This window comes from Pontimicrobium sp. MEBiC06410 (genome assembly GCF_053601615.1).
On the sequence record NZ_JBSHNT010000143.1, the window covers coordinates 115,344 to 169,384 of the forward strand.

General features: G+C 31.4%; 33 protein-coding genes (1 of these 33 only partly in view). 13 read left to right on the forward strand and 20 right to left on the reverse strand.

Annotation, left to right across the window (positions count from 1 at the left end; genetic code table 11):
- Both ACVC08_RS05295 and ACVC08_RS05300 read right to left on the reverse strand, forming a co-directional pair.
- Nucleotides 1–14, reverse strand: partial view of a peroxiredoxin-like family protein gene (locus ACVC08_RS05295; RefSeq protein WP_452601273.1) — the 5' portion only. Its footprint begins 634 nt before the window's first position; 14 of the gene's 648 nt are visible here — the first part of the coding sequence; it begins with the start codon at nucleotides 12–14; the stop codon falls past the left edge of the window.
- Between the two features lie 86 nt (nucleotides 15–100).
- On the reverse strand, nucleotides 101–2,428 hold the full coding sequence (locus ACVC08_RS05300; RefSeq protein WP_452601274.1) for a zinc-dependent metalloprotease: 2,328 nt from the start codon (nucleotides 2,426–2,428) through the stop codon (nucleotides 101–103).
- A 207-nt stretch (nucleotides 2,429–2,635) separates the two neighbouring features.
- Between ACVC08_RS05300 and ACVC08_RS05305 the strand changes: the two genes are divergently transcribed.
- Nucleotides 2,636–2,782, forward strand: coding sequence for a hypothetical protein (locus ACVC08_RS05305; RefSeq protein ID WP_452598173.1), 147 nt, complete (start codon nucleotides 2,636–2,638; stop codon nucleotides 2,780–2,782).
- Here the strand turns inward: ACVC08_RS05305 and ACVC08_RS05310 are convergent.
- From ACVC08_RS05310 to tsaD, 9 genes are all read right to left on the reverse strand, one after another.
- A complete protein-coding gene (locus ACVC08_RS05310; RefSeq protein ID WP_452601275.1) occupies nucleotides 2,779–3,963 on the reverse strand; it encodes a THUMP-like domain-containing protein in 1,185 nt (394 codons plus the stop codon). The two genes, ACVC08_RS05305 and ACVC08_RS05310, sit on opposite strands and share 4 nt — an antisense overlap.
- A gap of 12 nt (nucleotides 3,964–3,975) precedes the next feature.
- Nucleotides 3,976–5,064 (reverse strand): AI-2E family transporter, encoded by a 1,089-nt coding sequence (locus ACVC08_RS05315; RefSeq protein ID WP_452601276.1) that lies wholly within the window; start codon nucleotides 5,062–5,064, stop codon nucleotides 3,976–3,978.
- Nucleotides 5,065–5,471: 407 nt separating this feature from the next.
- Nucleotides 5,472–5,972, reverse strand: coding sequence for a TrmH family RNA methyltransferase (locus tag ACVC08_RS05320; RefSeq protein ID WP_452601277.1), 501 nt, complete (start codon nucleotides 5,970–5,972; stop codon nucleotides 5,472–5,474).
- Between the two features lie 213 nt (nucleotides 5,973–6,185).
- Nucleotides 6,186–6,842 (reverse strand): DUF4159 domain-containing protein, encoded by a 657-nt coding sequence (locus ACVC08_RS05325; RefSeq protein ID WP_452601278.1) that lies wholly within the window; start codon nucleotides 6,840–6,842, stop codon nucleotides 6,186–6,188.
- Nucleotides 6,843–6,909: 67 nt separating this feature from the next.
- Complete coding sequence (locus tag ACVC08_RS05330; protein ID WP_452601279.1) at nucleotides 6,910–7,614, reverse strand: 16S rRNA (uracil(1498)-N(3))-methyltransferase; 705 nt, start codon at nucleotides 7,612–7,614, stop codon at nucleotides 6,910–6,912.
- Nucleotides 7,614–8,252, reverse strand: a complete 639-nt coding sequence (locus tag ACVC08_RS05335) for a peptidylprolyl isomerase (protein WP_452596765.1) — start codon at nucleotides 8,250–8,252, stop codon at nucleotides 7,614–7,616. Before ACVC08_RS05335 ends, ACVC08_RS05330 begins: the two co-directional genes overlap by 1 nt.
- A 152-nt stretch (nucleotides 8,253–8,404) precedes the next feature.
- Nucleotides 8,405–8,731 carry a TfoX/Sxy family protein gene (locus ACVC08_RS05340; RefSeq protein ID WP_452601280.1) on the reverse strand — a complete coding sequence of 109 codons (327 nt, stop codon included), beginning with the start codon at nucleotides 8,729–8,731 and terminating at the stop codon, nucleotides 8,405–8,407.
- Nucleotides 8,732–9,129: 398 nt separating this feature from the next.
- A complete protein-coding gene (locus ACVC08_RS05345; RefSeq protein WP_452601281.1) occupies nucleotides 9,130–9,747 on the reverse strand; it encodes a hypothetical protein in 618 nt (205 codons plus the stop codon).
- Nucleotides 9,748–9,760: 13 nt separating this feature from the next.
- Nucleotides 9,761–10,783 carry a tRNA (adenosine(37)-N6)-threonylcarbamoyltransferase complex transferase subunit TsaD gene (gene tsaD, locus ACVC08_RS05350; RefSeq protein ID WP_452601282.1) on the reverse strand — a complete coding sequence of 341 codons (1,023 nt, stop codon included), beginning with the start codon at nucleotides 10,781–10,783 and terminating at the stop codon, nucleotides 9,761–9,763.
- Between the two features lie 166 nt (nucleotides 10,784–10,949).
- On the opposite strand from tsaD, the gene ACVC08_RS05355 reads away from it, so the two are divergent.
- The 10 genes from ACVC08_RS05355 (at nucleotide 10,950) to ACVC08_RS05400 (ending at nucleotide 40,443) form a co-directional block, all read left to right on the forward strand.
- The gene (locus tag ACVC08_RS05355; protein WP_452601283.1) at nucleotides 10,950–15,356 is read left to right on the forward strand and encodes a translocation/assembly module TamB domain-containing protein; all 4,407 of its coding nucleotides are present in this window, start codon (nucleotides 10,950–10,952) and stop codon (nucleotides 15,354–15,356) included.
- Nucleotides 15,357–15,524: 168 nt separating this feature from the next.
- Nucleotides 15,525–16,511, forward strand: a complete 987-nt coding sequence (gene pfkA, locus ACVC08_RS05360; protein ID WP_452601284.1) for a 6-phosphofructokinase — start codon at nucleotides 15,525–15,527, stop codon at nucleotides 16,509–16,511.
- Nucleotides 16,512–16,528: 17 nt separating this feature from the next.
- Complete coding sequence (gene gap / locus ACVC08_RS05365; RefSeq protein WP_452601285.1) at nucleotides 16,529–17,530, forward strand: type I glyceraldehyde-3-phosphate dehydrogenase; 1,002 nt, start codon at nucleotides 16,529–16,531, stop codon at nucleotides 17,528–17,530.
- 87 nt (nucleotides 17,531–17,617) lie between these two features.
- The gene (locus ACVC08_RS05370; protein WP_452601286.1) at nucleotides 17,618–18,484 is read left to right on the forward strand and encodes a BadF/BadG/BcrA/BcrD ATPase family protein; all 867 of its coding nucleotides are present in this window, start codon (nucleotides 17,618–17,620) and stop codon (nucleotides 18,482–18,484) included.
- Between the two features lie 292 nt (nucleotides 18,485–18,776).
- Nucleotides 18,777–19,364: a hypothetical protein gene (locus tag ACVC08_RS05375; protein WP_452601287.1), complete on the forward strand. Its 588-nt coding sequence runs from the start codon at nucleotides 18,777–18,779 to the stop codon at nucleotides 19,362–19,364.
- 13 nt (nucleotides 19,365–19,377) lie between these two features.
- Nucleotides 19,378–21,183, forward strand: a complete 1,806-nt coding sequence (locus ACVC08_RS05380; RefSeq protein ID WP_452601288.1) for a hypothetical protein — start codon at nucleotides 19,378–19,380, stop codon at nucleotides 21,181–21,183.
- A gap of 6 nt (nucleotides 21,184–21,189) precedes the next feature.
- Complete coding sequence (locus ACVC08_RS05385) at nucleotides 21,190–23,043, forward strand: hypothetical protein (RefSeq protein WP_452601289.1); 1,854 nt, start codon at nucleotides 21,190–21,192, stop codon at nucleotides 23,041–23,043.
- Between the two features lie 44 nt (nucleotides 23,044–23,087).
- Entirely contained in the window at nucleotides 23,088–29,252 is a 6,165-nt protein-coding gene (locus tag ACVC08_RS05390) for a hypothetical protein (RefSeq protein ID WP_452601290.1), read from the forward strand.
- Nucleotides 29,252–29,968, forward strand: coding sequence for a hypothetical protein (locus ACVC08_RS05395; protein WP_452601291.1), 717 nt, complete (start codon nucleotides 29,252–29,254; stop codon nucleotides 29,966–29,968). Before ACVC08_RS05390 ends, ACVC08_RS05395 begins: the two co-directional genes overlap by 1 nt.
- A 32-nt stretch (nucleotides 29,969–30,000) precedes the next feature.
- Nucleotides 30,001–40,443 (forward strand): 3-coathanger stack domain-containing protein, encoded by a 10,443-nt coding sequence (locus ACVC08_RS05400; protein WP_452601292.1) that lies wholly within the window; start codon nucleotides 30,001–30,003, stop codon nucleotides 40,441–40,443.
- A gap of 419 nt (nucleotides 40,444–40,862) precedes the next feature.
- On the opposite strand, the gene ACVC08_RS05405 is transcribed toward ACVC08_RS05400, so the two are convergent.
- The 6 genes from ACVC08_RS05405 to ACVC08_RS05430 all read right to left on the reverse strand — a co-directional run bounded on the left by ACVC08_RS05405 (nucleotide 40,863) and on the right by ACVC08_RS05430 (nucleotide 45,265).
- Nucleotides 40,863–41,420: an REP-associated tyrosine transposase gene (locus tag ACVC08_RS05405; RefSeq protein ID WP_452601293.1), complete on the reverse strand. Its 558-nt coding sequence runs from the start codon at nucleotides 41,418–41,420 to the stop codon at nucleotides 40,863–40,865.
- A 426-nt stretch (nucleotides 41,421–41,846) separates the two neighbouring features.
- Nucleotides 41,847–42,227, reverse strand: coding sequence for a hypothetical protein (locus tag ACVC08_RS05410; protein ID WP_452601294.1), 381 nt, complete (start codon nucleotides 42,225–42,227; stop codon nucleotides 41,847–41,849).
- 6 nt (nucleotides 42,228–42,233) lie between these two features.
- Nucleotides 42,234–42,575 carry a hypothetical protein gene (locus ACVC08_RS05415; protein ID WP_452601295.1) on the reverse strand — a complete coding sequence of 114 codons (342 nt, stop codon included), beginning with the start codon at nucleotides 42,573–42,575 and terminating at the stop codon, nucleotides 42,234–42,236.
- 160 nt (nucleotides 42,576–42,735) lie between these two features.
- Nucleotides 42,736–43,251 carry an RHS repeat-associated core domain-containing protein gene (locus ACVC08_RS05420; RefSeq protein ID WP_452601296.1) on the reverse strand — a complete coding sequence of 172 codons (516 nt, stop codon included), beginning with the start codon at nucleotides 43,249–43,251 and terminating at the stop codon, nucleotides 42,736–42,738.
- Nucleotides 43,252–43,589: 338 nt separating this feature from the next.
- Entirely contained in the window at nucleotides 43,590–44,105 is a 516-nt protein-coding gene (locus ACVC08_RS05425) for a hypothetical protein (protein WP_452601298.1), read from the reverse strand.
- A 2-nt stretch (nucleotides 44,106–44,107) separates the two neighbouring features.
- Entirely contained in the window at nucleotides 44,108–45,265 is a 1,158-nt protein-coding gene (locus ACVC08_RS05430) for an RHS repeat domain-containing protein (protein WP_452601304.1), read from the reverse strand.
- Nucleotides 45,266–45,380: 115 nt separating this feature from the next.
- Here ACVC08_RS05430 and ACVC08_RS05435 point away from each other — a divergent pair, with 115 nt between their 5' ends.
- The gene (locus ACVC08_RS05435; protein WP_452601299.1) at nucleotides 45,381–46,415 is read left to right on the forward strand and encodes a tyrosine-type recombinase/integrase; all 1,035 of its coding nucleotides are present in this window, start codon (nucleotides 45,381–45,383) and stop codon (nucleotides 46,413–46,415) included.
- A 508-nt stretch (nucleotides 46,416–46,923) separates the two neighbouring features.
- On the opposite strand, the gene thrC is transcribed toward ACVC08_RS05435, so the two are convergent.
- The 3 genes from thrC to thrA all read right to left on the reverse strand — a co-directional run bounded on the left by thrC (nucleotide 46,924) and on the right by thrA (nucleotide 51,946).
- Nucleotides 46,924–48,216, reverse strand: coding sequence for a threonine synthase (thrC, locus tag ACVC08_RS05440; RefSeq protein WP_452601300.1), 1,293 nt, complete (start codon nucleotides 48,214–48,216; stop codon nucleotides 46,924–46,926).
- A gap of 9 nt (nucleotides 48,217–48,225) precedes the next feature.
- Nucleotides 48,226–49,158 carry a homoserine kinase gene (locus ACVC08_RS05445; protein ID WP_452601301.1) on the reverse strand — a complete coding sequence of 311 codons (933 nt, stop codon included), beginning with the start codon at nucleotides 49,156–49,158 and terminating at the stop codon, nucleotides 48,226–48,228.
- A gap of 343 nt (nucleotides 49,159–49,501) precedes the next feature.
- Nucleotides 49,502–51,946, reverse strand: a complete 2,445-nt coding sequence (gene thrA / locus ACVC08_RS05450) for a bifunctional aspartate kinase/homoserine dehydrogenase I (RefSeq protein WP_452601302.1) — start codon at nucleotides 51,944–51,946, stop codon at nucleotides 49,502–49,504.
- A 401-nt stretch (nucleotides 51,947–52,347) separates the two neighbouring features.
- On the opposite strand from thrA, the gene ACVC08_RS05455 reads away from it, so the two are divergent.
- Nucleotides 52,348–53,895: an NAD(P)H-hydrate dehydratase gene (locus ACVC08_RS05455; protein WP_452601303.1), complete on the forward strand. Its 1,548-nt coding sequence runs from the start codon at nucleotides 52,348–52,350 to the stop codon at nucleotides 53,893–53,895.
- The last annotated feature ends 146 nt before the right edge of the window (nucleotides 53,896–54,041 follow it).

Genomic DNA, 54,041 nt, shown 5'->3' on the forward strand with positions numbered 1-54,041 from the left:
TCTTTTAATGTCATGTTTAAAGTATTTTCAACTTTGGTCGTAATAAAAAAGGATTCCTAAATTAGGAATCCTTTTTTTATTTAACATATTTTAAAGAAGACTATTCAATAATTATACGCTTATTAATTTTTTGTCCAGCAGTTTCAATACTTAAAATGTAAACAGCGGTATTTAATTTACCAAACTGAATGGTTTTATTAAATGTTCCTGCTGTGTTTTTAAATGATTGTGTGTTTATTAATCGTCCACTTAGGTCAAATAATTTTACATTAACATCTTCACTATTTATAGTGTTAAATGATAAGTTTATAGCTCCATTAGATGGGTTTGGCCATAAGCTTATTGCATTTTCTAAATTAAATTCAGGTACACTTAATGCTGCTGTACCACAAATTTCTATAGCATAGTTTTGGAATACACCTCCGTCTTCAGAAGGGTAACCATCTGTAGCAGTAAGAATCCAGTTACCTTGAGCGTTTTCACCATTAAAAGCAGATAATACTTCTTCTGGTTGAATAATACCTCCAACAGCAGGAGCTGTAGCACTACATACTACAGGGCCAGAAGCTTGATCATCATACGTTGCTGCTATATCATCTGTACCGTCATCACATTTACTATTAGCTAACATAATTACTTCAGTTCCATTTGGCGATGTTAATTTAAGTTCCATATCACCAGCCCAAATGTGCTGTACATTTACTGTAACATTTATATCTGAAATTACTGTATCTGCACTAATATTTATTGTAGATGTTATTACGTGCTCTGTAGTTCCTGTAGATGGTATTGTTATATTATTTTCGGTAGAATTATAAGTACTACATACAATTGCTGCTGTTGTAAAATTATATACACTAGAGTAGCTAGATTCGCCACAGCTATTTGTAGATTTTACTCTCCAGTAGTATTGAGTAGATTCTGATAATGTTGGTGTTGTAAAAGTAGCGGCATTAACAACATTAGATGTTGTATTTGCTGTAAAAGCAGCATCTGTAGCTGTTTCAACTGTATAGGTTTCTGCTTCTGCTATAACTGCCCAATTAAGGTCTACTGCTAATGCTGTACCAGTTGCTCCATTGGCAGGTGTTGTTAATCCTGGTGCTACTGGTGCAGCTCCATTAACATTTAAATCTAAATCTATAGAGTTCGTTGTAACTCCTGTTCCTGTTACTGCAATAGTATAATTACCAGCTGTAGCTCCACTTAGGTTACCTACTGTTAATGTAAAGTTACCATCTGCACTTAATGCTGTCGGGTTAAAAGTTGCAGTTGCTCCTGCAGGAAGTCCTGCTGCCGAAAATGTTGTAGGGTCTGCGTTACCTCCAGTTGCTGTATATGTTAAGTTATAGATAACTTCATTTCCAGGAGAACAAATACTAGATGCACTGTTAGTAGCTGCAATTGTAAAATCTGGTGCTGCAGAACATACAACTACATTTGGCTTAAATTGAGACTCTATAGACATAATATAGGCCTCTGCAACTGTAATTTGTCCAGCACTAAACATAAACATACAAGCATCATTGGTATAATCCATATAACTTTGGAACAGAACTTGTTCACTTGAATCACAAGCAGGCGAACCTCCTAAAGTAGGGCAACCTCCAGAACTTGCATTTTGGTTTGGTGTATCTGCAATACCATCATCTGTTGAGCAAGATCCAGTAAAGGTGTGTTCTAAATTATAAAAGTGACCTAGTTCATGGGTTACTGTTCTTCCTAAATCGTATGGTGCACCAGGTACTATTCCAGAACTTGGGCAACCAGCACCAGAGCCAAATGCTCCTAAATTCATTGTTACAGAATTTCCATTAGCTATACTTCCTCCAAGAGGTGAGAAACCTAATAGACCGCCTCCAATATCTTTAACTAAAAAATTCATATATCCTCCCCAGTTAGGGTCTGTAGATGTTCCTCCTCCAAAGTTGTAACCAATAGTTACAGCAGGACCACCTTCTACTAAATCAGGATCTGTACCAGATGGATGGTTCATGGTAGCAATACAAAATAAAATATTAGCAGCACCAGTATTTACACCAGGATAGTGAGATGAAGCAGCAGCCCAGTTAGAGATGTCTGCATTAGTACCTGTAAAATCTGCATTTAAAATGTCTACTTGATTTTGAGCTAATGCTTCTAAACAAGCACGATCTGATTCTTGTGCTTCTGGATAGTGAACCGCTACAGGAATTATTATAGGATCCATTCTTCTTGCTGTTGCTTTATTAGCAAGATTTTTTTCAAGTTGAGCTTTAAATTTAGCTTGAGATGCTCTATATTGTCTAGCAAATTGAGGGTCTTTCATTTTTTCTTTCATGTAATTGACCATTCCACATTTTTCTTGTGAATACGATGAAAACACGCATAGTATAAATGCTAATGTAAAAAGTAAAGGATTACTTTTTAAAGTAATTTTAGAGTTCATTTTTTGTTGGATTTTTTTAAATTAAGTGTTAAAAATATCTTAAAATAGCTTTATAAGCAAGAAAAAATTAATCTTTATAATATCCTATAAACTCTATAGAGTTAACAATGCCTGTTGTATAATTGTTTTACAAAGTGAGTAAAGGTTTTATGTGTAAAAGGATGTTAACCATTAAAAAAACGTAATAATTATATAAATTTGCATGTAATGGCAAAGCGAGGACAAGAAAAAAACACGAAAAATAAAGCGAAGCATACTAAGTTGATGAATAGAAAAAAGAATAAGCTTCGTAATGAGAAAGCAACGCGAGAGCAGCGTTTAAAAGCAATTATAAAAAAAGCAAACGAAAGCTAATCTATTTTACTACAGGACAATATTACTTTTTTAGTATTGTTTAAGGTTGTAAAAAACAGGTAATAATTTCCTCCGTCTTTAATTTTTAATTTTTTTCTTATGGTTTGTACTGTTTCAGGAAAGTTTCGTGTTGTAACATTAGCTTTAGTAATATTCATTTCTTTTTTAAACAGCTTCTTATTATAGTCTATTATTTTTTCAATTTTAAAACGTCTTCCAGGAAACGTTATTAAAGAATTGCTTGTATACAAATGCGAATGTTTTTGTAACTTGTTTAGGTTTAATTGAGATGAAATACTGTTAAAGGCCCCCATTTTTAATATGGCAGCATTTGGTTCGTATAAATAGGTTAGTGGCTCACTATAATTAGCTTCTGTTTTTGCTTCTTCGTTTAAATAAAACTGAAACGTTTGTTGTGTTGTTTTTAAAAGGTTAGTGGTTTGTATATTTATTTCTCCATTAAAATCACGATCTAAAACCCATAATAATTCTTTTACTTCATTATTTACTGCAACACTGTATATTGTTTTTACATATTTTAATTCGTTAATTCCAATAGAAACATCAAGTAAAGGAGATGTTTTAATTACTATTGTTTTTGTGCGTTTAAATAATAAATCTAGATACTTTGGTATATTTGGTAAACAATCATTTAATAAAAAAACTTTGCCTTTAGCGTCATTTCTACGTGAAGGATCTATATATATATAATCGAACTTTTGTTCGCTTTTTAAAAGGTATTCAATACCATCTTGATTAATGCAATTAACATTATTAATAGCTAATTGCTTATAGTTATGAGATACTTTTTGTGATAATTCATTATTAATTTCACAGTGTACTACATCTTTAAACACTTTTGAAAAATAATAGCAGTCTACCCCAAAGCCTCCTGTTAAGTCTATTATAGAATTACCAGATATTAAACTAGCTTTAAATTTAGCAGTAATTTCTGAAGAGGTTTGTTCTATATTAAGCTTATTAGGGTAATATATTTGCTTAGTATTAAACCAAGTGGGAAGTTTTTTTTTACAACGTTTTTTTGCTTCAATTTGTTCTATAATAGCTTTTGCTTCTACAGTAGTATTAGGTATGCCTTTTAATAGAAGTGAAGCTATATCTGAATTTAAATTAGCATTTATAAATTCCTGATGTTCTGTATTTAAAATAGAATGATTCAAAAAAAAGTGGTATTAAAGCCCTTTGGTTAGTTTCTTAACTATTTTATTTTCAGATAAGAATTCTTTTAAAATAACTTTTATAGCTGTATATGCTGGGATTGCTACTACTAATCCAATAATACCAAATAAAACGCCAGCAATAAGTATCACTAAAAATATTTCTAATGGATGAGATTTAACGCTTTTAGAAAATATTACAGGTTGACTAAAGAAATTGTCTACCAATTGTGCAATTACAAACCCAATCATTACATAAATGGTTTTTGGTAAAATAACCTCGCTAAAACTAGCTCCTAAATTACTTGTCATAGTAAGTGTAAGCATTAGTATAGCACTTACCATTGGACCTACATAAGGTATTAGGTTTAAAAGCGCACATAAAAAGGCTATTACTACGGCGTTTTTTATACCAAAAATAAGTAATACCGCTGTGTAGATAACAAATAGTATTAGTATTTGAAATACTAAGCCTACGAAATATCTTGAGAGTAGATCTTTAATTTTAGTAAATGATTTTTTAGAACGTGTTTCTTTATTATCTGGAATAATGGTCATAATACCATCTTCCATTAATTTGCTGTCTTTTAAAAAGAAAAATGAAATAAATAACACAGAAAATAAACCAATACTAAAGCTTCCGAAACCACTAACTATCGAGTTTAAAAAGTTTGGTATTACGGAATAATCTATTTTTCCGAGAACATTAGAATCTTTTAAGGATTGTTCTACATCTACGCTACTAATATTAAAATAGGTTGTTATTTCTTTGTAAAGGCCTTCAATATTACTTTGTAAACTGTCTATATTTAAAAGCGATAAATTATGACCTTGCTCTACTATTAAAGGGATAAAAAGCATTACTAAACCTACTAATAAGCCTATTAAAAATACCATAGTAACAATAACGGATAGTGTATTGCTAAACTTTAATTTACGTCTTAAAAATAAAACAATAGGGCGCCCAATAAGTGATATTACACCTGCTATAGCAATGTAAACAATGATGGCTTGTATTTTATATAAAAAGAAAACAAGAATAAGCACACCTAGTATAATCCCTATAGATTTTAATATGCCGTTAGATATGGTATTAGAATTCATTTAGTAAATATACAGATTGCTATTAAATTTTCTAATTACTGATTAGAATTTATTTAATAAATGGATTTAGCATTTTGATGAAATTCGTTAATTTGAGTGCGTTTTACGATTAAAAGGCGCAAAACTTATATAGAAAATAAGAATTTTAGGCTACAAATATGTTCTCGATACAATACCTCATTTACCGTGTACTGAGCGTAGGCGAATTATGGGAATTACTCGAATTGATGTTGGGATAAAACTGGAATCATGTCGTCAGTTCGAGTAAAATTCCTTTTTTAGGAATTTTGTATCGAGAACCATTTGGGTTACAAAGCTTATCGAGACAATTCCTCGTTAATCAGAACCATTTGAACCGAAATGCTACTATTTTAGTTTGATTCAAAATTTGTATAACAGAATTCTTACTATCGTAACTGTTTTGTTATTTCGTACAATGCAATATTTGTTGCTTGTACAACATTCATACTACTATTTTGTCCAAACATATCGATATGAATAATTGTATCGCTAAGTGCTAAAATAGGTTCTGAAACTCCAAAATTTTCATCGCCAATAACAAGTGCTATTGGTTGTTCTTTAGAAAATTGACAGTTATGGATTGGAATACTATTATCTGTAATTTCTAAAGAGACAATTTTGTAACCTTTAGTTTTTAATTGATTAATGACTAGGGAAATATTTTCATTAACTTCAAAATCTACAACTTTTTCGGTAGCTCTAGAGGTTTTTGTCATTTTTCTACCCATAGGAATTTCTGAAGTGCAAAATATAATTTTTTCTATTCCGAAGGCATCAGCAATACGAAATAGACTTCCAATGTTTGGTGCATTCGTTACATTTTCGCAAACTAACGTTATTGGAAACGTATGTTTGGTAAATTTGGTGTTGTAGTGGGTTAATTGCATTTAAAAATATGGTAGATGAAAAGGTTTGCCACAATTGTAATTTGAATGAAGAAACATGTCGGAGGTAATAATACATCCAAAAGACTCTTTATGAAAATTATTTAGACCAACAGTGTAAGTATGTTTATTAATACTGGATAACGATACAAAAAGAAATAATAATGCTAAACTAAAGGCTATGATTTTATTTTTAAAGTTAAACAGTTTCATTACTTAATTCTCGAAAGCATATTTTACAATATTTGCACCCATTTGTAGAGAGCGTAATCTTACCTCTTCGGGATCATTATGTACTTCTGGGTCTTCCCAACCATCTCCTAAATCACTTTCAAAAGTAAATAATAATACCAATCTGGTTTTATGAAATAAACCAAAAGCTTGAGGGCGTTTGCCATCGTGTTCATGGATTTTTGGTAAGCCTTTTGGAAATTTATAAGCTGTATTAAAAATGGGATGATTATTTGGTAATTCTACCAATTCCTGATTTGGGAATACTTTTTTTAATTCTTTAGTAATATAAGGTTGCATCCCGTAATTATCGTCGATATGTAAAAAACCGCCAGATATTAAGTAGTTTCTTAAATTTTCGGCGTCTTCATCACTAAAAAACACATTGCCATGCCCCGTCATGTGTAATAATGGATATTGAAAAATATCTGAACTTCCAACTTCTACCGTTTCTGGTTTAGCTTTCATTTTAGTATTTATATTATCATTACAAAACGCAATAAGGTTTGGTAATGCTGTTGGGTTACTATACCAATCGCCACCGCCTTTATATTTTAAAATAGCTAAATCTTGTGCGGTACTATATTGTATAGTAAAACAGGTAATTGCAATACTGAATAGGAAAATTCTTTTCAATGTCATATCTCAAAAATAGCAAGATTTATAGTGTAAAACACATTTTTAACGAAATTTTCAAAAAGACTATTGATTATTCATTTACAAACGCTACAGAATGGCAAGCTACAATAGCAGCAGTTTCTGTACGAAGTCTTGTTTTGCCTAGAGTTACAGGTTTCCAATTATTTTGTAAAGCGAGTTCAATTTCTTTGGTACTAAAATCGCCTTCAGGCCCTATAAGTATCGTTGTTGTTGTGTTTGGTTTTAGCAGGCTTTTTAAGGATTGTTTTTTTGTCTCTTCGCAATGCGCGATAAAACAATCACCTTCGGGAGTTGTTTTTAAATACTCTTTAAGAGATGTAGCATCTTTAAGTTCTGGCAAATAGCATTGTAGAGATTGCTTCATGGCAGATTGTAAAATCTTCTGGAAACGTTCTGCTTTAATAACTTTACGCTCGCTGTGGTCGCAAATAATAGGCGTGATGCTAGTAATACCTATTTCGGTAGCTTTTTCTAAAAACCACTCGTAGCGGTCATTCATTTTTGTTGGTGCAACTGCTAAATGTAAATTATATTTTGCGGGTGCTTGTTGTGTTTTAGATTGTATGGTTGCCACACAGTTTTTAAGCGCTGCAATTGTTATTTCTGCATTAAATAACCAACCTTTGCCATTGGTAATATGCATAGTATCGCCTACTTGCTTACGTAGTACTTTTACAATATGTTTACTTTCTTCTTTTGAAAAAGAGAATTGTGTTGTATTATCGTTTATTTCTGAGTTATAAAATAATTGCATTAGGCTTTGTCAATAATTTTAAGCACCTTAACTTCTTTAATTGTTTTAATTCTGTGTGTTTTTAATATAACATAGTAGCCATTATCTTCTTGGGTTCTAACCGTGTAAATGTCTCCTAAATTATTCTTTAAATCACTTACTTGTTCTTCTACTTCAATAGGCATATCTCCATCTTTAAACCAACCAGAATCTCCTCCAGTATATGCATTTCTATCCATAGAGTATTTTTTTGCTAAGTCTTCAAATTTAATACCATCCTTATGCTGTTTTATAATGTCTTTAGTAACCTCATGAATTCTTTTTAATTTTACTGTATTACCATCTAAAAACACATAGCTTATTCTGTAATGTGGCTCGTTCGTTTTTTCGATAACTTTATAATGCACTTTGCCAAACTCTACATCTACAGTTTTTGTGGCACCAACTGGTAAACCTATAATAGTTTTAGCTAACCTTGTTTTATGTTTGGCTTCATTAAAAATAATTAATTTATTCTTTTTCTTAGACTTTTCAGCTTCTATGTAGGCTTCAGCTTGCTCAACAGTTGCTATAGTATCTAATGCTTTTTTTAGTTTTCTGCTTTGTGCAAATGAAGCTGTAGATAAACATAATACGATTAGAAGTAGGGCTTTATTCATTGATTTAAATTTTTACAACACAAAAAAACAAAATATTATAGTGTGTTGTATTATTATTTAAAACTTTATTAACAGGGATTTAAACAACCCAATCCCTACGCAGGCAAGAATCTCATCAAGAGGAAGATAATAACCTCTTATAAACCATAGTATTACAATTTGCTTTTAGCGTGTTCTAAACCTAATTCTATGTAGTGTAATAATTCTAATTCAGTTGCTATACCATCTTCTAAAACATAGATAAACTCTTTCATTGGTTTTTTAGTGAAATCCATAGGTATTACATTTGGTTTTTCTAATTCAGTTTCCATTTTCTCTGAAATAACACGTACCATCAATTTATTTTTAATAACACCTATAGTCATTTTTCCTTTGTATAGAAAAGCGATTCCTCCAAACATTTTTTTGTCTGTAAAGGTTTCTGGAAAGAACTGTAATTGCTCTTTTATTCTATTGACGAGTTGTGCGTTGTAAGCCATATTTAAACATACTTATAATGATATTAAATATAAGAAACAATTGAGTTAATATTATTAAAGCAATAAGAACTACAAAAATTACAGTTTTATGATTTGAAGTATTAAATAAAAAAAATCCTATTTTAAGACATAAAATAGAGCCTATAGTAATGAAAATATGTGTTTTAGTTAACCCCTTTATTAAAGCTATTTTTATTTTATTTAGGATTAAATATGCGAAGCCAGATATTAAGAGTATAATCGATAATATTATATCAATACCCAAAAGGCTAATAATAAAATAAGTATCATGTATGTTAATACTTATTACCTCTGTTTCATCAAAATTGTAACTACAAATAATATGTATAAGAAGGATAAATAAAACGATTAAGAAATAATGATAAGATTTTAACTTTTTAAGCATCAGTATTTTCTTTTGTATTAAATAGTTTTTTATCTATAAACCATGTGATGCCAACTAACAAAGAGAAAATAATAATACGTTCAGTTACAGCAATTGCTAACGATATAATGACACTAAAAATAAGTTCTAAAATTGGTTTTGATTGCCAAGCGCTAGGAAGGTAATCTCTGTGTATAGAGGTTATAAAAATAACATAGTATTCTATATTTCTTCCAGTAATAATACTTATTATTAATAATAGTAGCACTAGTAGAATACTTTTTGTATTAATTTTTCTAAGTTTTTTTATCCAAAACAATTGTGCAAGTAAGCAATATAGAAGTGGTCTAAACGATAGATACCAATAGAAAGAGGCGTATGGTCCTAAGGCTCTTTCACTAAAAACGGTCGGTTCTTTAGAATTTATAAGTTGAATAAGAAGTATTAAATGATAGAAAAAATAAATAATTCCAGAGACTCGTATTACTATTGTTCCATAATTAAAATAAGACGCTAACGCATTTTTAAAACTAGAATTTACAAAAAATGAAAGTATAAAAACAAGCATTGAGCATAAGCCAAACCCTAGAAAAATAGCTTCAAAAAGGAGTCTAATGGTCTCGTTTTGCAATACTGTTGTTTTTTTAAATTTTTAATCTAGCTGAAGCCATAACATTGCTTTCTGCGAAATCATCTTCTAAGTATTTTAAATAGCCAACAATAGCAATCATAGCGGCATTATCTGTAGTAAATTCAAATTTAGGAACGTAAGTAATCCAACCAAATTTTTTCTCACCATCTTTTAACGCTTGGCGTATTCCAGAATTTGCAGAAACACCTCCGCCAATGGCAATTTGTTTAATACCAGTTTGTTTAGTGGCTAGTTTTAATTTATCTATTAAAATACCAATAATTGTATATTGAATAGAAGCACAAATGTCGTTTAAATTTTCAGCTATAAAATTAGGATTGGCTTTAACTTCTCGTTGTATAAAATATAATACAGCAGTTTTAAAACCAGAAAAGCTAAAGTTTAAGCCTTCTACTTTAGGCTTGGTAAATTTAAAAGCTTTAGGATTACCTAATTTTGCGCGTCTATCTATTTCTGGACCAGCAGGATATCCTAAACCTAAAATTTTGCCACTTTTATCGTAAGCCTCACCAACGGCATCATCTATAGTTTCTCCAAGAACTGTCATTTTAAAATAATTGTCTACTCTTACAATTTGTGTGTGTCCCCCAGAAATAGTCACACCTAAAAATGGAAAAGTAGGTTTCTCATACCCCTCTTCATCTATAAAATGAGCCAAAATATGAGCCTGCATGTGGTTAACATCTATTAAAGGAATATTTAAACCAAAAGCCATAGACTTTGCAAAAGAAGTACCAACGAGCAATGAGCCCATTAAACCAGGACCGCGAGTAAAAGCAATAGCATGCAATTGAGATTGTTCAATATCAGCTTTTTTTATGGCTTGGGCTACTACAGGAACAATATTTTGTTGGTGCGCTCTAGAAGCTAATTCTGGAACAACACCACCATATTCTTCATGTATTTTTTGACTTGCTATAACATTACTTAAAATTTTTCCGTTACATATAACAGAAGCGGCAGTATCGTCGCAAGAACTCTCAATACCAAGGATATAAATATTTTGTGAAGACATTAGTATATATTAGGCACAATTATTGTTAATTTTGAAAACATAAAAAGACATCTACAAACAGGTGTTTTTTCGTAATGCAAATGTAGTTTATTCTTAAAGAAAGTTATAACTTTAAATTAGTATCAAAAAGTTTCTAAAAATATTAGCTAAGATAGCGGCAATAATTTTGCTGCTTTTTATCATATTGGTATTATTCTTTTCTATACCAGCAGTACAAACCAGATTGGGCCGTTATGCAACAGAACGCCTTAATGAAGATTATAAAACTAATATAAAAATAGAAAAAGTTGGACTTCAGTTTAATGGCGATGTAGAATTGAAACAGATATTAATACGCGACTTTAAAAATGACACATTAATTAGCGCTACAGAATTAAATACTTCTATACTTAATTTTAAAAACCTTTATAATAGTAAACTAAATTTTGGAGATATAGACCTAGAAGATTTAGTGCTAAATATTATAACTTACAAAGGCGAAACAGAGACTAATCTAGATGTCTTTGTAGCAAGGTTTGATGATGAGAATCCAAGATTAGAAAAAAGCGATTTTCTACTATCTTCTAGTGATGTTTCTGTGTATAATGGAACATTTAATTTAATAGATGAAAATAAAGAAACGCCTCAAATTTTAAAATTCACAGATTTAGGGATTAACGCAACAAATTTTGTAATTAATGGCAGCGATGTAGATGCAAGAATAAATACTCTTGGTTTTGTAGATAGTCGTGGATTAGTTATGCAGAATATGTCTACTAATTTTAAGTATACATTATCGGAAATGCGATTCGATAACTTAAATATAAGAACAAAACAATCCACCTTAAAAGGAGATTTAAAATTTAACTACAAAAGAGAAGACTTTAAAGATTTTGAAGATAAAGTTAAGGTTACTGCTAATTTTACAGAAGGAGATATAGCTTTAAATGAATTAAATACATTTTATAACGAGTTTGGGGCTAACCAACATGCCACATTAAGTACCCAGCTAACAGGGACATTAAATGATTTAACAGCTAATAATTTAAAATTAACAACAAATACCAGAACCAATGTTTATGGTACATTAAACTTTAAAAATTTATTTAATGCAGCAGATAATAACTTTGAAATGCGAGGGGAGTTTACAAAACTATCATCAAGTTATTATGCATTAAAAGATTTATTACCAAATGTGTTAGGAGAATCTATTCCATCAATATTTAGTAAACTAGGAACATTCTCTATAACAGGAAATACGCATATAACCTCGCAAAATATAAAAGCAAAATTAAACATTAATACCACCTTAGGTTTTGTAAGTTCCGATTTAGAAATCTCTAATGTCGATAATATAGATACAGCGTCCTATAAAGGAAATGTTATATTTAGTGCTTTCGATATGGGGACGTTTTTAGAAGACCCTAAATTAGGCGAAATGTCTGCAAATTTAGATGTAGATGGTGTTGGGTTTGAAAAAGAAAATCTACGCTCTAAACTAACAGGAGATGTTTATTCTATAAACTATAATAATTATACTTATAAAAATATTTTGGTTAATGGAAAATACCAAAAAAACATATTTAATGGAGAATTAATTGCAGACGATAAAAACTTAAAATTAAAATTTAACGGGTTAGCAGATTTATCTAAAGCAGTAAATACATTCGATTTCGTTGCCAATGTAGATTATGCTAACTTAAAAGTACTTAATTTTTATAATAGAGATGAGACTTCAATTTTTAAAGGAATTGTAAGTATGAAAATGCAAGGGACAACAATAGATGATGCAGTTGGTAGTATTTCATTTAATAAAACAAATTATAAAAATGAAGTAGACGATTACTATTTTAATGATTTTGCAATACAATCTTCATTTCAAAATAATGAAAGAATTATAGAGGTAAACTCCCCAGACATAGTAAAAGGGCAAATAAGCGGGAACTTTAAATTTAAAAATATTACCAAACTTTTTGAAAACTCTATAAAAGATATTTACACTAATGAAGCCCCTAATGTAATAGAAGAAAATCAATACATAGATTTTAACTTTAAAATTTATAATAAAATTGTAGAAGTATTTTTCCCAGAAGTTAAACTAGGAAAAAACACGTTTATAAAAGGACGTGTAGAAACCGATGAGAAAGAATTTAAACTAACCTTTAAATCCCCTAAAATTAAACTGTTAGATTATTTTGCAAGCGAAATAGAAGTACAGGTAGATAATAGAAACCCTTTATTTAATACCTACATAGAAATAGATAGTGTTAATACAAAATATTATAGCGCTTCAAAATTTAACTTAATTAATGTAACCTTAAATGATACGTTGTTTATGCGTTCAGAATTTAAAGGAGGCAAAAATAACACAGATAATTATAACCTTAGTTTTTACCATACCATAAATGCCGATAATAAATCTGTAGTAGGTTTTAAAAAGAGCGATGTAACTTTTAAAAATAATAAATGGTACGTAAATAATAGACGTGATAAATACAATAAAATAGAATTCGATAGAGACTTTAAAAACTTTAAAGTAGATCGTTTTATAATGAGTCACCAAGATGAAGAAATTAAATTATCTGGAATTATAAAAGACTCAACGTATAAAGACATAAAACTTGATTTTAAAGACGTAGACCTTGCAAAAATAACACCTAGAATAGATAGCTTATTATTAGCAGGAAATGTTAATGGAAAACTTAATGTTTTACAACAAGATGGAAACTACCTGCCAACCTCTAAAGTAACCATAGATGATTTAAAAGTAAATAGACAACTTTTTGGCTCTTTTGAAGCAAACATAATAGGAAATGAGTCTTTAACTAACTATAAAATTGATGCCAAAATAAAAGATGATATAACCAATTCATTTGCTGCAAAAGGAGATATCAATATAGCAAAAGGGAACTCTACAATAAACTTGGGTTTAAATTTTAATAAATTTAGTTTAATACCATTAACACCACTATTAGATCCAGTTTTAAATGATATACGAGGCGATATAAGTGGAGAAGCAAAAGTAATAGGAAACTTAAATAAGCCAGATATAAACGGAGAACTACTTATAGATAGTGGAGGATTAAATGTACCCTATTTAAACGTAGATTATAGTTTTGAAGATAACTCATCAGTATCACTAAAAAATCAAAGCTTTATATTTAATAATATAAATATTACTGATACAAAAGAACTTTCAAAGGGCGTTTTAGGAGGAAGTGTAAGCCATGTAAATTTTGGTAAATGGAAGTTAGATTTAAATATAGGAACCGATCGTCTTTTAATTTTAGACACTAAAGATAATGAAGATGCACTATATTATGGAAAAGGTTTTATTGGCGGAACTGCTAATATTCAAGGCCCTACAGAAGCACTTGTAATTACAGCAGATGCCCAAACAAAAAAAGGAACCGAATTTTATATTCCATTAAACGATTTAGAATCTTTTGGAGATAATACATTTATTCATTTTTTAAGCCCCGAAGAAAAATTAGCGAAAGCAGAAGGTAAAGAAGTTATTAGAGAAGACATTACAGGATTAGAGTTAGACTTTAATTTAGATGTAACAAGCGATGCACTAATAGAAATTAAAATGGATAGAGAGTCAGGAAGTACTATTAGTGGGCGTGGAGCAGGAGAACTACTCTTTAATATTAATACCAATGGTAAATTTAATATGTATGGAGATTTTATTGTTTGGGAAGGCTACTATAATTTTTTCTTTGGAGGTATTGTACAAAAACAATTTGTAGTAAGACCATACGAAAGTAATTTAAGATGGGATGGAGACCCTTTAAAAGCAATAATAGATATTAAAGCACTATATTCTACAAGAACAAACCCATCTCCCTTATTAGATAACCCAATTACACAAAATATTCAAACAGATTTAGAAATAAATTTAACAGGACAATTAGAAAAGCCAGATTACGACTTTCAGTTTGAGTTCCCTAATGTAAACTCAACATTAAAATCTGAATTACAATATAGATTAGACTCTAAAGAAGATCGAGACAAGCAAGCTTTAAACTTATTGGCTACAGGTGCATTTAACAGGCAGTTAAAAGACTTAAATGTAACAGGAACATTAACCGAGCGTTTAAATGGTTTAATAAATGGACTATTTTCGGATAGTGAAGGAAAACTACAAGTTGGTGTTAATATAGAAGCAGGAAAAAACACACCAGGCTTTGAAACAGATAGCCGTGTTGGTGTAACACTACAAACCAAAATAACAGATCGTGTACTTATTAATGGAAAAGTAGGAGTGCCAGTAGGAGGCGTAAGCGAATCTGTTATAGCTGGAGATGTACAAATAGATTTTCTATTAAATAAAGAAGGAACCCTTACAGCTAAAGTATTTAATAGAGAAAATAGTATCCGTAATTTTGGAGAAGAAATTGGCTATACACAAGGCCTTGGTATTGCTTATTCTGTAGATTTTGACACATTTGGAGAATTACTACGTAAAATCTTTAAAAAGAAAGATGAAGAAGTAATTAACAAAAAAGAAGAACCAAAAGCAAAAGATAAAGACGCAGAAAAAACACCTTTTTCAGACAGCTCTATCGGACTTAAGAAAAAAGAAAACTAATACCTTTTTTATACGATTAACCCTTACATAGTTTTAAAATTTCAAGCTTTTTTCAACAATTTTATCAACTAAAACGTTATAGTGGAATTTGTCTCGTAAAATTTTAACGAAACCAACCTATTATATTAATTTTCTTTTATAGCTTTACGTAAATTAATAAGAAAATTAATGTCGAAATCAATAAAAAAGATAGGAGTAATGACCTCTGGAGGAGATGCTCCTGGGATGAATGCTGCCATACGATCTGTAGCAAGAACCTGTGCCTATCATGGTATAGAATGCGCAGGGATTTATCGCGGTTATGAAGGAATGATTGAAGGTGATTTTAAAGAACTAACCGCACGTAATGTAAAAGGCATAATAAACAAAGGAGGAACCATTTTAAAATCTGCAAGATCACAAGAATTTAGAACCCCAGAAGGACGTAAAAAAGCATACGAAGCGTTACGAAAAGAAAACATAGATGCATTAGTAACAATAGGAGGAGATGGAACATTTACCGGAGCTTTAATCTTTAATCAAGAGTTTGAGTTTCCCGTTATGGGAATACCAGGAACTATAGATAATGATATTTTTGGAACATCTCATACTCTAGGCTACGATACGGCATTAAACACTGTCGTAGAAGCTATAGATAAAATTAGAGATACTGCCAGCTCACATAACCGTTTATTTTTTGTAGAAGTTATGGGACGAGATGTGGGACATATAGCTTTAAATGTAGGTGTAGGAGCAGGAGCAGAAGAAATTCTCATACCAGAAGAAGATTTAGGGTTAGAGCGTTTGTTAGACTCTTTAAGACGAAGTAAAAAATCTGGAAAATCGTCAAGTATAGTTGTCGTAGCAGAAGGAGACAAAATAGGAAAAAATGTTTTTGAACTTAAAGATTACGTAGAAGAAAACATGATGGAATACGAAGTGCGTGTCTCAGTTTTAGGGCATATGCAACGTGGTGGATCACCATCTTGTTTCGACCGGGTATTAGCAAGTAGAATGGGAGTAAAAGCAGTAGAAAGTCTATTAGAAGGAAAATCTAATGCCATGGTAGGTATCATTAACGATAAAATAGCTTTAACCCCATTAGAAAAAGCCATAAAAGGGCAATCTAAAATAAATAAAGAATTAATACGTGTGTCAGATATAATGACCACATAACAATAGAGAAGAAGATTATGTCAAAATTAAAATTAGGAATTAACGGATTTGGTAGAATAGGACGAATAGTATTTAGAGCTACAGTAAAAAGAGACAATGTAGAAGTTGTAGCTATCAACGATTTGTTAGATGTTAACCATTTAGCATATTTATTAGAATACGATTCTGTACACGGAAGATTTGATGGAACCATTGAAGTTAAAGATGGCAATCTTATTGTAGATGGTAAAACAATTAGAGTAACAGCAGAAAGAGACCCTAAAAACTTAAAATGGGATGCAGTAGGAGCTGAGGTAATAGCAGAATGTACAGGTATTTTTACAACATTAGAAACAGCAAACTATCATATACAAGCAGGAGCAAAAAAAGTAGTTATTTCTGCACCAAGTAAAGATGCACCAATGTTTGTAATGGGCGTAAATGATAATACCTTAAAAGCGAGCGATACAATAGTCTCTAATGCATCATGTACAACAAATTGTTTGGCTCCACTAGCTAAAATAATTGAAGAAAACTACGGAATAGAAGAAGCATTAATGACAACCATACATGCAGCCACTTCAACACAATATACAGTAGATTCGCCTTCAAGAAAAAACTATCGTTTAGGGCGCTCAGCAATGAACAATATTATTCCAACGAGTACAGGAGCAGCTAAGGCCGTAGGAAAGGTAATCCCAGAATTAGATGGTAAACTAACAGGAATGGCATTTCGTGTACCAACAGTAGATGTATCTGTAGTAGACTTAACTGTAAGGACTAAAAAAGAAACCTCTTTAAATGACATAAAAGAAGCCTTTAAAAAAGCATCAGTAGGAAGTATGAAAGGCATTTTAGGATACACCGATGAAATGGTAGTATCTCAAGATTTCGTTAGTGATGCTCGTACTAGTATCTTTGATGCAGAAGCAGCAATAGAGCTTAACTCTAAATTCTTTAAACTAGTAGCTTGGTACGATAATGAATTTGGATATTCCAATAAATTAGTAGATTTAGCCGAAAAAGTAAATAGTTTATAAAACAACACTATTAAAAACGCTGTTAATTTATAGATAATTAATAGCGTTTTTAGTTTAATATAGTTATAAAAAGACAACCAACAATTTATGATTTTAATAGTTGATAGCGGATCTACAAAATGCGATTGGATTGCAGTAGATGAAAATGGCAATCAAGTTCTAGAGAAAATTAGAACTAAAGGGTTAAACCCAGCAATATTAACAGAAAAAAAACTAAAAAAAACGATAAAAAAAAGCAAGGCACTTAAAGAGAATAAAAACGAAGTAACTCATGTTTTTTTCTATGGTGCTGGGTGTGGAACAGAAAAACCTAGGCAGACACTTAAATTAGTATTACAAACCTTCTTTGTAAATGCAAAAGTAAGCGTTAATGAAGATACCATGGCAGCAGTATATGCTACCATAAATAATAATACAGAAGCGGCAGTTGTATGTATTTTAGGAACAGGATCTAATTGTAGTTATTACGATGGTAAGCAGTTACATCAACGTGTAGCGTCTCTTGGCTACTCAATAATGGATGATGCAGCAGGTAATTATTACGGGAGGCAGTTATTACGTGATTATTACTTTAACCACATGCCAGAAGATTTAAAAGTATCGTTTGAAGATAAATACAATTTAGAAGCCGATTATATTAAACATAACCTATACAAGCAGCCCAACCCAAATGCCTATTTAGCTAATTTTGCAGAATTTATGATCCTTAATAAAGATTCAGAATACGTTATAGAATTAATAAAAAAAGGCATACGTGTTTTTGCTAAAAACATGATTATGCAATATAAAGAAGAGTTAAAAACAGTTCCAGTACACTTTGCAGGATCTATTGCTTTTTTCTGTCAAGAGGAAATTAAAGTTATTGCACAAGAGTTTGGTTTTAAAATAGGAAACTTTGAGCGTAGACCAATAGAAGGTTTAGTAAATTACCATACAAAGAATTTAAAGGTATAATATAGAGAAGATTAATGATAAAAATTGTTTCTCTTTTTTTACAATCAAAAACATGATATGTAATATATTTAGTTGTTTTAGTATAAGTAAAAGTATACAACTAACTGCAAATGTAAATTAGTTCTTTATTATGAACTAATTTACATTTGTATTAAAAAAATACAATTATATCCTATAATACTTTTTCGACTAATCAAATAAAACTGAGAATTTTATATTTAATAATTAATGATAATTTAAAAAATAAATATATTTTTGTACTCTTATTAATCAAACAAAAACTAACCAAGTATTGAAAAAATATTTTATACTTCCCCTTATCCCCTTTGTTTTTATATTTTTCTTTACTAATTGTAAATCAGATTCTAAACAAATAAATAAAAATTATAAATTTTATAATTTAGAACAGCAAGGTTGGAAATCTAAACGTGTAAATGAATTTGTTAACGGTATTAATTATACAGCTACCGAAGTCCCTTTACAGTATTATATTCTAAAAAATAATCAAAATCACCCTGAGATTGTAGACTCTCTTTATACTCTTTATAATAAGGAGCGCGTTATTGAAATTGAATTTGAGCATAGCCAACAAAAAGATTTATTAAAAGAAGAATTTACAAATAGAAACTACGAAGATGCTGTAAAATATATGGCATTTACAATCAAGCAAGATTTTACGGTAGTAACATCATCTAACGATACTATAAAATGCTCAGGTGTAAATTTTGAGCGAAATTTTAAAGTAGCCCCATTTAAACGCGTATTACTCTATTTTAATGCTATTAGTCCAGATGATGATATCAAGTTATTATATAACGACCAGTTATTTGGAAACGGAACAATACAATTTAATTTTAACGAAGCACCAATAAAACTATAAGACTTAATTTATCATGAAAAAACAAATTTTAACAATAGTATTAGCTTTTATTGCAGCCATTTTTACCTATGGGCAAACAACAAATACAGGGACTAACTCAGGTACAGCAGGAACAGATAATAGTTTTTTTGGGGCATATTCTGGACAAAATGAAACAGGAACAGCAAATGCTTATTTTGGTTACGGATCAGGAAAAGATAGCTCAGGTGATTATAATACATTTTTAGGATATAATACGGGGAGGGTTAATCAAGCAAATAATAATACATTTATTGGCTATGTATCAGGTAGCAGTAATACATCAGGTATTAACAATGCGTTTGTTGGCTACGGAACTGGTACTCGTAATACATCAGGTAATAACAATACTTTTATGGGGCTTTCTTCTGGAGCATATAATACTACTGGTGGAAATAATGTTTTTGTTGGGGTTTATTCGGGATTAAAAAACACAACAGGTAGCAGTAATACATTTATAGGAAGAAGTTCAGGATATTCTAATACTACTGAGGTTAATAACACATATATGGGGCATTCTTCAGGAGTTTTTTCTGTAGGAGGTAATAATGTTTATAATGGAGTATTTGCTGGACATGGACAAGATAACGCACATTATACTAATTTAGGAACCACTAGGCCAATTACAAACAATAATACTTTTATTGGGTATGCAGCAGGTAGACATAATGAAGGAAGTAATAATGTCAGTTTAGGTTTTTCTGCTGGTTATAAAACATCGGGTAATGGTAATGTTAGTTTAGGATATTCATCAGGGTATGATAATGTAACTGGAACACAAAATGTATTTTTAGGATTTCAAAGTGGAAAAGGTAATCTAGGTTCAAAAAATGTGTTTTTAGGAAATCAATCAGGCGAACTTGAAGAAGGAAGTAATAAACTATATATCGAAAATTCTAACTCTACAACGCCACTTATTTATGGGGATTTTGATGCAGATATAGTTAATATTAATGGGCATTTAGGAATTGGGACTCTTAACCCAATTGCTGGGCTAGAAGTAAGAAATTCTAACGAAACCACAGGGCGAACACTAAGAGTTCTACAACAGAATAGTCAATTATCTAATAATTCATACACCTTTGAAGTCAATTCTGCATCTCAAGACACTAATATGACGGCAGCAGGAGCTATGGCAGTAGATGTAAATTCGGGTAGAGCATTTACTATCAACGGTTTGGGTAATATAGGTTTAGGGACTGCGTCTCCAACCCAGAAACTAGAAGTTTCTAATGGGAGTATTTTGGCTACAAGTACAATAAATAATAGAAGTATTTTAATACAGCCAGGAAATGCTACAATAGAATATAATGGTTCCAATTTATTACAAATTAATAGATTTTCTAATTCAAATATAGCTTTAGCTAATGGAGGAGGTAATGTAGGAATAGGCACAGAAATACCCGATGAAAAACTAACCGTAAAAGGAAAAATCCATACACAAGAAGTACGAGTAGACTTAGAAGCTCCAATAGCACCAGATTATGTTTTTGAAAAATACTTTACAGGAATTTCAAAGCTAAACCCGGACTATAAAATGCCGACTCTTAAAGAAGTAGAATTATATGCTAAAGCGAATAATCACTTACCAGAAATCCCTTCTGCACAAGAAATGCAAGCAAATGGTATAGAACTGAAAGTAATGAACTTAAAACTACTTCAAAAAATAGAAGAGTTAACATTATATACTATAGAGCAACAAAAAGAAATTGACTCTCAAAAAAATAAAAATAAGACTTTGGAAAATAGATTAAATACTATTGAAAAAGTATTACTAGAACTTAAAAAGAACCAAAACTAATACAATATGAACAATCAAAAACTACTAATTGTGATTAACAACTCTATAAGAAAACATGTTTTTTTATATAGTTTATTATTGATGTCTTTACTAGGTTATTCTCAAACCGAAAATGTAGGAGCTAACTCAGGTACAGCAGGAACAGATAATAGTTTTTTTGGAGCATATTCTGGACAGAATAGCACAGGAAATGAAAATGTTTTTATTGGGCATTCATCAGGGAAAAATAATACCTCAAACGGAGGTGTTTTTATAGGGAAAGATACAGGAGTAGCAAACACAGGAGGAGAGAATACTTTTGTAGGTGTATATTCAGGAATAACTAATACCTCAGGATCTAGAAATGTTTTTCTAGGAGCTCGTTCAGGTATAAACAATACCACAGGAAAATATAATACTTTTATAGGTTTTGGGGCGAGTCATTATAACGCTGGAGGTAATTATAATACTTCTTTGGGGTATGCTTCTTCATACAGTAATACTTCAGGAAGTAATAATGTTTCTATAGGAAATAAATCAAATTATTTAAATACTGCTGGAAGCCATAATACATCTGTTGGGTTTCATTCTGGATTAAATAATGCAACAGGATCAAATAATACATTCTTAGGATATAGAGCAGGGTTTAGTACATTGGGGTCAGGAAATGTATTTTTAGGACATGAATCAGGAAGAAACGAAACAGGAAGCGATAAGTTATATATCGAAAACTCTGATATAGCTACCCCACTTATTTATGGCGATTTTAATACAGATATAGTTAATATTAATGGACATTTAGGAATAGGGACTCTTAACCCAATTGCTGGGCTAGAAGTAAGAAACTCTAACGAGACTACTGGGCGTACATTAAGAGTTGTACAACAAAATAACAGTATTTCAAATAATGCATATACATTTGAGGTAAACTCAACAGCACATAATACTAATATAACAAGTGCTGGGGCTATGGCAGTAGATGTTAATTCTGGTAGAGCATTTACTATTAATGGTTTAGGTAATGTTGGAATAGGAACTGATACTCCTTCCAGCCCTTTATATGTTAGATCAAGTGAAAATAGAACCTTAACGTTAGATTTTTTAGCTACAACAGGTTCTTATACTTGGCAATCTTTCAAGGTAAATAATGATGAACAGTGGAGAATAATTGGACGTGGAACTACTAATGGGAATCTTGAATTTTGGAATAATAGTGGATATAGTCAGTTAACTCTTTCTCAAAATAGTAATATTGGTATAGGTACAGTAACGCCAACCCAAAAACTAGAAGTTTCTAATGGGAATATTTTGGCTACAAGTACAGTAAATAATAGAAGTATTTTAATACAACCAGGAAATGCAACTATAGAGTTTAATGGTATTAATTCTCCATTACAAATTAATAGATTTTCTAATTCAAATATAGCTTTAGCTAATGGAGGAGGTAATGTAGGAATAGGCACAGAAATACCCGATGAAAAACTAACCGTAAAAGGAAAAATCCATGTACAAGAAGTACGAGTAGACTTAGAAGCTCCAATAGCACCAGATTATGTTTTTGAAAAATACTACAAAGGAAAATCTAAACTAAACCCAGACTATAAAATGCCGACTCTTAAAGAAGTAGAATTATATACTAAAGCGAATAATCACTTACCAGAAGTACCATCTGCTGAAGAAATGCAAGCAAATGGTATAGAATTAAAAGTAATGAACTTAAAACTACTTCAAAAAATAGAAGAGTTAACATTATATACTATAGAGCAACAAAAAGAAATTGACTCTCAAAACGAGGAGTTAAAATCTCAAAAAAATAAAAATAAAGCATTAGAGAACCGTTTAGATAAAATAGAAGCATTATTAAATACCACAAAAGACTAATTACTTAATTTATTATCACATTTCATATTATAAAATTCATTTAAATGAAACATATAAGAACTAGTAAATTTTCAAAAATACTGGCTAGCTATTTGGCAATACAATTGCTAATAATGACAGTGCAACCAAGCTATTTGTTTGGATTAACTGGTGGGCCGTCTCAACCAGAATTTAACTCGTTTACACCAATAGGTACAAGCGATATGGTTAACTTATCTTCAGGAGATTTTAATTATAACATACCTATTATGGATGTAGGTGGCTATCCTTTAAACTTAGCGTATAATTCTGGTATAACCATGGATCAAGAAGCCTCATGGGTTGGCCTAGGTTGGAATTTAAATGTAGGACAAATTAATAGACAAGTTCGTGGTATACCAGACGATTTTAAGGGCGATGAAATGATCTATGAAAACAATTTAAAACCAAATAAAACTATAGGAGCTAATGTACTTTTTCACTTAGCTACATCGGGCTTAGACACCCCTAACTTTGGTTTAAATACTGGTTTCGGAGTTAAATATAATAATTATACAGGTTGGTCTTTTTCTTCAACCTTAGGTGTAAGTTACGAGTTATCTGAAAATGTAGAGATAGGGTTAGATATGAATAACTCTTCAGATGAAGGGGTAACTGTGTCCCCTAGAGCAAGTTTAAATAAGAGGTTGTTTGGTAATAATAAATTTAGTTTGGATGGAGCTTCTATAGGTGCTCAGCTTAACTCTAGACAGGGACTTAATTATTTAACTATATCTTCGACGGTTAATGCACCAATTATTAATAGAGTCAATCAAAAACTAAAAGACAACAATATTGGAAGTCAAATTGGAGGAGTTACATACGGTGTAAAATCTCTACCAGCCATGACATATACTCCAACTAAGCGAAATAAACTGATAAATGAAAATATAGCTGCAAATGGAGCTCTAGGACTAAAATTTCTTTTTCTTGAAAAACAATTAGAACTATATATTCATGCTTCAAGACAACGATTAGCCGATGAAGAAAAATATAAGACGGAGCGTGCATTTGGTTTTAATTTTACAGATAATGCAACAAAACATGATATATTAGATTTTAATAGAGAAAATGATCGAGTGATTTCTAAACATACAAATGTATTACCTGTAACAAATTATACTTACGATTTATACTCTATCCAAGGGCAGGGTATCTCTGGCATGTATCAACCCTACAGAAGTCAAGTAGGTTATGTTTACGATAAATATGTAAAGGATAAAAGTAGAGATGGAAGTTTAGGAGTTGAAGTAGCAGGTGGTAATTTATTTCACATAGGTATAGAACTTAAATATTCACCTTCCCGTTCCTCTACAGGTGTTTGGGAAAAAAGAAATGATGCTAGAAAGAATTTTATACAAAACAACAATAATGCTAAGGATTACGAAAAAGTATTTTATAAAACCATAGGGGAACTTAATGTTGATAATGAATTTAATTTATTAGAGGACAAATTAGGAGGAGATGAGCCTATTAAAATAGGCCTTACTGGCGATAATTTTAATAAAAAGACAGTAGAAAACCAATACTTTAAAGGTACGGATGAGGCAGTTTCACCAACAACAAATTTTGGAACTAATACCAATTCTCAAGCTGAAAATAATATTAACAGGAAAGAACGCTTGTTAAGAAATCAAGCCATTCAAAAAATAACAAAAAAAGAAGCTGAAAAGTATTATGCTAATTATGGTGTAAATGCACCACATATAAATACTAATGCTAAAGACCATCATAATGTAGCAACCAAAATTTTGCAACCAGATGGAAGTACTTATGTTTTTGGTCAACCAGCATATAACACCAAAAAAGTAGAAACAACATTTAATGCCTCAGGAAACGTTAGTACAGGCGATTCTACTCAAGAACTAGTCCCTTATTCGGGAAATGATAATACGCCATATAACTCAAAAGGTCAAGATCATTACTTTAATAGAGTAACAACACCAGCTTATGCACACACTTATTTATTAACAGAAGTACTGTCCTCCGATTATGAAGACTTAACAGGTAATGGCCCTACAGATGACGATTTAGGAGCTTATACTAAAATGCATTACACACAACCGGAAACATATAATTGGAGAGTACCTTTTCAAGCAAATAAAGCAACATCTAATAAGGGGTTAAATACACTTCAAAATGATGATATGGGAAATTACATCTATGGTGAAAAAGAAGTGTTGTATGTAGATAAAATTGAAACAAAAACGCATGTAGCAGTTTTTGATTTAAATGAAAGAAATGATGGTTACGGTGTAACTGGTGAAAATGGTGGATTATCACCAGATTCTAAAATGTATCAAATTAATACGATCTCATTATACTCTAAACCAGAATATGAAAGATTACAGCAAGACCCAACCTTAAATATAAAACCAATTAAAGTCGCACACTTTGAATATGATTATTCATTATGTAAAAATGTACCAAATAATAGTGCTTCAGATACAGTTGATGATAATGAATATGCAAATCAAGGCGGGAAGTTAACACTTAAACGTGTATATTTTACTTACAGAGGGTCTAACATGGGGAAATACACCCCTTATGTATTCAACTATTCAGATGTTAACCCAGATTATCATATAAAAGGGTATAACCTTTGGGGTAATTATAAAGCAGCACAAGGTAATGCAAATAGCTATAATGCAGAACCAACTACAGCAGAATTTCCTTATGTTGATCAAGGAAATTTAGCCGAAGAAAATAATAATGTTACAGCTTGGACTTTACAATCTGTGAATTTACCTTCTGGTGGTAAGTTAGAATTATCATACGAAGCAGATACCTATAATTCCGTACAAAATAAAGGTATTATGGAAATGTTTAAAGTAAGAGGTGTTGGTGCTAATGCTATTGCTATTGAGACTTCTAATGCTTTTAATGACCTTTTATACAAACCGAATGGAAAAATGCGCTACTTGTATGTAGAACTACCAAATGAAGCAGCCAATACTACAATAACAGAATTTGAATCTAAATATATAGGTAACTTATTAGATAAACCTGTATTCTTTAAGTTTATGTTAAATATGGTTAAAGGGCAAACTAATGCGTACGATTTTGTGTCTGGTTATCTTAAAATTGATAAAACAAGAGCTTTTGGACGATTTAGTAAAAACGAGAAAGAATACGGAGCTATACCTGTACAATTTGTAAAAAAGAATAAAGAAGAGAATGAATATGATGAAAATGAAGGTGAACACCCTATAGCAAAAGCAGGATGGTATTTTGGTAGAAATTATTTAAATAGATTAGTTTATGGCCAAGCAGAAGTGCAAAACTTTAATGTTTTAGACATTGCCAATACTATAGTTGGAAATATAGGATCTATGTTTGCTGTTTTTCAAGACCCTTATACTGAATTAAAAAATAAACAATGTGCACAGAAATTTAGTACAACAAAATCTTGGATTCGCTTAAAAAGCCCTAATAAAAGTAAATTAGGAGGCGGTTTAAGAGTTTCAAAAATTGAAATGTTCGATGAGTGGGATTCTATGACAGGAAATACAAATAATAATTTGTATAAAATGTCTTACGGACAAGAATACGATTATAACAATACAGAGGGTTATACTAGTGGTGTCGCAACTTTTGAGCCACAAGGAAGTAAAGAGAACCCATTTATAGAACCTTTTTATGATGATGTAAATGATTCTAAATTATTAGCGCCACAAGCCCAAAACTTTACAGAAAAACCATTTGGGAGTTCCTTTTTTCCTTCACCAACAGTAACTTATGCTAGAGTAACAGTAAAAAACCTTAATAGAGGAACATATACAAATAATGGAACCACTTTAGAGGTCGGTAACAATGGTACAGGGAAAATAGTTAATGAGTTTTACACCTCAAAAAATTTTCCAACGATTACAAAACATACAACGATAGATGATTCTAATGAAGTTAATTTTCCAGGAACAAGTGCTTCTATATTAACTTCGTTATTTGGACTTAACATTGTATCTAAAAAACGCATCTCTATGTCGCAAGGTTTTACGGTGATTACTAACGATATGAATGGTAAAACTAAAAGCCAGAAAGTATACAGCGAATCCGCAACAGGAGAACAATTACCAATTTCTTCTGTAGAATATGTATATAATGTAGATGAAAATGGCAATTTAAATAATAAAGTAAACACCATAAATAATGCAGGAGAGGTACAAGAACGTACAATAGGTGTTGACTATAACGTAATAAATGATTTCAGGCACTCTAAAAGTGCAAGTGAAACGTATGGAGGAGATTATAACTCTGGATTGTTTGTTTTTTTTCCGCCAGCACCCATTCCCGTTCCAATATTTATTTTTACAGCAACAGTATTTCCTCAGCTAGCATTCCACGATACAGAATTAAGAACAGCAACAACAACTAAAGTTATTCACAAAACTGGGTTTTTAGTAGAAAAAAAGGCTTTCGATTTAGGCGCAGAAGTAACAACTACTAATAAAGCTTGGGATGCAGAAACGGGACAAGTATTATTAACAGAAACCGCTAACGAATATAAGGATAAGTATTATAACTTTAGTTACCCAGCCTATTGGCACTATAAAAATATGGGAGCAGCAACCAAAAACTTAAACTTAAAATTAGATATCAATTTTGGTAGTAATGCTACAGTAAGTACAACTAATGCGTCTATGTATTTAATAAATGGAGATGAAGTTTGGTTAACAGAAAAAGATAAAAAAGCTTGGGTAACTAATATTCAAGGAGATAATTTTCAGTTAATAGACCAAAACGGTGTGTTTATAAGCCCTACAGCAGATAACACAGATACTTTAAAAGTAATTCGTTCGGGATATAGAAACTTACAAAGTGGTAACATGGCTAGTGTTACACTAATGCAAAATCCAATATATAATGGAAGTAGTTTTGTAAATATAGACGCAAACACATTCGATGCCCAAACTTGGGATGAAAAACGTATAGTAAATGCTTCAGCAGTTAAGTATAAGGAATTTTGGTTACCACAATGTGAATGTAATTTACCTTCCATATCTTATGATGAAGATGGGAATGTCGAGTTTGTTCATGATGGATCAGAAAAGTCATCAAATCCATATTTATATAACATTCTAGGAGAGTGGAGAGCAGACGAATCTTATGCATATTTAACAGGGCGTTATACAGGAGATGGTATTAACGATAACCCTAGAAGCACAGGTTTTTATAAAAATTTCAGCGCGTTTTATAAACCAGATAGTAATGGAAATTGGAGTATAGATTTAAGTCGTTGGAAATCTGCTTCGCAAGTTACCCAGTATAGTCCATATGGAGTAGAACTAGAAAATAAAGATGCATTAAACAGATATTCGTCTGCTCAATATGGCTATAATTATAAGTTTCCAGAAGCGGTAGCATCAAACAGTGAGTATCGTGAAATGGGTTTTGATAGTTTTGAAGATATTTACGACACTAGGTATTGTTTAGTGGATGGCGTACCTGGAGAAGACAATAATAGTCACGCAGACATAATAAGACACTTTAGTTTTAGAAGCGGGGAATATGGAAATGAGCAAATTTCAAATAAAGAGGCGCATACAGGTCGTAAAAGTTTAAAATTATACAAAGTTGATGATGTAGGTAGTAACCTAAGCAATAAAGCAAGCTTACTAAAAATTGTAAATATACCAGGGAAGTGTACCTCATTTAGCCCAATAATGGGGAAAAGATACTTCTTTAGCGTTTGGGTAAAAGTAGATACTCCACAAGAAGGAACAACACCAGAAGCGGTAATGGCATCTCAGCCTTTAAATTATGAAAATGTAAGTGCTAAAATTCAATTTTATACATCAAGTAATGGAACTTATTTATCCAGCCCAATAGCGTTAACTCCAAAAGGCGATATTATAGAAGGTTGGCAGCGTATTTCAGGAGATTTTACAATACCAAATCCTACGACTGTTTCTATAGCTACTATGCAAATAACATTAGAAAACACAAATCAAAGTTACGATGCCTATTTTGACGATGCAAGAATGCATCCTTATAATGCAAGTATGAAATCTTTTGTTTACGATAGTGAGAATTATAGGTTGCTAAGCGAATTAGACGAAAATAATTATGCGACATTTTATGAATATGATAACGAAGGTGGATTAGTACGTGTTAAAAAAGAAACAGAACGTGGTATTATGACAATACAAGAAACACGTTCTGGGACTACAACTTCTAATGCATCTAATTAATGGATATAAAAAATAATATAGTAGTTGTATTAGTATTACTTATTAGTACTGTAAATCTAATAGCACAAGACCTTGAAACTGTTATGCAAAAGGTAAATAAAACATACGTAGATGGTAATTATCAAGCTAATATGGATTATACACTATATAGTAACAGCGATTCAAATATTAAAAAAGATGAGTTAAAAGGAGTAGTTATAAAATTTGGAGGGAATTACTATTCTAAAATGAAAGAAACAGAAATGGTTTTCACCGATGCATTTATGTTAAAAATAAGTCACTCTGAAAAAATAATTTTGTATTCGCAGTTAAAAGCCCCGATTAAAGATTTAATAGATCAAAATAACCCTTTCATACAGTTTCCTAAACAATTTGAAGAGAATAAAATTGAAGATAAAGGTAATTATTACAAATGTACCTTTAATAAATCTAAAGATATAAAAGTACCTTATAGTAAAATCATTCTTAATGTTTCAAAAGTAAATTATAGTATTTTAAAGCAAGTTTATTTCTTTAAAAACTCTGTAGAGAAACGATTTAATAAAAAAGTAACAGAAGCAGAAAATGAACGCTTAGAAGTAGTACAAACAGTATTTAAAAAAGAGGTAAAAGTACCTGAAAAATTATTTAGTTTAGAAAAATACTTAACTAAAATAGGGGAGAATACATACACTGCATCGAATTACATTAAAGATTATAAAATTTTAACACAGTAGATTACTGTTTTATACATAAAATTAGAAACATTATGAATCATAATATTATGCGCCTATTTGCAATTTTAAGTTGTTTGTTTGTGTCTATCGTACTAAATGCACAAGTAACCGAGGAAGCAATAGAAATATTATCTCCATCTCAAATTAATATAGGAGAAACTCTAGCGGTTGAAGATCCTAGTTTTTTTACTCCTAATAGTGCTGTAGAAAAACCTGTAATAGATATATCTATTGGTGTTTTAGATGATGTAATAATAACACCTTCTATAGGGTATACATACGACATTACTATAAAGGTAACAACTATAAATAGAAATACAGGAGATGAGAACATTCCTTACAGCGGAGATGAAAACACACCGTTTACCCAAACTTTAAGTATAGAATATAGCCCATATGGAAACATAGGGAACATTAAAGATTTAGACTTAAAAAGAATTAATGGAGCACAAGCCTTAAAAATAGAGATTTTAAATATAGAAGTTTTCGATAAAACAAATAACCAAAGTTTAGGTGCAAACACACCAGATAATGTGTATTTACAACTTAGGTATTCAGGTAATCGTTACCGTAGGTTAACAACAGTATTACCTGTTGCAAGTCACCAATATATTAAGCATACAACTCTAGGAGAGGTTATTTTAACAGAAGCAGATGTTAATAATTTAGTAGAAGTAGCAGACGAATTAGTAATTAATTGGACTACAGTTACGGGGGCTACAGAATACGACTTAGAATGGACTTGGATAGATAATTACAATGATTTTAATATTTTAAACTCGTTAGAACAGTCAGATATAGATTTTAGTGAATTAGATTTTAAATCTAATAATACAAGAATTCGTACTAAAACAAACAGTTATAAAATCCCTTTAATATATTCTAATGGCTATTTAATCTACAGAGTAAGAGCATTAGGCTACAGACCAGATGATTATACTGGAAATAATAATTTTGAAAATGTATCAAAATTATTTTATGGACAATGGACTAGCGGTACCAATTCAAAAACACTAGTGTCCGATTGGCCAAATGTAGCAAATATAATTAATCATGATGCAAATAAAAACTGGCAATTTCAAGCGTCTTATGCAGAAGATGGAAAGAAAAAAGAAGTAGTAAGTTATTTTGACGGTACACTTAGAAACCGTCAAACTGTAACAAAAATAAACACCGATAAATCTGCTATTGTAGGAGAAGTAATCTACGATAATCAAGGAAGACCAGCTGTAGAAGTGTTACCAACACCAGCAACAGTTGCCAACTTAAGATACCATGATGGGTTTAATAAAAACACGAATAATCAATTATATACACATTATGATTTTGACTGGTCTAACCCCCAAAACCCAGAAAGTGATATTATAAGTGGAATGAGTAATGCACACGGAGCAAGTTTATATTATTCAAATGATTTATCATTTAAAACTGAAGATAAAGACTATTTCATCCCAGATGCGCAATTGTATCCATTTTCACAAATACAATATACAAATGATAATACAGGTAGAATAAAAAGAAAATCTGGAGTAGGAGCAACACACCAATTAGGTACTGGTCATGAAATGAAGTATTATTATGGCACACCTAAACAACACGAATTAAATCGTTTATTTAGTTATAAAGTAGGTTATAATAAATATTACAAAAAGAATACTGTAGTGGATCCTAATGGTCAAGTAAGTATTAGCTATATTGACCCACAAGGAAGAACTATAGCAACAGCATTATCTGGCAATACACCTTCTGGAATTGAAGAGTTAGAAGCTGCTGCTGCTGGAACGTTAGATGTAGATTTGTTAAATAAAATATTACCTACAGCAACAGATACAGAAGAAGATAGTAATTTTAGATTCTCTTCTGGCAATTTTGATAGCTTTCAAGATGGTTTAAGTTTTTCAGGAAATCAATTTGTATCTAATGTAGAACCAGACCCAACAACAGGAGAAACCCCATCTTTAGACCTTTCGTATTCAGCAAATTTAAGTAGTTACACAGATGCATGTAGTAATAATGAATATCCGTTTGTTTACGATTTGTCGATTAGTTTAGTTAACGAATATGGGCAGGAAATATCAACAACTGAAGATGATCAAGGCGTATTTAAATCAATTTTCGAAACACAAATTGGTTCAATTAATGGGAATACACAACCTTATACATTTTCATTTGAAACCTCACCAAATACGTTACAAATAGGAAATTATACTATTAATAAGTCTATAAAAATTAATACAGAAGCATTTAACACAAATTTACAAGCGTATTTAAATGATGCTAACTGTATTCTTCCTCCAGAATATTTTAGTTTGAATTTAATAGATAATGATTGTGCTTTAACTACAGAAGATTGTAATACATTTTTTGTAACATATCCAACATTAAATAGTTATGTAAACACTAGGTTAAGTGAAATTACAGCAACCTTAGCATCTTATCCTGCGGCACCAGTACCAACACTTACTACAGAGCAAGAAACAGCGTATACTAATGCTTTAAGTGAAATTTATACAACTAAAACAGAAACATGCGCTACTATAAATGCAGAAGAAACAAATGGAGATGTCCAAGGAACATTTAGCTTTACACCAGAATGTAAAATTGCGAATTTAAGATTATTACAAGATTTTAGACCAGGAGAACAATATGCTATCTACGAAAACATTGAAGGAGAGGTAGTAGAGGATGAATTTAGTATTTACAATGATGGGTTAAATGGAGTAAACAATTCCTTTTTGCCTAATACTAATGGTTTACCATTGCCTTTATGGAGGCATCCATTCGGGATTAACGATAATACAGGAAATAATTTTTATGTTGATGATGCTGGAGATCCAGCCTATATAGAAGTATTACCCTCTAGAGATGAAAATGGAAACTATATTTTAAATAATAATCAATTTATTTTTTCACCAGCTATACACCCAGACTACTTAGCAACTTATATAGGAACAAATGGGCTTCCAATAACAAATGCAGATGGTAATGTAGATATAGCACCAAATCACTTATTAAATGAAGCAGATTTTAGAACTAATTGGGAAAATAGCTGGGCAGAAGCTTTACTTTACTATCATCCAGAGATAGGTTATACCTCCTATTTTAGTGAAGTATGTACCGAATTAGGCAATACAGGATTTACATACACTAATGCACCAACACAATTAAGCTCATCAGCATACGATCAATTCTTAAAAGAATTAGTCTACTACTCAAGTAATTCACAAGATATTCAAATTTCTGGAAACTCTAATCTAGGTACTATTTTATCAAACCCTTTGATGTTGTTAGATAGTGACCCGTATTTCAATACAAATTATTCTAATGTAAATAGTATTGTTAATGGTGTAGTCAATATAGACAATACATACAATTTTGGAAGTAATAACGATATTATAATAGGTCAAGAAACGTATACAGTAACTGGAGAACTTTCAGCTAGAAAAGCATTAATGTCTCATGCTTTGGAGTATGATTACGAGGGTACAGGTGAACCAATGTGGAAATTTGCTTACAGAAACTTAGTATGTGGAGATGGAGCGCTTTTCGATTGTTCATTACCTACAACATTATCACAAGCAATTTCACAATTAAATACAAACGAAGAAAAAGAAGCGTTTTGGACATCGTATAAAGCATTATATGCTAGTACTAAAAATAAAATAGTATTTGTATTCTCTAATGTTTATGCAAAACAAAATGGCTTTTATAATGGTTGTATAGAAGAGTTAAGTACTACACCTTTTAATGTATTATATCAATACCCTAATGATTTAGTAAATAGAGTAATCGCAATAGCTAACGAACTTAATTATACAACAGCTACAGGTGTTTGTGAGAATGCAAATTCGGCAAACTATATAGGTAAATATAGACGCTTTATTCCTTTAGATGTGGCCTTTGGTGCTAATGATATTGGAGGTGAAGGTTATTTAGAAGAAGTATCTAACGAAGTAGAATACCAAATCTATGAGCAAACAGGAAACTGTCCTAATGTTATACATTTAAGCCATTTTTTAAATGGATTATTTACTAATAACGCTGGAGTATTACCATTATCAAATTCAGCAGAAACAAATGTGTCTTATTTAACAACAAATTTATATACAGCATTAGGAGGCGTTGTAGATTATGCAAATTCTAACGAACCATTAATGGGTAGTAATGGTATAAAAATTTATACAGATGCAAATTCTGCAGGAGCAGGAGATTTAAACATTACTGTAGGAGATAGTAATGATACTAGTTCTAACCTAATTTGCCCTATAGTTATAAACGACACTAGTACTACCAATTACAATTGGTCAAATTATGGTGTAGCAAATGGACAATGGTATATTTCTCAAGTTCAAGATTTAATATTTACAGGACAAGAATTAACTCCAGCACCGCATACGTTTGCTTTCTTAGCCATTATAATAGAAAATGGAGATACCAATAACCCAATAGAAGTTGTATTTAATGGTTCCTCTTGTGCAAACATTGGAAACTGTGGAACCGATGACCCTAATAATCATACAGGCTACGATTATGATCAAATGGACTCGGATATTAGTTTTGATTATAATGAAGATACTGGCGATTGTGATGAGAGAAGAGCACGCTTTCAGTTAGGTCTAAAAAATCTGTTAAATGAGTTGAATAACTCAAATAACGATTTATTTTCTACGACAGCAGTTACCTTAAATGCATATGAAAGCTATACCAATAGCTACCTACCAGAGTTTTTTAATGATAATGATTTAGTTGCAACTATTATTTATGACCCTACAAACCCCTCTTATAAGCATAAAATAGTAGCATTAAATTCTACATTTTACTTTAATATTCCATCTTTTTCTGGAATTTCTAATTTTGAAAGCATCGAGAATATTTATATAGATATATCTGCAAATAAGCTTAAGTATATCTTCTTATTAAATGACGGAACTACTATGGATGATTTACCTCCTGTAGGTTATTCTGCTGTCGGAGAAATAAGTGTTGGAGGTAAATCTTTAAATTTTGGCTGTAATGAAGATCCTTGTATAGCAGAGCCTGTAGCACCAGTAAGTTGTGATGAAGCTTGGACACTATATAATCAAACAATAGGATTAGATGCTAATAACGATGGTATAAGTGATTATATTCCTAATTATGAGTTACCAGATTGGTTAGATAAAGATCAGTTTTGCGCTTTAGGCTATAAATATTCTGTAGAAGATTATATAGATTATATAACAACTTTTCAAATAAACTCATCAGGGATAGATAGTTTTTACTTTGTATCTTTCTTTGAATTTAGTAGTCATGCTTTAGGCATAGGACATCCAAAAATAGCAGAAGCAATAGATGCTTTTCATGATTATATAGGTATCTCAGAAAATGCAGAAACTATTAATTGGTTAGAGTATGTAAATGATATTTATATGGTTATTAATAGTGTTTGTACTGCAGCACAAATAACAATAAATTCACCAGAAGTAGAAACAACCACTTCAGACTGCGATTCCTTTGTAAATAACTTACAATTAACTTATGCTAGCGATTTGTATGAGCAATATATAGAGGAGCAAACTGAAAACTTTACTAACGCTTACTTAAATGCAGCTATAAATCAATTAGTAGAGACATTTAATTTAAAGTATAACGATAAAGAGTACCAATACACACTCTACTATTACGACCAAGCAGGTAATTTAATGCAAACAGTTCCTCCACAAGGTGTAGATAGATTCCAAAACCCTAACAATGGAGCCATAAATGCTGCTAGAGCACAAGATGGCACAGCTGTAGCACCAAATCATAAACTAAAAACAAGATATAAGTACAACTCATTAAATCAATTGGTTTGGCAATCTACACCCGATGGTAAAGAAACACGTTTTGCTTACGATGAACTGGGTAGAATTGTAATGTCCCAAAATGCAAAGCAAAATATAAGTGACGAAAATAATAATGAAGCCTATAGCTATACAGCGTATGATGGTTTAGGAAGAATAAAAGAAGCAGGAGAACTTTTAACACTAGATAATAAATATGAAATTAATGATGAAGGACGTTTAGTATTAATTAGTTCAGGAATGTTAGTAGAAGAAGTAAACGAGGACAACTTCCCTAATAATTTTTCTAACCAAAGACAAGATGTAACTGTTACTATTTACGATGCTATTTTTGATCAGGATATTGTTGATCAGTTTGGTATATATAATGAACAAAACAATAGAAATAGAGTTACTACAGTAGTGCATTACGTTAAGTATCCAGCAGCCTATAATACTTTCGATAATGGATTATTCTACAGCTACGACATACATGGTAATGTTAAAGAGTTAATAACATATATTAATACGCCAGATTTAGTAGCACTTGGGCAACAAATAAAAAAAGTAGCATACAATTACGACTTAATAAGTGGTAATGTAAATTCAGTAACTTATCAAAAAGGAGAAACAGATCAATTTATACACAATTATACTTACGATGCAGATAACAGGATAATAGAAGTTAAGACCTCTACAGATGGTGTTATTTGGGAAAATGAAGCTGTTTACGATTATTATAAGCATGGACCTTTGGCAAGAGTATTAATCGGAGATAAAAAAGTACAAGGCTTAGATTATGCTTATACTATACAAGGTTGGCTAAAAGGGGTAAATTCTGAAAGATTAAACCCAGCCGATGATATAGGACAAGATGGTTTTGGTACCAATACTGTAATAGCTAAAGATGCCTTTGGGTATACATTAGATTATTTTGATGGAGATTATGTATCCAATAATTCTAATAGGTTATTAAATTTAAGTACGGTAAAAACAACATCTCCTAATAATCTGTATAATGGTAATATAAAGCAAATGACAACCTCATTAAGAGGATTAAATGAGGATAAATTATCATCACTTTCTAATACTTACGTATACGATCAATTAAATCGTATAAAGGCTAGTAATAATCAATCAATTACAGAAAGTAATAATAATGCTTTTACTACAGCTAACGATTTATACAAAACATCATATACTTACGATAAAAATGGTAATCTACAGGGCTTAAACAGAGATGCGAATGGGCAGAATATGGATAGGTTGAGATATGAATATAATTCAGAGACAAATCAATTAAATCATGTAATAGATAGTGCAAACCCAACTAATTTTGATGTAGATATAGATTCGCAAACCTTAGATAATTATATCTATGACGAAATTGGACAATTGGTTAAAGACAGAGAAAGTAGATTAGATACTATTATTTGGACTGTAGCTGGTAAAGTAAAAGAGATTATAAAAGAAAACAACGAAAAAATCTCCTTTAATTATGATGGTTTAGGTAATAGAATATCTAAAACATTAGACTTATCTAATACAAATGGAGGAGGAGATATTAAAACAACTTATTATGTAAGAGATGCACAAGGTAATGTCTTAGGAGTATATAATATGCTTATAGATAATGATGGAACTACAAACACAGGCCCAAGTGAGTACGATATATTTTTACCAACAGCTACTGTTACTACAACAGAATTAATACAAGCTTTAAATAAAATTGAAAATTCAAACGGAACAAATTATACAGTTACAACAGGTGATGTTACATTAGAAGCAGGAAATAAAATTATTTTAAAGCCTGGTTTTAAAGCAAGTGCAGGAAGTACATTTAAGGCAAAAATAAAAGATTTTAATGGCTCACCATACGACGAAGAAGGCTTTACATTAAAAGAACACCATATTTATGGAAGTAGTAGGTTAGGGCTACAAGAATACACAAATGTATCATTAGGTAATACAATAGCAAATAAACAGCTAGCAGAAAGAGTTAGCGCTAATACAAATAACAATGTAAGTTCACCTACCAATACAATATGCGACAATTGTGCATATAGCTTTACTACAAATACAGGTTCAGGAACTTTTAATAGCGCAAATGAAATAGACATGACATTTGCAACAGGCGAAAATTATACATTTGGTACTAAAGTAACTCTAAGAGACTTTACCCAAAATAGACGTACTATTTTCTCTGTAGCAGATGCAACTCCACATATACATAGAAGTATAAGGCTTACTATGGTTAAAACCATTGTTGGTGTAGATTATAAGTATGTACCACAAGTACGACTAGAAGAAACTGTAACAGCATCACAAAATAGTACGACAACTTCTACACTTATAACGTTAAGCGATATTACAAATGTTATTCCAAATATAGATGTAAATGAAGTAGATTTTAGTATAGACGTTACAGGATCAGACGCTTACAATGTATCTATAACGCATAACGGAGTTACTTACACATCACAATCTGGAGGAATAACACAAACAACAACCGTTTCTAGTTTCGGGTTAATACCTGTATTAGTTAGTGGATATGTTTATGCCGCTAACTTTGAAATGTGTTACTTAAATTATAATATTAACAATGTTGCTAGAAATTATGTGTTTTCTGAAGTAGGAGTAAACCCCACATCTAACGGTTCTACATTAACATTGCCAGACCTAGACCTAGCACACTGGATACCATCTTGTGGAATAGATAATGATTTAGATAATGATACAGTACTTAATGATGAAGAAGATATAAATGGTAACGGTGATTTTGATGATGATGATACAGATGGAGATGGTACAGCAGATTATTTAGATACAGATGATGACAATGATGGTATATTAACCATGTACGAAAACCCTAATAATGATAGTACTGTATTAAATGACGATACCGATGGCGATGGTACCCCAAACTATTTAGATAGTGATGATGATGGAGATGGCATTCCTACAATACAAGAAGATTTAAATGGTAATGGTAATTATGACGATGATGATACCGATGGCGATGGAATACCAAACTATTTAGATAATGACGACGATAACGATACCGTTTTAACTATACATGAGTATAATAATGGAGGAGATTTCGATAACGATGGTACGCCAAACTATCTAGATACAGACGATGATAACGATACCGTATTAACCGAGAACGAGAACCCATTACAAGAAGGAGATATAGGATATGTAGATACCTATTTATTAGATACCGATAACAATGGTTCACCTAACTACTTAGATATAGACGATGATGGTGATGGATACATTACCCAAGAAGAAGATGAAAACGGAAACGGTAACCCAACAGACGATGATACCGATGCCGATGGCCATTTAGATTTCTTAGATCCAGCAGATAATAACCCAGCCGTACCAGGTATAATTAGCATGGCAGATTATAACAGGTTAGCAGGAGATAAGCGCTTTGAGCTTTCTAACCATTTAGGGAATGTTTTATCTGTAATTACAGATCGTAAAATTGTTAAAAATGGTAGTTTCGATGCAGACGTAATTGCATTTAATGATTACTATCCTTTTGGAATGTTAATGCCTAATCGCCACGGTAGTAGTGATAGCTATAGATACGGGTTCCAAGGACAGGAGAAAGATGATGAGATAAAAGGTGAAGGAAATAGTCTGAATTATACCTTTAGGATGCATGATCCTAGAGTGGGGCGTTTCTTTACACCTGACCCAATGGAAAAAGCTTATCCATATTATTCGCCGTATCAATTTAGTGGAAACAGATTAATTGACATGGTAGAGCTTGAAGGACTTGAACCATCAGAACCACCCACACAAGAAGGTCAGACAGCTATAGCACCAGACCATAAAAGAATACAAGCTGGAGATTTTAATTTGTTTAGCGTAATTGGAGCCTTTACCACGAGTTGGACGGGAGGAACTGACGAAGAAGGTAATCTTAAATGGTTTAAAACTAGCGAATATGAGTTATTGCTAGCGCCTATAGCTATTGAATATGCGCAGCAAAATGGTAATGGTTTTGGTCATGATTGGCAAAGTGCTGCGAATTATTACAGTAGAGAAGTAGGATCTAGAAAAGAACCAACAGGAGAGGTTAAAGATTTTCTATCTAATAAAAAATTATCAGAAGGATATTTAGATTATTTATTAGGTTTAGGAAATAGATATACAAATGCTCATAATGTTAGCCGCATCCAGAGTGCTTCTGGGCATATTAAAGAAGATAATTTTAACTCACCTGTATTCTTTGTTGGTGGCTTATTGAAATTTAAGTCTCTAACTGGTGGCTCAAAATATTTTTCGGGATCATCAGCGTCTAGTAAAAGTGATGACTTTGTAGAGATATTAAAAGCTACTGATGATGTCTTTGACCCTACTATAACACTATACAGAGGCTACACAGGTAGTGAGAGTTCTGGAACTATAATTTATTTGACTGACGACGTATCAGTTGCAGCTTCATATGTTAAGAATGGAGGGTCGGTAATGAAATTTGAATTATCAGAGTCAGGATTATATAGGCTTCAAAATGCTGAAAGTACAGCTAGTAGACTAAATATTTTACCTAATGATATTCATATGATAGGAGGCAAACAAATAAAACATACTACTTATGAATTTGTTGGAGAGGAAGTTAGAAAGGCTTTAAATGTATTGGCTAAACCTAATAATTAATAAATTGATGAAAAAAAGATATGATGATACTTTAAAATTTTGTTGCTCTTCTTTTAAAAGGGAATTGGAGTTACATAATTTGACGGGACCAAATATTAGAATAATCCGTATAGATAAATTTGGGCTACCAAAAAATGGAAATGAGCCCTACAATATGTTTTATTTAACTACTGGGTACGACAATGGAGAAAAAAATGTTCCAAGGAGAACGCTAGAATATTGCCCTTTCTGCGGAGAACACTTAAGAAGTTTTTACTTTTCTGCGGATTATGTGAATGAGACAAATCATGATTTTATAAAACTTAGTTAAACATAAAACTACCCCCCGCTACCGCTAGTTTGTAACTAGTGGCGGTAAGAGTGAAAAATATAAAAGGAAACTTTTACAGGGATGTAGAAGTTTTCCTTTTTAAGGAAGTTCATCCAAAAAATCCAACGTTATCTATTTCTAAAACTGTATTGTCATCTTGAAAATTCCTTGCGCTAGAATATTTCCAATCTATAGCATTTACTACAAAACCAGCCTCTACAGGATTATTATGTATATAATCTATTTTTTGTTTTATTACCTGTTCACTCCATAGTTCTATTGGTTTATTATGATGTTGCCAAAATTGGTGTTTAGTTGTTGTTGTATTCTTTTTACCTGCTCTTTCGAACATCCATAATAACCATTCTCTACGACTCTCTTGCGGATTGTTCTCTATAGTTTTCATAACTTTTTTTGAGGTGTAACGTTTAAAATCTCTAAGTAATTCTGAAGGTTGGTTATTACTTGATCTAAATATTAAATGGATGTGGCTTGGCATAAAACAATAACAATACAACTCCATACCTTTTTCTTTTCTACAATAATTTATGCTATCAACTAATACATTAAAGTAAACTTGCCTAGTAAAAACATCTATCCAATTTACTGTAGCAAAAGACACAAAATATAAACCAGATTTATTATGGAATTTATAATTTCTACTCATTATTCTAAAATACAAAAGCTTCTACAAAATCATTGTAAAAGCTTTCACTTATTTATAATTATCTACACTGAATATATTATTGACACTGTTTACTCTTACCACCACTAGTTACAAACTAGCGGTAGCAGAGGCCCAACTCGAGGGTCATGCATCCTAAACTTGTAATTCAAAGAATTCCCATCCCCCTTAATATCATCATCCTTTTCCTGTCCTTGGAAGCCGTAACGGTAGGAATCCGTTGAGCCATTGCGATTCGGCAGTAACATACCAAAAGGATAAAAACCTTTACAATTTTTAATAAATTTATTTCAATGAACTTAAAAACAATGTCTAAAACATATAAAACAACTGTTTTAGTTAAGCTTACTCTTACCGCCACTAGAAAGATTCTAGCGGGAGCGGGGAGCGAGGTAACTACCTAAGTAATTATTTTGTATCTATAGTTATATTTAAGTTTTCATCATCAAAATCTTTAAGAAATATCTTGACAGGTTCTTCATCTTTATTTATCAACAAATACGAGTTTGCAAATACTTCACCATCATCAATTAAAATTTTAACATCAAATTTTTTAGAAATACTTTTTGCTATTGTAATATCTGTATATTTTTTAAAATATTTTTCATCAACATATATAGAAAGAATAAGCTTAAAATCGCCTTGAGATTTTACATAAGTAAAAGTCATTAATGAACTATCCTCAGCTTCTAGAAGTCGAAATATACTTTTTTGAGCTATATTAAAAAAGTCAGAAAAAAACTCAATTAATTTTTGCTCGTTTAATAATTTATTGATGATGAAATCCATAAGTCTCTATTTAGTATGAACTTTAAAATATAAACTATATGCCTCTCTAATCGATTTTTTATCTAATTTCATATTGGTCATTATTTTGTAGGCTTCTTTAGTCAACCCTTTCTCATTTAAAACACCTAATCCTTTAAATCCACCTCTACTTGCAGGGAAAACCCCAGGTCCTCCTAAAGGAACAAGTTCCATTCCATCTCTACCTGAGAGTGTATATGTTCTTCCGTTTTCGAGTTCTTTTACATTTCCTTTCTGTTGATAATTTCCTTTTTTTAGATTCTCCAAATCTTTTTTAACATTAACGTAGTCAGCATATACGTGATTTTTTTCTTTAGCAACAGTTTTCATTTTAACGTTAATTCCATTATGTCTTCTGGAAGGGAGTCGAAAGTCTCCAATCTTACCATTTAATAAGTGTTTTGCGTTTCTTGCTATATTCTTTACACCAGAATAGAGAAAGAATACCCCGTCGCTGTTTCGAGTCTATTTCCTAAACGTTCCATTGCTTTTAATCCCCACCCATATCAGCTTCGTCATCAGCTATGTCACCTTGATTAAGTACGTTGAAAATTTCGTCTGGACTATCCCCAAGGTTAGTAATACTCTGGTTCATTACTTTGTCTGGTATTACATGCCAATGACCATCAGAACCTTTAACATAGTTAGTCTCACCTAATTCTTTTTTAACCCATTCTGGAGAATCTTGACCAACTTGATATACTTGAACTAATTGAAAATAATTATCGCCATCAATCTCTTTCATACCCAACATATAGAAAGTAGCTTCTAGCCCTTCTCTTTCAATTTGATCTATTACTCTATTTTCTGAAAAAGCATATGGAGAGTTTGCAGGGTAACTCTTAAATAAAGGATCAACAGCAAAGAAACGTCCCACTCTTGGGTCATGCATTCTAAACTTATAATTTAAAGAGTTCCCCTCCCCTTTAATCTCATCATCCTTTTCTTGCCCTTGGAAGCCATAACGGTAGCTATCCGTTGATGCGTTCCTATTGGGCAGTAACATACCAAAAGGATAAAAACCTTTACAATTTTTAATAAATTTATTTCAATGAACTTAAAAACAATGTCTAAACATATAAAACAACTGTTTTAGTTATGCTTACTCTTACCGCCACTAGTTACAAACTAGCGGTAGCAGGGGGTAGCGGGTAAAGTATGTGTATAACATCCTAAAGCTTAATAAAAGTAAAAAGTAACATCGTTTACGAATGTTACTTTTTAATTAATGATTGTATTTTAAAATATAAAAACATAACTATCTCTATTTCAACACAATCCCATTTATGGGACACATTGTTTTAAAATAGTCGTGTAGATTGCAAGGGATTAGTAACTACTGCACTACCCTACCTTCCTTAAAACCAAAACCTTAATCTCTTCATCAATAAGTACCCTCGCATTAATAGCCTTAAAAAACTCATTGAATTTATTCTTTATTTTAAGATTTTTAAAATTTATACCGATTTCATTGTCATTATAAATGTCAATATCATATTCCTCTCTTAGTACATCTCCACATTCATTTAATAAATAATCATAAATATCTTCTACATCTATATATTTGCTCTTTTTTATTTTTAAGAATATTTCTTCATTGGTAGGTCTAGAATATTCTTTCTCAATCAAGCCAATAGGTATTTCTAAATAATGTATTCTTTTTACTTCTTTAGTCTTTAAATTGATTTTTATAGGACCTTCTCCACCTACTTTATTATGTGTTTTATTTTCAATTTCTTTAATATTTTTCTTATTTACTATAAATAAATATAAATCATTCTCATATTCATATTTTTCATAAATAACATCTTCTTTTTTCAAAAAAGGCTTAATAAGCTCCTCTATTTCCTTTTTGTCCATAATTAATTTTTCTTAGTAGTGTCTATCGCTCCATCAATAAGAGTTTCAAAAATAGTAAAAGACTTAAAACGTGCATCTAAAAACTGATTACTATACTCTGCTCCATTTTGAGCATCTATAAATCTCCATACTTGATTTTCATCTCTTATGGCATTAAAAGCGTGATGAGTAACATCTCCATTTGGTTTTTTAAGCTTTCCTAATATAATAACACTTGATTGTCCTATTTTACCTTTTAAATCAGATAATAACCATGCAGAGTTATTAGAAGGAACATAATCAAAAACATTTCCCCATCCAAAAGAATTTTTAATCAAAGTACTAACTTGAGCAGGATCTACACCATTCTTACTAGTTGCAGCCATAATATCATTAGCTCCAAGAGCTACCATTCTTTGAAACTGAATAGCACAATCAACACAATTCATATCCGAACCAGTTGGATTAATCTTTTTTCTAACCTCTTGAAGCCCTTTTGTGATATTTTTAACAAAATCATCACCTAGACCACCTACAAGAGCTCTTCTTGCATTAGAACTTACTTCATCACCAAAGGATGCTGGAAAAGGATAAGGTTCATCTGTCCCTAAACCCCAAACAAATCCTCCTACTTGATGACCTATAACGCCTGCTCCATAAGGGTTTTGAATAGCCCAACTTGTAGCAAGAGGAGCATAATAAGCCATTAACACTGTTGAGAAAACTATAGACTCACCCACAACACTTGCTGTTGACATTTGAATCGTAATTGAAGCAAAAGTATTTAGATATGCATTAGGATCATTAGGATTTTCTTTTGCTTCTGCTTTCGCTCTTTGGTCAGTAGCTAACCAGTTTGCTGGCCCATATCTAAACTCTAGTCCTTCTAATTCAACGCCATCAACAAGTCTATTCTCACTAAAAGCATAAGGGGAATTGTATGCGTATTCTTTTTCTAAAGGATCCCTAGCAAAGAACCTCCCTACACGTGGATCATGCATTCTATATTTAAAGTTTATAGAATTCCCATCTCCTTTAATCTCATCATCCTTTTCCTGTCCTTGGAAGCCATATCTATAGCTATCACTACTTCCGTTCCTATTAGGCATTAACATACCAAAAGGATAGTAATCAAAAGTACTACTACATTCAATAAAATAAGAACGTTCAATTGTTTTAATACAAGCTTAAAACTGCATAATATTGCTATTTTAAGTCTTATATTTGTAATAAAGGTACCTCTTTTTTTGATAAATAAAAAGATAAATTTTATTGTTTTTAACGGTCTATTATTTTATGAAAACAACAACTCCAATTGTTCCTCTGTTTAAGCAATTTATAAGAGAAAGTGAAACAGGTAAGCGCTTAAAAAAAAATGGTGAACGTATTACCAAAGGTTCTATAGACAATTATAGATATACACTTAATAATTTAATACAGTTTACAACAGACACGGGTTTTGAGCTTCGTATTTGCGATGCTTCAAAATTAAATAAAAGGGAATTAGGCTCGGAGAAGAACTATTGGAAAAAGTTTTATAAAAAATTTACAGAGTTTCTCTATAAAAAAGGGTGTTTTGATAATTATGTAGGGGCTAACATAAAAATGATTCGTACTTTTTTTAATTATTTAAAGAATGATAAAGATTTTCCTACTGGAGATTTTCAGCGTTTATTTTATGTACGCAAAGAGGAAGTAGATATTTTGGTATTGTCTCCAGAGCAATTAAAGTTTTTAATTCATGATGTTGAGTTTACCAATAGTTTAACTCCTGCAATGCGGCGTATTAAGGATGTTTTTGTATTTGGTTGTACAACAGGACTTCGGTTTTCGGATATTTTTAATTTAACGAACAAGAATTTTGAAAAGCAAGGGGAGGAGTGGTATTTAAAGATAAAGTCGCAAAAGACCAAAACTTATAGTTTTATAAAATTACCTAGTTATGCCATTGCTATTTATAAAAATTATAAAAAGACATCGGCAAAAATGCCTGTTTTTGGAAGTATTAGCTTGTTTATTTTTAATAGAAGTTTAAAGCAAATAGGAGAGAAGGCAGGATTTACAAACCCTATAGAAGTATCTAGGGAAAGACAAGGGAAACCTAAAGGGGCATCTGTAAAAGGTATTAGGTTTTGCGATAAAATGAGTTCGCACATGATGCGTAGAACGGCTATTACTACTTTATTAATTTTAGGCATGCCAGAGCATTTAGTGCGTAAAATTAGTGGGCATAGCCATGCAAGTAACTCGTTTAATAGGTATGTGCATTATGCACAAGCATATATAGATACAGAAATAGATAAGGTACATAATAAGCTAGAAAAACTTTAATTAGTACGTGAAACCTAATTGAGTTTGTTTTACGAAAATTAAATTTTTGGAGTGTTGGTCTATTTAGTTTGTTATTCTCCATAAAAATGGAACGCTAACTTTTTGTATGTAAATTTTGTTGAGGAACTAAGGTGTTTTTATAATGTAAAATATATTTTGTACTATTTGTTTGCAGCATATTTTTATGTGAGATGAATATTAAATAACATAATATTATTTACCGACTATCCTTTTCGTGTTATAATACTATTTATAACGCGAAGCTGAACTTGTTTTAACATAACACTTAAAAACATAAATGCGTCTAGGTTAGAACCTAAAACAAGTTAGGGTTGATGCTAAATTTTATGATTGGTTACAGATATTAAATACCTTTTTTATGCTAGAATATAAACTTTCAATTTGTACTTATGTATAAGACTAAGGAATTAGATTTTTAGATACAAACCCAATAATTATCGGGTTTGTATCTAAAAAACACTTTTTAAATGTTAAAACAGTAATTCTTTTAGCTTAATAAAAACGTTTTTAAATCCTTATAATTGCTTATGCTTGTGGCCACTTTTGTTTTATGTATTACAGCCTGTATTTGTGCTGGTAGGTCTTGCTTTTTGTTAATTGTGGCTTCCACAATATCTAAAAACTTAGTAGGGTGTGCTGTTTCTAAAAATACACAATGTGCATTGGGATTATTTTTTAAATATGCTTTGCAGCCTAAGTAACCCACAGCTCCATGCGGGTCTGCTACATAATTATATAAGTCATAGATTTCTTTTAAGGCTACTTTAGTGTCTTCGTCTGTAAAACTATAAGAGGATAAGTTACTTTGTAAGACCTTAAAATTGTTGTTATAAATTTCTTGTATGCGTATAAAATTACTTGGGTCTCCAACATCCATAGCATTACTTATGGTTTGTACAGAGGGTTTTGGTGTGTATTCTTTGGTTTTTAAATAGTTTGTTACCACATTATTTGCATTGTTTGAGGCTATAAAATGCTGTATTGGTAAGCCTAATTGCTGTGCCATCATACCAGCGCAAACATTACCAAAATTACCACTAGGTACAGAAAACACAATGTTTTTGTGGGTATTATGCAATTGTTTGTAAGCAAACATAAAGTAGAATAGTTGTGGTAACCATCGTGCTACATTTATAGAGTTTGCAGATGTTAATTGCATTTGCGAGGTTATTGTATCATCTAAAAAAGCACGTTTTACCATGGCTTGGCAATCATCGAATGTGCCATTTACTTCTAAAGCGGTTATGTTTTGCCCTAATGTAGTGAGTTGTTTTTCTTGTATATCGCTTACTTTTCCGCTTGGGTATAAAATAACCACGTTAACGCCTTTTACGCCTAAAAAACCATTGGCTACAGCACCACCTGTATCTCCAGAAGTAGCGACTAAAACGGTAACTTCGTTTGTGTTTTCTTTATTAAAATAGCCTAAACAGCGCGCCATAAAACGTGCGCCTACATCTTTAAACGCCATAGTTGGACCATGAAATAGCTCTAATGTAGAAATTGCATTATTAAGTTTTACTACAGGAAAATCAAAGGACAAGGTTTCATCTATAATGGTCTTTAAAACGGTTTCTGGAATCTCTGGAGAGACGAATTGTTTAATAGCTTCATAAGCTATTTCTGTATACGATAAGTTGTCTATAGTTTCGAAAAACGATTGTGGTAATGGTGTTATTGTTTCTGGGAAGTACAAACCTTTATCTGGTGCTAGCCCTTTTATTACAGCATCTTTAAACGATGCGTTTGGTGCTTTTTTATTTAAAGAGTAATAATTCATATTCAGTATTCAGTGGTTAGTATTTAGTGCTTTTATGCCTTCTGTATTTATTTTAGAAACATAAATATTGAAATTTATATCGGTTTTGGAATATACATTACGCATGGCTTCTGCAACTTGTTTTGCATTGGTTTCACCTTTACTTAATGTAAAAATTGAAGGGCCAGAACCCGAAATACCACAGCCTAAGGCTCCTGCTTTTATGCTTTCGGTTTTTATGGTATTGTAATGTGGAATTAATTGTTGTCTGTAGGGTTCTATAATGCCATCGTTTAACGATTGGCTTAACAGCGTATAATCGTTAGTATGCATAGCATGCACTAAACTTCCTACGTTTGCCCATTGTGTAATAGCACTTTTTAATGGAACGTTTTTTGGTAGTATGGCTCTAGCTTCTGCGGTTTTTATTTCAATCTCTGGATGTATTATAGTAGCATATAATGCTTTAGGTGTAGGAAGTTGTAATACTTTTAAGGGCTCGCATGATTTTACTAAAGTGAAACCTCCAAATAGGGCAGGAGCAATATTATCGGCATGTTCGCTACCACTGGCTAAAGCTTCCCCTTTCATAGCAAAATAGGTTAACTCTGTAGTATTGTATGGTTTTCCTAATAGTTCGTTTATAGCATATACGCTTCCTGCTGCACTTGCCGAGCTACTACCAACACCACTTCCTGGTTTTATATTTTTATAGATTTCTATTTCAAAGCCACAATTGGGTTTAGCATGTTCTATTAATGCCAATGCAGAAACTCCTGCTACATTTTGTTCTGTTTCGTATGGTAAATTGTAGCCTTCAATTTTTGTTATAGTAATACCTTTGGTTTCGGTTTTACGAACAACCATTTCATCGCCAATGGTATCTAGACAAAAACCTAACACATCAAAACCACAGGACACATTTGCTACTGTTGCTGGTGAAAATATTTTTATTTCTTTCATATTTATTTGCCGCGAAAGCGGTAATCTTTTTTAATTCCCGTAAAGACGGGAATCTCTTAATTATTGTTTTAATGGTTCTCGATACAAAATTCTTGAAAAAAGAATTTCACTCGAACTAACGCTAGTGTATCAATTTACAATGTATTTGATATCATACTTTATTACCTTAAGTGTATTCTTGTCTGTATAGGAATGACAATATTAAAACTTGAACTTTGTAAGAGTAAGTAATTCAAAAATCGTTATTCGTTGTTCTTCAATCGTTAATCATTTAACAGATTGCACGTCCTACATCTTTGTAATGATAATCTATTTTATAGTTTTCCTAATTCCTAATTCCTAATTAGTTATTCCCAATACGTATAATATCTGCAAATAGGCCAGAAGCTGTAACATCTGCACCGGCTCCTGCGCCTTTTATAATCATAGGTTGTTCTGGATAGCGTTCTGTATAAAACATTACAATATTATCTTTCCCTTTTAAATTATAAAACGGGTGGCCTTCAGGAATGTGTTTCAAGCCTACTTTTGCTTTTCCGTTATTAAATTCGGCAACGTATTTTAATTGACAGTTTTTAGCTTTAGCTTCAGCATATAAGGTTTTAAAATGCGCTTCGTCTTCAATGAGAGAACCGTAGAAATCGTCTACAGTATTACTTTTTAAGTTTTTTTCAGTTAAAAAGGACTCGTTAGTAATGTCTTCTACATTTATATTAGTTCCATTTTCTCGTGCTAGAATTAAAATTTTTCTAACCACATCTATACCGCTTAAATCTATTCTTGGGTCTGGCTCTGTGTAGCCTTCAAACTGTGCTTGTTTTACAATGTCGTGGAAGTTGCGTTTATCTGTATAATTATTAAAAATAAAGTTTAAACTCCCCGATAATACGGCTTGTATAGAGGTTACTTTATCTCCGGAGGCTACCATATTGTTTAGTGTATTTATTACTGGTAAGCCTGCACCCACATTAGTTTCGAATAAAAATGGCGCATTGTATTTTACAGATAAGTGTTTTAGATTGCTATAGTTTTCGAAATCGCTAGAGCATGCTATTTTATTACAAGCTACTACCGCAATACTATTTTTTAAATACTCAGCATATAAATTTGATACGGCTTCGCTTGCAGTAATATCAATAAAAATACTATTACGTAAATTTAAGGCTATAGCTTTGTCTAAAAAACCTTGTAAATTGGCTTGTGTGCCTTGTTGTAATCTAAAAGGCCATTCGTTAAGCGCTATGCCATTTTCGTTAAATGCCATGCGCCTAGAGTTTGAAATCCCTACAATTTTTAAATTTATTTTATGTGTTTTATTTAAGTACTCATTTTGCTGTTCTATTTGGTCTATTAGTTTTTCACCTACATTACCAACACCAATAATAAATAAATTAAGGTGTTTTATATTGCCTTCAAAAAAGCGTTCATGCAACGTATTTAATGCTTTTTTTACATCCTTTTCTGCTATTACTGCAGATATGTTACGTTCAGATGCGCCTTGGGCTATAGCTCTTATATTAATATTATTTCTACCTAATGTACTAAACATTTTGCCACTAATACCTTGGTGACTTTTCATTTTATCTCCAACAAGTGCAATAATAGAAAGGTTACTTTCTACTTCTATTGGCTTTATTTTATGCGTCGTTATTTCGTATTCAAAAACATTGTTAATTGCAATTTCTGCAACCTTTGCATCTTTATCGTCTATACCAAAGCATATAGAATGTTCGGAGGAAGCTTGTGTTATTAAAATAATATTAATCTCTTTTTGCGCTAATGTTTCAAACAAACGCTTAGAAAACCCAGGAACGCCTACCATGCCATTGCCTTGTAAGGTTAGTAAAGAGATATTGTTAATATTAGTAATTCCTGTTGCTGTTGCTATTTTTTTATCTGGATTGCTACTAATAATAGTACCAGCCGCCTCAGGCTCTAGAGTGTTTTTTATATGAATAGGAATTTGCAAATTTAAAACTGGTTGTATTGTTGGAGGGTATAGTACTTTAGCTCCAAAATGCGATAATTCCATAGCCTCTTGGTACGAGATTTCTGCAATAGGGAATGCTTGTTTTACTAATTTTGGGTTTGTAGTAAACATACCGCTAACATCTGTCCAGATTTCTAAGCGTTCCACTTTTAAAGCAGCTGCAACTATGGCTGCTGTATAGTCAGACCCACCACGACCTAAAGTTGTGATTTTGCTATTAATAGATTTAGATATAAACCCAGGAAGTATAGTAATATCTTGTTTTGCGTCTTTAAAATAAGTGTTTATATTACTATTAGTAACATCGAATATTACTTCTGCTTTAGTGAAATTAGAGTTTGTAATAATTAAATCTTGAGTGTTTTTGTAGGCTGTATTAAAGTTTCTAGATTTTAAGGTTTCCGAAATAATAAAAGACGATAATAATTCTCCAAAACTAGCTAATCTGTCCGATGTTTGTGGCGATAATTCATTTACTAAATAGATGCCATCGAGTAAACTTTTTAATTGTTTAAGTTTTTCTTTTAAAGCTGTAATTATTTCAGAATCTGCATTTTGAATAAGTTTTAATAGAATATTTAAATGCGTTGTTTTTATAGCTTTAAATTCCTTTTTGTAGTTATTATCATTAGCTTTTGCTAAATGTCCTGCATTAAGTATTCTATCTGTAATGCCACCAACGGCAGAAACGACGCAAATTACTTTGCCTTTAGTTGCATATTGCTCTAAAATAGAGATAACTTTATTTATGTTTTTTGAAGAACCTACAGAAGTTCCTCCAAATTTTAATACTTGCATGTGTATTGTATGTAATGTTGTTGTGTAAACTTCGATTAAATGGAGTAGTTATTTACTATATAATAACTACAAAATGCCTGGGGGAATATATATTATAAACAACCCAAAAGGGTAGTAGTAATAGTAGAAAATGTAATTGCAGCAGTGGTTACTTCTGTAGTAGAAGTTAAGTTAATAGTTACTATTTTGGTTTTGCTATACATTTTATATGTGTAATACATAGTAAAAGTATTACTTTTACCCGAATAACAAAATAAAAACTAAATTTTTATGCTATTCTAAAAATTAAAGCATTTTACTTAATTATTTGAAACAAAATAGCTTTAACATTAGATATAATATAATGAACCTAATATATTTAAAGTATAATTTAAATTAATCTCATTTAGGAGGTAATACATATGAAGATTTTATCTAAAGAACAAGTATATGCAGGAGATAAACTCACTGCAGAAAAACAAAAAATTTCCTCTACCGATTTAATGGAACGTGCAGGAATGCAGATTTTTAATTGGTTACACATGCGTATGCAAGGTGCACAAGTCCCTATTCATGTATTTTGTGGTATTGGTAACAATGGAGGTAATGGTTTAGTTGTTGCTAGACATTTGGTTACACATGGTTATAATGTTAAAACGTATATTGTAAATTGTAGCGATAAGCGTTCTAAAGATTTTTTAATTAATTACGATCGTATAAAAAATGTTACTAAAGATTGGCCTACTCTTTTAAGTTGTGCAGAAGATTTTTCTCCAATAGATGCTAACGACATTATTGTAGATGCTGTTTTTGGTATTGGTATAAATCGCCCAGTAGACGATTGGGTTAAAGGGTTATTTAATCATTTTAGAGCTTCTAGGGCTTATACTTTGGCTATAGATATTCCGTCTGGATTATATACAGATAAATTACCAAGCGACCCAGAAGCAGTAGTTACAGCTGGGTATACATTAAGTTTTCAAACCCCTAAGTTAGTTTTCTTTTTGCCAGAAACGGCAAAATATACTGTACAATGGGAAGTTATAGACATAGGTATAGATCAAGAATTTTTATATAAAGCAGAAACTGAAGCCGATTTAATAGGAAAGCATGAAGTGTTACCTATATATAAACCTAGACAAAAGTTTTCTAATAAAGGTACTTATGGACATAGTCTTATAATAGGAGGTAGTTATGGTAAAATAGGTGCAGTAACATTAGCTAGTCGTGCTACTTTAGCTGTTGGTGCTGGGTTAGTTACTGCTTATATACCAAAATGTGGTTATACAGCATTACAAGCCGCTTTTCCTGAAGCTATGGTAATTACAGATGCAGATGAAGCTAAAATTACTAGTATAGATTTTGATATAGAACCCACAGTAATTGCCTTTGGTGTAGGTGTGGGAACAGATGCTAAAACAATAACAGCTTTTGAAGCTTTTTTAAAAGAGAATAAAACGCCTTTAGTTATTGATGCAGATGGTTTAAATATTTTATCTAAAAAGAAAGCATTGCTTAAATTATTACCAAAGCAAACTATTTTAACGCCGCACCCTAAGGAGTTAGAGCGTTTAGTTGGAACATGGAAGGATGATTTTGATAAATTGAAAAAAACAAAAGCATTTTCTAAAAAGCATGATGTTATTGTTGTTATTAAAGGTGCAAATACTATTACTGTTTTCCATAATAAGTTATATGTAAATGCAACTGGAAATCCTGGTCTAGCTACAGCAGGTACAGGAGATGTTTTAACAGGAATGATTACGGGTTTATTATCTCAAGGCTATAACCCTTTAGAAGCTACTATTTTTGGAGTCTATTTGCATGGTAAATCTGCCGATTTATTAATTGAAGATTATGGTTACCAGAGTTTAATAGCAAGCCATATTGTCGGTGGTATATCTGAAGCCTATTTAGATTTGTTTAAACAGCCAGAAAAACCTGAGGTAGAAGAGGCTGCTAAAGAATAAAAAAAATGTCTAGTCCTAAATAATCGATACAGATTAATAAAGGATTAAATTTATTATTTAAAGCTGAACAATCCTATGATTGTTCAGCTTTTTTGATTTGTATTGTTTTCTTTTAAGTTTATTTTGTTTGTGCATTTGTATTGGAG

Bases quoted from the DNA above. Each gene is read 5' to 3' on its own strand.
- ACVC08_RS05380 (WP_452601288.1), top strand. From the start codon at position 19,378: ATGAAAAAACAAATTTTAACAATAGTATTAGCTTTTATTGCAGCCATT.
- tsaD (WP_452601282.1), bottom strand. From the start codon at position 10,783: ATGTCTTCACAAAATATTTATATCCTTGGTATTGAGAGTTCTTGCGAC.
- ACVC08_RS05405 (WP_452601293.1), bottom strand. From the start codon at position 41,420: ATGAGTAGAAATTATAAATTCCATAATAAATCTGGTTTATATTTTGTG.
- ACVC08_RS05340 (WP_452601280.1), bottom strand. From the start codon at position 8,731: ATGGCTTACAACGCACAACTCGTCAATAGAATAAAAGAGCAATTACAG.
- ACVC08_RS05315 (WP_452601276.1), bottom strand. From the start codon at position 5,064: ATGAATTCTAATACCATATCTAACGGCATATTAAAATCTATAGGGATT.
- ACVC08_RS05325 (WP_452601278.1), bottom strand. From the start codon at position 6,842: ATGACATTGAAAAGAATTTTCCTATTCAGTATTGCAATTACCTGTTTT.
- ACVC08_RS05420 (WP_452601296.1), bottom strand. From the start codon at position 43,251: ATGTTACTGCCCAATAGGAACGCATCAACGGATAGCTACCGTTATGGC.
- pfkA (WP_452601284.1), top strand. From the start codon at position 15,525: ATGTCGAAATCAATAAAAAAGATAGGAGTAATGACCTCTGGAGGAGAT.
- ACVC08_RS05445 (WP_452601301.1), bottom strand. From the start codon at position 49,158: ATGAAAGAAATAAAAATATTTTCACCAGCAACAGTAGCAAATGTGTCC.
- thrA (WP_452601302.1), bottom strand. From the start codon at position 51,946: ATGCAAGTATTAAAATTTGGAGGAACTTCTGTAGGTTCTTCAAAAAAC.
- ACVC08_RS05370 (WP_452601286.1), top strand. From the start codon at position 17,618: ATGATTTTAATAGTTGATAGCGGATCTACAAAATGCGATTGGATTGCA.
- ACVC08_RS05385 (WP_452601289.1), top strand. From the start codon at position 21,190: ATGAACAATCAAAAACTACTAATTGTGATTAACAACTCTATAAGAAAA.
- ACVC08_RS05305 (WP_452598173.1), top strand. From the start codon at position 2,636: ATGGCAAAGCGAGGACAAGAAAAAAACACGAAAAATAAAGCGAAGCAT.
- ACVC08_RS05390 (WP_452601290.1), top strand. From the start codon at position 23,088: ATGAAACATATAAGAACTAGTAAATTTTCAAAAATACTGGCTAGCTAT.
- ACVC08_RS05320 (WP_452601277.1), bottom strand. From the start codon at position 5,972: ATGCAATTAACCCACTACAACACCAAATTTACCAAACATACGTTTCCA.
- ACVC08_RS05400 (WP_452601292.1), top strand. From the start codon at position 30,001: ATGAATCATAATATTATGCGCCTATTTGCAATTTTAAGTTGTTTGTTT.
- ACVC08_RS05415 (WP_452601295.1), bottom strand. From the start codon at position 42,575: ATGAAAACTGTTGCTAAAGAAAAAAATCACGTATATGCTGACTACGTT.
- ACVC08_RS05335 (WP_452596765.1), bottom strand. From the start codon at position 8,252: ATGAATAAAGCCCTACTTCTAATCGTATTATGTTTATCTACAGCTTCA.
- ACVC08_RS05410 (WP_452601294.1), bottom strand. From the start codon at position 42,227: ATGGATTTCATCATCAATAAATTATTAAACGAGCAAAAATTAATTGAG.
- ACVC08_RS05300 (WP_452601274.1), bottom strand. From the start codon at position 2,428: ATGAACTCTAAAATTACTTTAAAAAGTAATCCTTTACTTTTTACATTA.
- ACVC08_RS05435 (WP_452601299.1), top strand. From the start codon at position 45,381: ATGAAAACAACAACTCCAATTGTTCCTCTGTTTAAGCAATTTATAAGA.
- thrC (WP_452601300.1), bottom strand. From the start codon at position 48,216: ATGAATTATTACTCTTTAAATAAAAAAGCACCAAACGCATCGTTTAAA.
- ACVC08_RS05395 (WP_452601291.1), top strand. From the start codon at position 29,252: ATGGATATAAAAAATAATATAGTAGTTGTATTAGTATTACTTATTAGT.
- gap (WP_452601285.1), top strand. From the start codon at position 16,529: ATGTCAAAATTAAAATTAGGAATTAACGGATTTGGTAGAATAGGACGA.
- ACVC08_RS05330 (WP_452601279.1), bottom strand. From the start codon at position 7,614: ATGCAATTATTTTATAACTCAGAAATAAACGATAATACAACACAATTC.
- ACVC08_RS05425 (WP_452601298.1), bottom strand. From the start codon at position 44,105: ATGGACAAAAAGGAAATAGAGGAGCTTATTAAGCCTTTTTTGAAAAAA.
- ACVC08_RS05455 (WP_452601303.1), top strand. From the start codon at position 52,348: ATGAAGATTTTATCTAAAGAACAAGTATATGCAGGAGATAAACTCACT.